We start from the raw sequence: 56,621 nt of genomic DNA, 5'->3' as shown, positions 1-56,621 counted from the left end.
CGGCGATGAGCGCGCCGGGCCGGGGCGTCTCACGTCGGCGCTGCGGCCGGTGGTCGACCCAGGGCGCGGTCGGTTGGTCGGACGACAGGCCGGACGACGAGCCGGACGACGGGGCGGGATCCGTCGGTTGCGGCGCCGGGGCGCTCCACGGCGAGGCGGGCTGGCTCGGCCCGGCATCGCCGTCCGGAGCCGGCCCGCCCACGCGCGCGGCGCGGCGCTGGTCGTAGCGCTGCACCCACGGGCGCCCGGCGTACCAGTCGCGCGTCGGCTGCAGCCACAGCAGGACGATCCCGGCGACGACCATCGGGGCGAGGAAGCCGTCGGTCGCCAGCGCGCCGAGGAGCAGCAGGGGCGACAGGGCGGTCAGGGCCATCCGGGCGCTCTGCGACCGCTTGAAGACCTGGAAGCCGAGGATCGTCGACGCCGTCGCCGCGCCTGCGCCGACGAGGCAGGCCACGCGGATCATGGTGGAGAACGTCTCGACGCTCATCCCCATCCCTCCGGCACCGGAGATCTGTCGCTCCATCCACTCCTGCACCTCGAGGGTGTGCAGGGTCGAGATGCGCTGCCACGCCGACAGCACCAGCACGATCGACCCACCGATGATCAGGGCACCGGCGAGGGTCGCCTGTCCGGGGCGGGGCTGCGGGTCGCTCATGGGCGCAGTTTCGCAGACCCCCGGTGACCGGCAGCCCCCTCCCCGTCCGTCGTCCCGTGCGGATCGGTCGAGATCTCGGTCTGGAGCCAACCGGATCGCACGGGGCGATCAGCTTGGATCCGTGGATTGCCGCCGTCGCGAGCGGCGCCACAGTGGTGCAGTCGCAAGGCGCGGGCGCGACGGCGGTCTGGTTGCACCGTCGAGTGTCCGCAACGCCGCGAATGCGCCGCTGTGGCGCCGCACAGCAGGCGGCCGTCCACGGATCCAAGCTGTGTCAGACGACCAGGGTCAGCCCGTCGTCGCCCCGGTCGACGGTGACCGAACCGCCGTCGGTGACCTCGCCGCCGATCAGCAGCCGCGCGAGCGGATCGCCGATGGCCGACTGCACGAGCCGGCGCAGCGGCCGGGCGCCGTAGGCCGGGTCGTAGCCGGTGTCCGCGAGCCACGCCCGGGCCTCGGGCGTGACGGCCAGCGAGATCCGCCGGCCCGCGAGGCGGCCCTCCAGCGAGCGCAGCTGCAGCTCGACGATCTGCGCGAGGTCGTCGCGCGACAGGGCGTCGAAGGTGACGATCTCGTCGAGCCGGTTGAGGAACTCCGGCTTGAACGAGGCCCGCACGACCGCGAGCACCGACTCCTGCTGCTTCTCCGGGTCCAGCGTGGGGTCGACGAGGAACTGCGAGCCCAGGTTGGAGGTGAGGATCAGGATCGTGTTGCGGAAGTCGACCGTGCGGCCCTGGCCGTCGGTCAGCCGCCCGTCGTCGAGCACCTGCAGCAGGATGTCGAAGACCTCGGGGTGCGCCTTCTCCACCTCGTCGAGGAGTACGACGGAGTAGGGGCGCCGCCGCACGGCCTCGGTGAGCTGGCCGCCCTCGTCATAGCCGACATAGCCCGGAGGGGCACCGACGAGACGCGCGACGGAGTGCTTCTCGGCGTACTCGCTCATGTCGATGCGGACGATCGCCCGCTCGTCGTCGAAGAGGAAGTCGGCCAGCGACTTGGCGAGCTCGGTCTTGCCGACGCCGGTGGGGCCGAGGAAGAGGAACGAGCCGGTCGGACGGTCCGGGTCGGAGATGCCCGCGCGCGCCCGTCGTACGGCGTCGCTGACCGCGCGCACCGCGTCGGACTGCCCGATCAGGCGAGCTCCGATGACCTGCTCCATCTCCAGGAGCTTGGCGCTCTCGCCCTGCAGCAGACGGCCCGTGGGGATGCCGGTCCAGGCCTCCACGACCTCGGCGATCTGGGTGGCGCCGACCTCCTCGCCGACGAGCTTCTCGTCGGACGGGTCGCCGATCTCGACGCCGGTGCCCGCCGGCACCGTCTCGAGGGTGCGGATCTGGCTCTCGAGCGCGGGGATCTGGCCGTAGAGGATCTCGCTCGCGCCGGCGAGGTTGCCGTCGCGGGTCAGCTTGTCGGCCTCGACGCGCAGCTGGTCCAGCTGTCGGCGCAGCTCGCCCTCGCCCTCGAGCTCGGACTTCTCCCGCTCCCAGCGCACCTCGAGCGCGCGCAGCTCCTCCTCCTTGTCGGCGAGGTCGCCCTTGAGCACGGCGAGCCGCTCGACCGACGCCTCGTCCGACTCACGCTCGAGGGCGAACTGCTCCATCTTCATCCGGTCGACCTGGCGACGGAGCTGGTCGATCTCCTCCGGGGAGGACTCGATCTCCATCCGCAGCCGCGACGCGGCCTCGTCGACGAGGTCGATCGCCTTGTCGGGCAGCTGCCGGCCGGAGATGTAGCGGTCGGACAGCGTGGCGGCCGCGACCAGCGCGGCGTCGGTGATCCGCACGCCGTGGTGGGCCTCGTACTTCTCCTGGATGCCACGCAGGATCTGGATCGTGTCCTCGACCGACGGCTCGCCGACGAAGACCTGCTGGAAGCGGCGCTCCAGTGCCGGGTCCTTCTCGATCGACTCGCGGTATTCGTCGAGCGTGGTGGCACCGATCATGTGCAGCTCGCCGCGCGCCAGCATCGGCTTGAGCATGTTGCCGGCGTCCATCTGCGACTCGCCGCCGGCGCCCGCGCCGACGACGGTGTGGAGCTCGTCGATGAACGTGATGACCTGGCCCTCGGCCTGGCGGATCTCGTCGAGCACGGCCTTGAGCCGCTCCTCGAACTCGCCGCGATACTTCGCGCCCGCGACCATCCCCATCAGGTCCAGCGAGAGCACCCGCTTGCCCTTGAGTGAGTCGGGTACGTCGCCGGCGACCACGCGCTGCGCAAGGCCCTCGACGACGGCGGTCTTGCCGACGCCGGGCTCGCCGATCAGCACCGGGTTGTTCTTCGTGCGGCGCGAGAGCACCTGGATCACGCGGCGGATCTCGGCGTCGCGGCCGATGACGGGGTCGAGCTTGCCCTCGGCGGCGGTGGCGGTGAGGTCGACGGAGTACTTCTCCAGCGCCTCGTACGTCGACTCCGCGTCCTGCGACGTCACCCTCCGGTTGCCGCGCACCGCGGTGAGCGACTCCTGGAGCCCCTCGGCGCTGAGTCCGGCCCCGGTCAGCACCTGCTGGGCGCTCGACTCGATGGTGGCCAGCGCGATGAGGAGGTGCTCGGAGGCGACGTAGTCGTCCTGCATCGACCGGGCGAGGTCGAGCGCCGAGGCGAGCACGCGGGTCAGGGACGCCGAGGCCGACGGCTGCTGGACGGTCGCGCCGCTGGCGCTCGGCAGCGTGTCGCGCGCGGCCGAGGCCGCGTGGACGAGTCCGCTGACGTCGACGCCCGCCTTGCTGACGAGGTTGGCCGCGGTGCCGTCCTGCTGCAGCAGCAGGGCGACGAGCAGGTGGATGGGCTCGACGGTGGAGTTGCCGGCGGTGGTCGCCGACAGCGACGCTGCCTCGATCGCCTCGCGACTGCGAGTGGTGAACTTGTCGGCGCCGAACTGACTCATGGATGCTCCTCACGGGGACGGCCTGGCTCATTCTGATCGACGGACGCGTGGTCCGTCATGAGTCGAACGTCCCGAAAGTTGAGTCTGTTCCACTCAACTCTTGCGAGTTTCGGTGCCCACCGAGGAACGAGGTCGGCCCCGATCAGGCATCCGCCTCCGGCGGGGTGTCGTGCTCGGGGAGGTCGCCCCGCGCGGCGAGCCGCTCGTCGACCAGCGCCAGTCGGGTGAACTCCTCGCCGAAGGGGGTGAGGTGGATGCTGCGGCGCACGACCTTGGCGAACTTGACCGAGTGCAGCGCCGCGAGGACGTCGGGCTGCGCCTCGAGCACCTGGTACTCCGCGTGCTCCTCCACCGGCTCCCGCGACAGCCAGACCAGGCCGAGGCGGAACAGGTTGTTGACGTACGACGGCACCTGATCGAGGTAGCGGACACCGGACCGGGCGCCGAGCATGTTGAGGCCCGGGGCGATGAGCTGGCTGCTGACCATGCCGATCGGGCCGCCCGTGCGGACGTCCACGGTCGGCTGCGGGCCCTTGCTGAGCAGCATCACCAGGATCCGCGCCTCGTCGGGAGCGAGCTCGTCGAGGATCCGGTCGTAGGCGGGGTGCCGGCCGTCCTGGGCCCACACGTCGCGGGACTTCTCGAGCAGCTCGGTCCCCCGCTCCCGCAGCGTCTGCGGTCGGCTGCCCGTGACCTGGCCGTCGACGACGGGCGCGGTCGCGAGGTGGGGGCGGTCGGGCCGGGCCCCCAGCTGCTCGCCGGCCCGCACCAGAGCAGTGCCGACCGGCGTACCGTCGGCGACCTGGCGGGCGATCTCGCCGACGGTGCCCACGAAGGAGCCGACGTCGCGGATGAGCGAGGCGGCCTCGTCGGCACTGGTCACGGCCTTGCCGACGCGCATCCAGTTGCGCGCCGTCGTCCGGGCGCCCCACCCGGCCGTGTGCAGGGCGGCCGAACCGGCCACCCGGAGCAGGCCCGGCAGGGTCTCGGCGACGGCCGGCCCGGAGACGGCCGGCAGACGGGTCCCTCCCCCGTCGGGCACTGCCGTCGTGTCGGCTCGCAGGTCTTCTCTCGCCACGGTCACAACCTCTCCAACGATCCGGATCCGCCCGCGCTCCCTGTGCGGCTGCTCACGCCGCGTGCTCCCCCGGTCATGACGGCGGGAACCCGGGGATCCAGCCCCAGTTGAAGAAGCCGAGGTGCAGGATGCCGCCGGCGGCGCCCATCACGGCGCCGTGCGCATAGAGCATCCACTCGTCCTCCTTGATGGCGGCGCGCATCATCTCGACGAAGTCGCGCGGCGGGAGCTCCTTGGTCCGGCGTGCGATCAGCACCTGGATCTTCTCCGACTGCTTCTTGCTGAAGTCGGCGTCGCGGAAGGGGGTGATGGTGCGGCCGACCGCCTCGGAGGCGAAGGACTCCTTGATGCTGGCATAGCGCTTGCCGCCCATGGCGACGTTGACGGCGCCGCGCAGCGGACCGGCGGCCTTGTCGATCGCCGGTCGCATGGCGGTCGCGATCATCTGGCGGGTGCGGTCTCCGCGCGGACCGTCCATGAGGAAGTCGCCGATCCGCTCGAGGGTGATGACGTCCTCGGCGATGATCCGGGCATAGACCTCGGCGCACTCGTCCTGGCGGCGCAGGAAGAGTCCCTGCACCTTGATCCCCAGGATCCGCTTCTCCTCCGGCGGGTCGAAGATCAGCCACATGCCCAGCAGGTTGGTGATCCAGCCGACCACGATGCCGAGCACGGGGAGCAGCCACTCCTGGTGCCAGGTCTGGTCGATGATCGCCACCGGGATGCCGAGCAGGAAGCCGAACACGAAGCCGAAGCCGACCATCAGGTTGAGCTCGCGCTGACCGACGTCGCGGAACACCCGGACCACCAGCTCGGGGTTGGCCCGGAAGTGGTCGATCACCATGATCTTGGGGTCGAGGAGCTGGTCGATGTGGACACCGATCTCGTCCGTGATCGTCTTCACGATCCCCGGCAGCTGCGCCTGGACCCGCGCGATCACGCTGTTCTTCACCGGTGTCGGGAGGTCGCGCCACAGGCGCGGGTGCTCGCGCATCATGACCTCGTCGACCAGCGACGGCAGGTCGGGCTCGAAGACCCGGACGATGTGCTCGGCGATCTGGTCAGGCTCGAGCTGCGCATAGAACTCGGCGGGAGTGCCGAGCTTGGCGATGACCTTGTCGACCGCGATGCTGCCCATCTTGGCGGCGCGCGCCGGGACGATGCCCTGCCAGCCGAACCCGCCGTCCATCCAGCCCGGGATCTCCTGGAGCTTGCGGGGCAGGACGCCGGTGACCTCCTTGAGGCCCGGGATCCGGAAGCCGTGGAAGTTGATCGGCTTGAACAGCATCCACAGGCCCGACCAGTTGATCAGCCAGCCGACCACGCCCGTGAAGAACGGGATCGACACGAACGAGAACCAGTTCACATGGTCGGCCCAGTCGTTGAGCCACTCCAGCACCGCGTCCACGTGCACCTCTCGTCCGTGAGTCCCGTCGTGCCCCAGTGCCACCAGACGGTCCTGACGCCGCTGAGGCTAGTGCCTCCTGTGACAACAGGCACAGGGATCTCAGGTCACGGTGTCACAGGAACCTCGGCCCGCGGTCGCACGAAGTGGGACAGAGTGCGGCGCGAGGTGGGAGATCTCGCGGGGCGAGGTGGGAGATCTCGCCGTACGACGTGTCCCACCTCGCGGGCCATCTTCTCCCACTTCGGGCCGCACGTCCTCCCACTTCGTGGGTCAGGTGGGGCGGCGCCAGACCACGACGGACTGGCCGGGAGCGGGTTGCGGGAGGACCGGCAGCCGGCTCGGTGGGGCGGGCCGCGCGGCCGATGCCCGGCGCAGCGCCTCGCGGGCGAGGTCCAGCTCGGCGCTCAGCTCGGCGTTGCGCGCACGCAGCGCGGTGACGACGTTCTCGAGGTCGATGATCCGGCGGACGCCCTCGATGCCGATGCCGGAGGCGGTCAGCTCGGCGATCTCCCGGAGCCGCTCGATGTCGCGATAGGAATAGCGGCGTCCGCCGCCGGACGTTCGGCCGGGCGTGATCAGGCCGACCCGCTCATAGGTGCGCAGCGTCTGCGGGTGCAGTCCACTGAGCTGCGCGGCGACGCTGATGACGAAGACGGCCGCGCCGGGGTCCGGACCGCCGGGGCCCTCGACGGTGCTCACGCCGGGTCCCCGAAGAGGTTGGCACGCAGGGACGAGCCGGCGGTCGCCGCGGCGTAGGCCTCGAGCGCCTGCCGGGCCTCGTCGTCGAGCCGGGCGGGCACCTGGACCTCGACGGTGGCGAGCAGGTCGCCGTGCGAGCCGTCGGCCTTCGCCGCACCCTTGCCCCGGATCCGGAAGGTCCGCCCGTTGGGCGTGCCGGCCGGGACGCGCAGGGTCACCGAGGCTCCGGTCAGCGTCGGCACCCGGATCTCCGCACCGAGCGCGAGCTCGGCGAAGGAGACGGGTACGTCGATCGTGAGGTTGTCGTCCTTGCGACCGAAGAGCCGGTGACCCGTGACCTTGACCGTGACGTAGAGGTCGCCGGCCGGACCACCGTGCTCACCGGCCGCACCCTTGCCGCGCAGCCGGATCCGCTGTCCGTCCTTGACGCCCGCGGGGATCCTCGCCTGGATCGTGCGGGTCGCCTGACCCTGACCGGTGCCGCTGCAGGTCGGGCAGGGGTCGTCGTAGACGAGCTGACGTCCACCGCACGCCGGGCACGTCTCGTTCATCGAGAAGGCGCCGCCGACGGAGGCCGTGACGAAGCCGGTGCCCTCGCACACCGGGCATGCGTGGGGCCGCGTGCCGGGCTTGCCGCCCGTGCCCCGGCAGGTGGCGCAGGCGCCCTCGGAGCTGATCCGCAGGGAGACCGTCACGCCCTCGAGAGCCTCGTTGAAGCCGATCGTCGCCGTGGTCTCCAGGTCCGCACCCCGGCTGGCGCGGGTCGCGCGGCGGGCGCCGAAGCCCCCGCCGAACAGGTCACCGAACAGGTCGCCGAAGCCGCCTCCGCCGCCCTGACGCTCGCGGAGCAGGTCCTCGAGGTTGACGCTCTGTCCACCGCCGCCCGGGCCGAAGCCCCCCGCCGGGAAGCCTCCGCGACGGAAGAGGTCGCGCGCCTCGTCATACTTCTTGCGCTTGTCGGGGTCGCCGATGACGTCGTAGGCCTCGGCGACCGCCTTGAACCTCTCGTGCTTGGCGGCGTCGTCGGGGTGCGAGTCGGGGTGGTTGGCGCGCGCGAGCTTGCGGTAGGCCTTCTTGATGTCGTCCTGGGTCGCGGACTTCGCCACCCCGAGCTCCTTGTAGAAGTCCTTGGTGGCCCAGTCGGACCTGATGCCGTCGTCACTCATCGCGCGCCTCCCTTCCCTTCTCCATCGCCACTTGTCGTCAGTGCCTCGGTCGCCTCAGCCGTCGGCCGGGTCGACCACGAGCACCTGAGCGGCCCGCACGACCCGGTCACCGATCTTGTAGCCGGCCTTGGCCACGACCCGGCAGGTCGTCACCTCGACCTCCGGGTCGGTGCCGAGGTGCGACAACGCCTCGTGGACCGTCGGGTCGAAGGCGTCACCCGGCTCGCCGAACTTGACCAGCCCCAGCCCGGCGACGATCCGCTCGAGCTGCTCGGCGACCGCCTTGAAGCCGCCGTCGAGCGGCTCGTGCTCGCGCGCCCGGTCGATGTTGTCGAGGACGTCGACGATCGGGGTGAGCGCGGCATAGGTCGCGTTCTCCCGGATCAGCTCGCGGTCCCGGTCGACCCGGCGCTTGTAGTTGAGGTACTCGGCCTGGGTCCGCTGGAGGTCGAGCGTGCGCTCCTCCAACTCCATCCGCGTGACGGTCAGCTCGTCGGCCTCGGGCGAGACCTCCCCGGCCTCGGGCTCGGCGTCGGCTGGCGTCGTCTCGTCCCCCTCCGGGGAGGGAGCAGCCGCGTCGGGCTGCTCCCCCGCCTCGGGGTCGAAGGACTCGTCGGTCACTTGTCGCCCTCGTCGTCGACGATCTCGGCCTCGACGACGTCGTCGTCGGCCTCGCCCGTCGCACCGGTGCTGCCACCCTCGGCGGCAGCGTCGGCCTCGGCGGCGGCGTACATCGCAGCACCCATCTTCTGGCTGGACTCACCCAGCTGGGAGATGGCGGCGGTGAGGGAGTCGGCGTCGGCCTCGGCGTTCTCGAGGACCGCCTTGAGGGCCTCGACGTCCGCGGTGACCTCGGTCTTCACGTCGTCCGGGATCTTGTCGCCGTTGTCGGCGAGGAACTTCTCGGTCGTGTAGACGAGCTGGTCGCCCTGGTTGCGGACCTCGACGGCCTCGCGACGCTTGGCGTCCTCCTCGGCGTACTGCTCCGCCTCGCGGACCATCCGGTCGATGTCGTCCTTCGACAGCGCGCTGCCGCCGGAGATCGTCATCGACTGCTCGCGGCCGGACGCCTGGTCCTTGGCGGAGACGTGCACGATGCCGTTGGCGTCGATGTCGAAGGTGACCTCGATCTTCGGCACACCCCGCGGAGCGGGCGGCAGCCCGGTCAGCTCGAAGTTGCCGAGGCCCTGGTTCTGCGACCACATCTGGCGCTCGCCCTGGGCGACCTTGATCTCGACCGACGGCTGGTTGTCGTCGGCGGTCGTGAAGATCTCGGACCGCTTGGTCGGGATCGTCGTGTTGCGCTCGATCAGGGTGGTCATCACGCCGCCCTTGGTCTCGATGCCGAGGGAGAGCGGGGTGACGTCGAGGAGCAGCACGTCCTTGACCTCACCGGCGAGGACGCCGGCCTGCAGGGCGGCGCCGACGGCGACGACCTCATCCGGGTTGACGCCCTTGTTGGGCTCCTTGCCGCCGAGCATCTCCTTGACCAGCTCGGTCACCGCGGGCATGCGGGTCGAGCCGCCGACGAGGACGACGTGGTCGATCGCGGAGAGCGCGACGCCACCGTCCTTGAGGACGTTCTGGAAGGGCGCCTTGGTGCGCTCGAGCAGGGAGGCGGTGAGGCGCTGGAACTCGGAGCGGGTGAGCCGCTCCTCGAAGTGCAGCGGGCCGTTCTCGCCGTGGGTGATGTAGGGCAGGTGAACGGTGGTGTCGCTGGACGACGACAGCTCGATCTTCGCCTTCTCCGCGGCCTCCTGCAGGCGCTGCGCGGCGATCTTGTCGGCGGAGAGGTCGACGCCGTTGGCGTCCTTGAACTTCTTGACCATCCACTCGACGATCGCGTTGTCCCAGTCGTCGCCACCGAGGTGGTTGTCGCCGCTGGTGGCCTTGACCTCGACGACGCCCTCACCGATCTCGAGCAGGGACACGTCGAACGTGCCGCCACCGAGGTCGTAGACGAGGATCGTCTGGTCGTCGCCCTTGTCGAGGCCGTAGGCCAGGGCGGCGGCGGTGGGCTCGTTGACGATGCGGTCGACCTTGAGGCCCGCGATCTCGCCGGCCTCCTTGGTGGCCTGGCGCTGCGCGTCGGAGAAGTACGCCGGCACGGTGATCACCGCGTTGGTGACCGTCTCGCCGAGGTAGGCCTCCGCGTCCCGCTTGAGCTTCTGCAGGATGAACGCCGAGATCTGCTGCGGCGTGAAGTCCTTGTCGACCGGCTCGCCGATGCGCGTGGTCCAGTCGGTGCCCATGTGGCGCTTGACCGACCGGATGGTGCGGTCGACGTTGGTGACCGCCTGGCGCTTCGCGACCTCGCCGACGAGGACCTCGCCGCTCTTGGCGAACGCCACGACCGACGGGGTGGTGCGGGCACCCTCCGCGTTGGCGATGACGGTGGGCTCGCCGCCCTCGAGGACGGCGACGACGCTGTTGGTGGTGCCGAGGTCGATGCCGACTGCTCGTGCCATGGGGTGTTCCTCCGATGTGCTGGTGGTTACGGGGTGCGGCTGCAGATTAGTTGAGCCGGATGCGCTCAAGTCTGACATACGGCTCAACGGCAACCGGACGCGGGTTTGTTCCCGGACTTCCCGAGGTCATCGAGGAGCGAGCGCCAGCGAGCGTCACGAGATGTCTGTGCGGACCTTGCGGAGGTCACCACGGCGGTCTCGTGACGCCCCGCTCGTTCCTCGCGGGGCTCCTCGACCACCAGAGTGGCTGCTGGCTGTTAGCCGACGGTGACGCGGATCTCGTTGCTGGCGGTGCCGGTGTCGCGGTCGATGACGCGGAACCGGTTGAGGCCGCTGACACCAGTGAAGACGTAGCTGGAGAAGGTGCCGTTGGTGACGCCGACACTGGCCGGGAAGTCGCTCCAGGTGTCGTTCTCGTAGCGCTGGACCCAGAGGATCGCGCCCTCGCCCGCGGGATAGACACCGCTGAAGTAGATCCGCTCGCCGGCGGTCACGGTGGTCGAGGCGGCCTGCAGCGAGATCTCGTCGTCCTCGACGACGTCCTCGGTGGTCTCCGTGGCGGTCGGCTCCTCCGACTCGTCCTCCGACTCCTCGGGGTCCTCCGACTCGTCGGGGTCCTCGGTGGCGAGCGTGATCCGGGGACCGGACTCCGCGGACTCGAACTGCTCCGGGATCGACATCGACTCACGCTGACCGCTGCCGTCGGCGACCGCGCTGTCCGAGTCGCCGAGTCCGAGCTGCGAGCTGGCGAGGAGAGCGACGAGGCCGAGGATCAGACCGACGCCCAGCGCGACCGCGACCAGAGCGACCAGCCCGTTGAGCACGGGGCGGTCGAACTTCGGGGAGTCGTCACTCACCCGGCCATTGTCGCCTTCCGGGTCAAGAAACCTAAAAACCGCGGGTCCAGACGACCTGCTCGTGCAGGCGACGGGACCGCCAGCCGTCGGGCGTGCGGACGAAGGAGTGCCGATACCAGCCGCCCACCTCGACGACCCGCTCGCCGCCGGATCCGTCGGCGATCCGCATCGGGTTGTCGAAATACGCCGTCACGTCGGCCGCGTCGCCACCGTCGGCGAAGTCGAAGGAGATCTGCCCGATCGTGTGCAGCCGATGGGTCGAGAAGGCGGGCAGCGCCTCGGCGAGCCAGGCCTTCACGGCCGGGAACGCGTCGGCCACGCCGCCGCTCTCCGTGTAGTCGATGTGCGCGTCGGGGGTGAAGACGGTGTCGAGCCGGTCGAAGTCGCCCTCGTCGACGGCGAGCGTGTAGCGGGTGAGCGCGTCGGTGATCTCGGCGCGGTCGATCAGCTGCTGGAGGTCGATCGTCATGTCCGGGGCGCTCCTGTCAGCGGGGCTCGAGGACGACGACCGGGATCTCCCGGTCGGTCCAGGACTGGTAGTTCTCGAAGTCGGCGTAGACGTCCACCAGGCGCGGCCACAGCAGCTCGCGCTCGCGGGCGTCGGCGACCCGGGCGCGGACGGCGCGCGCCCGCTCCTTCTTGAGGTGGATCGAGGTGTCGGGCCGGGCCATCAGGTTGGCATACCACTGGGGATTCTTCGGCAGGCCGCCCTGCGAGGCGACCACGACCACGTCCTGCCCGTCGGCCATGTAGAGCAGCGGCGTCGTGAACGACGTGCCGCTCTTGCGGCCCACGTGGTCGAGCAGCAGCACGGGCACCGGCTTCTTCCAGCCCGCTCCGATGCGCCACTTCGAGCCGATCCGCCCGTTGGTGAGCCGGAACAGCGCGACATTGGCCTTGGCGCCGTACTTGATGATCTTGACGACGATCGGCTTGTCGAGCCCGTCGGGCTTCTCCTTCGGCAGCGCCATGGGACACACTCTGGCAGATTTGTAGAACACGTTCTAGTCTGGCGCGATGCGCTTCTCCTTCGCCGAGGGCATGACCCACGCCGGCTACTACGCCCCCCTCGCCCAGGCCGTCGAGGCCTCGGGCTACACCTCGATGACGATCGCGGACAGCGTCATCTACCCGGAGGTGTCGGACTCGAAGTACCCCTACACCGACACCGGGGACCGCGAGTTCCTGCTGGGCAAGGAGTTCATCGAGACCTTCATCCTCTGCGCGCACCTGTTCGCGGTCACCTCGACGCTGCGCCTCACCCCCTTCGTGCTCAAGCTGCCGATCCGGCCGCCGGTGCTGGTGGCGAAGCAGGCATCCTCGCTCGCCTTCCTCTCCGGCAACCGGCTCGGCCTCGGTGTCGGCCTCTCGCCGTGGCCCGAGGACTTCGCGGCCATGGGCGTGCCGTGGGAGCGGCGCGGCAAGCGGATGGACGAGTGCATCGACATCCTGCGCGGCCTCATGCAGCCCGGCGACGAGCCGACGTTCTTCGACTACGCCGGCGAGTTCTACGAGATCGACTCGCTGCAGCAGTGCCCCGCCCCGACCGAGAAGGTGCCGCTGCTCATCGGCGGCCACTCCGACGCCGCCCTGCGCCGCGCCGTCCGCAAGGGCGACGGCTGGATGCATGCCGGCGGCGACGGCGAGGAGCTCGACCGCCTGCTCACCCGGCTCGCCGAGATCCGCGCCGAGGAGGGCGACACCCGCGGCCCCGACGAGTTCGAGATCCACGTCATCTCCTACGACGCCTACACCGTCGACGGCATCAAGCGTCTCGAGGACAAGGGCGTCACCGACTGCATCGTCGGCTTCCGCGTGCCCTACATCAAGGGCCCGGACACCGAGCCGCTCGAGACCAAGATCAAGCACATCGAGCAGTACGGCGAGAACATCATCGCGAAGGTGAACGGATGAGCGAGACCGGGCCCTCGGCGTCGTACGGCCTGACCGGGCCGCTCCAGGAGGCGATCGCCGAGGCCGAGGAGCTGATCGCGAACGCGCCGTTCATCCGCACGGAGGCCGACCGCCTCGAGGGCTACGACTATCTGTCCGGCCGGATCCGGATGGCGTTGCAGACGGCCTTCGACTACGACCTCGAGCAGCCGCTGTTCATCAATCCCACGCACCAGTTCTCGCGCCAGGGGCTCGACAACCCCGACGCCGTCTACTTCCACGCCTACCTCCGCGAGGGCGTGGAGTACGTCGTCAGGGGGCGGCGCGGGACGTCGGCCGACCTGTCCTTCCAGGTGATGGGCGGCACCTACAGCGCCGACTCCGCCGCCACCTCGCTGATGGCGTTCGACGAGCGGGAGCTCGACATCGCCGAGGACGGGACGTTCGAGTTCACCTACGTGGCCGAGCCGGGCGCCAAGACCCTGATCGTCCGCGAGGTCTTCAACGACTGGGAGACCGAGGCGCGCGGCACGCTCACGATCGAACGGACCGACACGATCGGCCAGCCGCGCCGCGAGCTGTCGCTCGACACGATGCGCAAGAAGTACGAGGTCGCCGCGCGGTCGCTGACGGGCTCGGTCCAGACGTGGTTCGCCTTCCCGCACTTCTTCCAATACAAGGAGCCGGTCAACACCCTGACCGTGCCCGCCTCGACGCCCGGGGGCCTGTCGTCGCAGTTCTCCTCCATCGGGCACTACGAGCTCGCCGAGGACGAGGCGATGGTCGTCACCGTGCCGCGCTGCGACGACTGCACCTACCAGGCGATCCAGATCGGCTCGGACTGGTATGCCTCGACCGACTACGAGACCCACCAGACGTCGCTCACCAAGGCGCAGGCGTCCAGCGACGACGACGGCCTGATGCGCTTCGTCATCTCCGAGCGACCGCCCGGGCCGGACGGGACGCCCGTCGCCAACTGGCTGGAGACCCTGGGCCACCGCACCGGCTCGATCATGCTGCGCTGGCAGCAGCTCACCCGCGACCTCGGCCCGGACGACGGGCCGGTGGTGGAGATCGTCAAGACGTCCGACGTCCCGCGGGTCGTCCCCGGGTTGGTCGGACTGTCCGTCGAGGAGTACGCCGACCGGATCGCCGCGCGCCAGCGCGCCGTCGCGCGGCGGATGATCAGCTAGGGCGGGTTGTCCTCTCCCCCTGGTGGTCGAGGAGCCCCGCGAGGGACGAGCGGGGCGTCACGAGACCCCTGTGCTCACCTCGCGGAGGTGGCTACGGACATCTCGTGACGCTCGCTGCGCTCGCTCCTCGATGACCATCGACGATCAGGCGGGGATCCAGTCGAAGGTGTCCGGGTTCGGCCCCTGCCGCCCCACCTCGCCCCGGTCGAGGGCGACCAGGCTGTGGACGTCAGCGCCCGAGAGCGAGAAGTCGAAGATGTCGGCGTTCTCGGCCAGCCGGGCCTTGCTGAGCGACTTCGGGAAGACGATGTCGCCGCGGTCGATGGCCCAGCGCAGCAGCACCTGCGCGGGCGTCTTGCCGTGCTTGTCGGCGAGAGCCGTGACGACCGGGTCGGTCAGCTCCCCGCCACCCTGACCCAGCGGCGACCAGGCCTCCACCTTCGCGCCGTGGCGCGCAGTCGCGCCTCGCGCGACGTCGTTGGTGAAGTAGGGGTGCGCCTCGACCTGGTTGACGGCCGGGACGACGCCCGTCGCCTCGACGATGCGGTCGAGGTGATCGGGCTGGAAGTTCGAGACGCCGACCGAGGTGGCCAGGCCCTCCTCGCGCAACTCGAGCAGCGCCTCCCACGTGGAGACGAAGTCGCCGTCGTACTGCGTGGGCAGGGGCCAGTGGATCAGGAGCAGGTCCACGCGGTCGAGACCGAGCTTCTCGAGCGAGACCCGAGCGGAGTCCTTCGCGTCGGCGGGTCGGTGTCGGTTGTTGTTGATCTTGGTGGTGACGTAGACGTCCGCACGGGCCAGGCCGGACGCGGCGATGGCGGCGCCGACGCCCTCCTCGTTGCCATACATCTGGGCCGTGTCGACGTGGCGGTAGCCGATCTCGAAGGCGTCGGACACCACGCGCTCGGTCTCGGCCGGCGGCACCTGCCAGACACCGAGGCCGAACTGGGGGATGGAGGTTCCGTCGTTGAGGTCGATCGTTGGAGTGCTCACCCTTGGTGCAACGACGCGCGCCGGAGACTATTCCGACGAACCCTTCCCGAAAACTGAAACACGTTCTAGTCTGTCCGCCATGGTGGATCTGCTGACCGACAAGGTCGTCGTGCTCTCTGGTGTCGGCCCCGGCCTCGGCCGCTCGCTCGGCGAGGAGGCCGCGAAGATGGGCGCCGACCTGGTGCTCGCCTCCCGCACGCCCAAGCGTCTGGAGAAGATGGCCGAGACCGTCCGCGCCCACGGCCGCCGCGCGCTCGTCGTACCGACCGACATCACCGACGAGGACCAGCGCAAGGCACTCGTCGAGGCCGCTCTCGACGAGTTCGGCCGGGTCGACTGCCTCATCAACAACGCCTTCGGCATCCCGCCGATGGACCCGATCTCCACCCTCGACCTCGAGGGCCTGCGCAACGCCAACGAGACCAACGTCTTCGCACCGCTGCGCCTGTCCGCCCTCTTCGCCGACGCCCTCGCGGCGACCGACGACAAGGTCGGCGGGTCGATCATCATGGTCAACTCGTGCGTCATCTACTCCAGCCAGCCGGAGTACTCCGGTTACAAGCTGTCCAAGGGCACCCTCGAGCACCTCGCCCAGTCGCTGGCCACCGAGCTCGGCCCGCGGGGCATCCGCGTCAACAGCGTGGCGCCGTCCTACATCTACGAGGACGTCAACAAGGCCTACTTCGACTGGATCGCCTCCGAGTCCGGGCGCACCCACGAGGAGGTCTATGCCGAGAAGGCCGAGCCGACCGACCTCAAGCGCCTCGCCACCCCCGACGAGGTCGCCCGCGCCGCGCTCTTCCTCGCCTCCGACCTCGCCTCCGCGGTGACCGGCCAGATGCTGAACGTCGACTGCGGCGAGTTCCACGCATGAACCAGCGCGAGCGCGGCGACGTCGGCTCCTTCGAGGACATCTGCGCCGCCGCCGTCCGCACCACCGGTCTCGAGGACTTCGGCTTCGCCGACGCCCCCGGCCACGAGGAGGCCTTCCGGATCCTCGTCGACGACCTGGGCTCGGCCGAGGCCGGCCTGACCGGTGTCGGCAACTACTTCATGCGCTCGCAGGTCAAGAGCGCGCTCGTCGCCCGCCAGCTGACCCAGGCCCGCTTCGCGGAGTTCCCCCAGCACGCCGACGTGGCCATCGAGCGGCCGATCTTCGTGGTCGGCCTCCCCCGCACCGGTACGACGGCCCTGAGCCGCCTGCTCTGCGCCGACCCCGGCCACCAGGGACTGGAGATGTGGCTGACCGAGTTCCCGCAGCCGCGCCCGCCGCGCGAGACCTGGGAGCAGGACCCGATCTTCAACGCCATGCAGGCGGCCTTCCAGCAGCACCACATCTCGAACCCCGAGTTCATGGGCATCCACTACTCCGACGCCACCGAGCCGGAGGAGTGCTGGCGGGTGCTGCGGCAGACCGGGAAGTCGCTCGGCTTCGAGTCGCTGGCCCACGTGCCGGCGTACTCCGCCTGGCTGGCGACCCAGGGCTGGAACGACGCCTACGAGCGGCACAAGCAGAACATCCAGCTGATCGGGCTCAACGACACCGACCGCCGCTGGGTCCTCAAGAACCCCTCGCACCTGATCGCGATGGACGCGCTGCTGGAGGTCTATCCGGACGCCCTCATCGTGATGACCCAGCGCGACCCGGTCACCTCGGTGGCCTCCGCCTGCTCGCTGTCCGCCGAGGCCACCGACGGCCACTCGACGACCTTCGTCGGCGAGACGCTCGGCCGCGACCAGCTCGGCCACCTGACCCGCCAGTGGGACGCCTTCTGGCAGGCGCGCGAGAAGTACGACGAGAAGCAGTTCTTCGACGTCGACTACCGCGGCTTCGTGCAGGACCCGGTCGGGACCGTCGGCTCGATCTACGACGCCTTCGGCCTCACCTGGAGCCAGGCCGCCCAGGACAAGGTGCGGGCGCTGGACGAGGAGTCCCGCAACGGACCCCGCCGCCCCTCCCACACCTACGACCTCGCCGACTACGGCCTGACCGAGGACGAGGTGCGCGCCTCCTTCACCCGCTGACGCGAAGGTCGGCGGGTGCTCGGCGCCTGCGGCGCCGGACGGGACGACCCCCGCCGGCGCATCGGGGTGCCCTCGGCCGGCAACCAGGGTCAGCCGCACAGGACGGTGGCCGAGGGCGGGGTCCCCGCTCTCCGCCGCCGGGGGTCGGCACGGGAGGCGCCGCAGGCTCCGAGCCACCAACCACAGTCCGCCCGAAAGGCACAGCGGTCTCGAGACGGCCGTGGCCGGCCTCCTCGACCACCAGGGGCGGGGCGCCGACCTACACCCGACAGAGGCAGAACGGGTGGCCGGCGGGGTCGAGGAAGACCCGGAAGTCCGTGCCCGGCTGGTGCTCGTGCTTGACCGCGCCCAGGGCCAGGGTGGCGGCCTCGGACTCGTCGAGGTCCACGACGTCGACGTCGAGGTGGATCTGCTGCGGGTGCTCCTGACCGGGCCACTGCGGCGCCCGGAAGTCGTCGACGCGCTGGAAGTGGATGTGGTGCTCTCCGGAGGAGATCGTCGCCCATCCGCCGTCGGTGGCGACCTTCGGCGGCCAGCCGAGCAGGGCACCGTAGAACTCCGCCATCCGGGTCGGGTCGGGACAGTCGAGGACGAACTGGGGGCTGAAGGCGATCGGCATGTCCCCACCATAGGCACGGTCGGCGACACCGGTCCTGCACCGATTTCACGCTCCCCTCCACAGGCCGGACGGGGCCGGGTTTCACGGTGCCGGGTTGGCGCCGAGGCTGCCGGCATGACCACTGCACCCCATGCCCCTCATGTCGAGATCGCCCTGCCCCGCTCCTGGTCCTCGGAGCGCGACCCTGCGCGCGGACTGCTCGCCGCAGCCCGCTCGCGGGAGGTGCCGCCGAGCGGCTTCGCGCCCGAGCTGACGCTGCACTCCACCCCGGTCGAGGCCACGCTCGAGGAGTGGCGCGCCGCCTCGATCGCCGACCTGGCCGGTCAGGTCGTCGACCTGGACGTCGAGGACACCGACACCTACGACGTCGACGGCGTCGCGGTGTCCTACGTGCGCTTCGGCCACCGGGTCGGCGGGCGGGACGTGGTCTCGGAGCAGTGGGCGTGGCGGGTCGACGGGGTGGGGGTGACACTCACCGGCACGGTGGCGCGGGTCGACTACCTCGACTACGGCGACCTGTTCGAGGAGGTGGCGGCGACGGTGGCGTTCGTCGGCGACCGGGCCGCGTGAGCGGCTGCGGGTGTCAGCGGCGAGCGGCCACCCGGATCCGGGCGCCGCGGCGCGGGACACTGGTGATGTTGCGGACCTTGGGCACGTCGGTCCCGAGGGCGGTGACGTCGTAGCGGCCGAAGATCTCGCGCAGCACCTCGACGCCCTCCATCAGCGAGAAGCCGGCGCCGATGCAGCGGCGCACACCGCCGCCGAACGGGATCCACACGTTGAGGGCCGGCACCTCGTTGCCGTCGGTGGCGAGGAAGCGCTCGGGCCGGAAGACCTCGGGGTCGGGGAAGTTGGCCTCGCGCTGGTGGCTGTAGATGATCGAGGGCCCCACCGTCGTACCAGCCGGGAGGTCCCACCCGCCGACGGTGGCGGGCTCCATCAGGGTCCGCACGACCATCGGGATGATCGGGTGCAGCCGCATGGCCTCCTTGAGGACGGCCTCGAGCCAGGCGTCGTCGCCCTCGTCGACGGCGCGCTGGGTGCGCTCGAGCAGGTCGGGGCTCCGGCCGACCTCGACCAGGGTCCACGACAGCGCGGACGCGGTCGTCTCGTGGCCGGCGAGCAGCAGGGTCACCAGCTGGTCGCGGAGCTCGGTGTCGTCGAGGCCCTGCTCCCCCTCGGCCTCGGCGGCGGCGGAGGCGAGCAGCAGGCGGCTCAGCACGTCGGTGCGCTGATCGAGGTCGCCGGCGCGACGGCGCTCGCGGATCTCGGCGTACATCAGCCGGTCGAGCTCCACCTGGTTCTCGACCGTACGACGCCAGGGGCCCAGCTTCTGCAGGCGCGGGTAGGCCCAGCCGAGCAGGATCGCGGGGCTGATGTCGACGGTGCGGTTGACCGCCGGCCGCAGCCGGGCGAGGCGGGTCTCGTCGGTGACGCCGAAGACGACGCGGAGGATGACCTCGAGGGTGAGGGAGTTCATCCGCTCCAGGGAGCGGAACTCCTCGCCGTCGTGCCACCGTCCGGCCTCGTCGGCGGCGACGGAGGCGACCATCGAGCGGTAGCCGCGCAGGGCGTGGCCGAGGAAGGCGGGCATGATCAGCTTGCGGGCGCGATGGTGCTCGCGGCTGTCCTGGAGGAGCAGGGAGTGCTCGCCCATGATCGGCCCGAGGATGGAGTTGCCCTTGCCGGCGTGGAAGATCTCGGGGTCGCCGGCGAAGATCTCCTTGGTCACCTCGGGGGTGGTGAAGAGCACCAGAGGTCGGTTGCCGGGGACGAGGTTGAGGGTGAAGGCGTCGCCGTAGCGGCGCTGGAGCCACGGGTGCAGCTGGTGACGGAAGCGCATGAGGGCGACGGTCTGCGCGAAGGCGGGCCAGCGCGGGCCGGGCGGCAGGGCGTCGAAGGACGGCGCCGGGGTGTTGCCGCCGATCGCGCTGGTGCGGTGGAAGCGGCGCATGGTCAGCGCCCGGGTGTCGTCGTCCGCGCCGGGAGCGGGCGGGCGGATGTCGGTCGTCACCGCTCGAACGTACCCGCTCACGGCCCCGGCGTCAGCGGGTCAGGCGGTCACATCGTCAGTCGAGCAGGCCGTCGCGGCGAGCGATGGCGGCGGCCTCCGTGCGGGTGGCGGCGCCGAGCTTGGCGAGAATGTTGGAGACGTGGACGCTGGCGGTCTTGGTGGTGATGTAGAGCTGGCGTCCGACCTCGCCGTTGGACCGACCCTCGGCCACGAGGGCGAGGACCTCGCGCTCCCGGGAGGTGAGCTGCCCGGCCGGGGCGTCGGTGCGAGTCCGGGACGCGGAGGTGCTGACGGAGGTGCTGGCGGAGCCGCCGAGCAGGCCCGGTGCGCGCAGGGCGTCGGCGATCCGACGGGCCGCGGTCTCCTCCTCGTCAGCGCGGGTGGTCTCGCCGACCAGGCGCAGGACGGCGGCCCGGGTGGCCCTGATCCGCGCCTCCTCCGGGAGGTGGCCGTAGGCACGTGCGGCGTCGAGGGTCCGGTCCCAGCTGTCGAGGAGGTCAGCGCGGGCGACGTCATTGCCGGCGAGCCACCGGAGCCGGGCGTGCTCGGCGTCGACGCGGGTCGACCACATCTCGCCCTCGGGTCCCCAGCCGCGGCCCGTGCTGCGGAAGAAGGTGCGGACCTCGTCAGCGTCGTGGGCGAGCCGGTCGGCGTCCGCGACCAGGGTGGCCCTGCGGACGGCGGAGGCCGTCGGCGCGGCCGCGGCCAGCGCGGCGAGGGTCTGCGCCGCGAGCCGCACCCGGGCGCCGAACTGCTCGCTCCACAGCCGGGAGAGCACGTCGACGACGTCGGCGTAGGTCGCCAGCGCAGCGTCGGCGTCGCCGCGGCGGGCCTGTTGCTCGAGCGCGATGCCGGCGGCATAGGTCGCGATCCCGCCCTCGTCGGGCCAGAACCGGCGCAGACCGGCGAGCTCGGCGTCGACGTCCTCGCCGCGGGCGGAGCGGACCGCCAGTCGGGCGCAGTCGACCATGCCGCGCGGGATCGGCGGGCCGGGCAGCGCGTCGAGCTCGGCGACCATGGCGAGGAGAGCGTCCCAGTCGCCGGTGGCGTAGTGCACCCAGGCCAGCTGCCACCGGGCCTCGAGGCTGAACGGCGCCCAGTGCAGTCCGGCCGCGCTGCTGCGCTCGATCGCGGACGTGAACCACCGGGCTGCGTCCGCCCACTCGCCGGCGTCGTGGTGCGACCGCCCGAGGAGCCAACGGGCTCGCAGCTCGGCCCGGAATGCCCCCGCGTCGATGGCGCGCTCGGTGGCCCGCTCCAGGGAGCGGCGCAGCTCCTCCTGGGCGGTGCCGGTGACGGTCGAGACCCGGAGGCCGCTGAGGGTGGTGACGAGCTCGGAGGCGAGCACCGGCATGGCCAGTCGCTCGGCGATCCCCAGCGCCTCGGTGGCGACCGCCGCCGCCTCGTCGATGCGGTGGGGGACCTGACTGCCGAGCAGGCGCGCCAGCATGGCCAGCGCCTTCGCCCGCACGGGACTGTCGCCGTCGGGGGCGACGGCGACGGCCTCGGTCGCGACGTCGAGGGGGTCGATCTCGGAGTCGGTGACGGCGAGGGCGTCGGCGTACTCGACGAGCAGACGGGCCCGGGCGGTCGTCGCGGCGTCGGGAGGGAGCTGGGCGAGCTGGGCGGCGAGCAGGTGTCCGGCACGGACGCCGTGCCCGGCGGTGGTGAGGGCGCTGGCGGTCCGTACGACGACCTTGGAGTGGTCGATCCCGAGCCGCTCGCGACGCTCGGGGTCCTCGAGCAGCTCCATCGCCTGCTGGAAGTGGTCCGCAGCCTCTTCCGGACCGCCGACGGACAGCGCCTCCTCCCCGGCCGCGAGCGCGGCGGTCACCGCCCGGTCGAGATCGTTGGCGCGGCGGGCGTGCCGGGCGAGCTCGGCGGCCGTGCCGGCGGCGGCGCCGTCGGCGAGGACCTGGGCGCAGCGGGCGTGGAGGCGCACGCGCTCGCCGGGCAGCAGGTCGTCATAGACCGCCTCGCCGAGCAGGGCGTGCCGGAAGGCGTAGCGCTCCCCCGTGGCCTCGAGCACGTGCATCTCGACGGCCTGCCGGAGCGCGGCGTCGACGACCTCGGCCGGCAGGCCGGAGGCGGCGACGAGCAGGTCGTGGCTGACGCGCCGCCCGGCGACGCTGGCGGCACGGACGACCTGACGGGCGTCGTCGCCGAGCCGGTCGAGCCGCACCAGGAGGAGGTCGGCGAGGTCGGCGGGCACCTCTCCGTCGGGGCAGGCGCCGGAGGCGACGAGTTCCTCGACGAAGAAGGCGTTGCCCTCGGCTCGCTCCACGATCCGGCTCACGGCGTCGCCGTCGAGGGCGTCGGCGGCGAGGGCGCCGACGAGCGAGCGCACGACGTCGTCGGGCAGCGGCGCCAGCGCCTGGCGGGCGACCTGCGGGAGCCGCGACCACTCGGCGAGGTCGCGGCGCAGGGGGTGGCGACGGTGCAGGTCGTCGGAGCGGTAGGACGCCACGATCGCGACGGGCGCGTCGAAGGGGCGCGTGACGAGGAAGCCGAGGACCTCACGTGTGGAGGCGTCGGCCCAGTGCAGGTCCTCGAGCACGAGCAACAGCGGGCTGTCGAGCGCCGCCGCCTCGAGCATCGCGTGGACCGCGACGAAGGTGGCGCCGCGATCGGGCGCATGGGCCAGGTCGTCGGAGGTGGTCGCCTCCGCCGCTCTCGTACGACGCCCGGGCAGCAGCCGTTGCAGCGCGGGATGCCGCTCGGCGACGCCGGCGACGACATCGGGGTGGTCGGCGACCAGGCGGCCGAGCACCTCGCTGAACGGCAGGTAGGGCAGGGCGCTCTCGCCGAAGTCGAGGCAGTGCCCGGCGAGCACCTGCCAGCCGTCGGCCAGCGCGTGGTCACGCAGGGTGCGCAGCAGGCGGGTCTTGCCGACGCCGGCGTCGCCGGCCAGGAGCACCGCACGGCGCGCCGTCGGGGTGCTCTCGGCGCCCGCCACCTCCGCGAGCACGGCCCGCACGTCGGCGAGCTCGGCATCGCGCCCGACCATGGTCGGGCTGCTGTGGACGGGCACGACACCCATCATGGCGTGCGGCTCCGACAGTCCGCGCCCGATGAGGGTCAGAGGAAGCCCCGCATCACCGTGTAGTCGGGGGTCACGTAGCGGTCGTGCGCGTTCTCCAGGCGACGCTGGCCGCGGCGCGACAGGAGGCGGCGCGCGCTGCGCTGGCGGGGGTAGTCGTTCTCGGCGAGGAAGTCGTCGCCGCTGGTCTGTTGGCGGGTCTCGTGGCTCATGCCTCGAGACTGGTGTCCTGAGGTAGGCCCGCACATCGGGCGAGTGCCTTAGAGATCCCGACCGGTGCCACCTCATCCTTCCAAGGTGTCTCCTAGGCTGGGCCGGTGGAGTTCAGCGAGGTGGTCCGGACGCGCAGGATGACGCGCGCCTACACCTCCGACCCGGTCGACCCGCTGGTCGTGGAGCGCGCCCTCGAGCACGCCACCCGCGCGCCGAGCGCCGGCTTCTCGCAGGGCTGGGCGTTCATCGTGCTCGACACCCCGGAGGCGGTCGGCGGCTTCTGGGCCGCCCAGACCGATGCCGCACTCCCCGGCGGCGAGCCCGATCGCTGGCTCGCCGGGATGATGTCCGCGCCGGTCGTGGTCGTGCCGTGCAGCCGCCGCGACGCCTACCTCGACCGCTATGCCGAGCCCGACAAGCAGCGCGCACGACTGGGCGACCGCGACGAGAGCCGCTGGGCGATGCCCTACTGGCACCTCGACACCGCGATGGCCTCGCTGCTGATCCTCCAGTCGGTGACCGACGCCGGTCTCGGGGCCTGCTTCTTCGGTCTCGTCCCCGACCGCGTCGACGCAGTCCGCGCTCAGCTGGGCCTTCTCGACCCGCCCGACACCGCCGAGGAGGAGGCGCCGCATCCCGTCGGCGCCATCACGATCGGCCACCCGGCCCCCCGGGCGACGGGCGCGCGGGGGTCGGCGAGCCGGCGGCGTCGTACTCCCTGGCAGGAGGTGGCGCACCGCGGCCGATGGGGCGCCGGCTGGACCGCAGCAACCTCAGCGGCCACCTCACCGGCAGCTCAACCGTCCGACAGCGGGACCGGCGGCTGATGCCGCGTCCCAGCCCGGTCGTCACCCACCTCACCGCGAGCGACCTCGCGGGCACCGCGCCGGTCCTGCCGCGCGTGGCCCGGATGCTGCGGCCCTATCGCGGCAAGATCGCGATGGTCCTGGTCGCCGTGGTCGTGTCCGCGGCGTTGCAGTCGGTCGTGCCGTTCCTGACCCGGGCGGTGTTCGACGACGCACTGTTCCCCCTCGACGGCGGCGATCCGCGGCTCGACCTGCTGGCCTGGCTGGTGGCGGGGATGTGCGCGATCCCGGTGGCGACCGCGCTGATCGGGATCGGGCAGAACTGGCTGACCTCGACCGTCGGGAACTCGGCGATGGCCGACCTGCGCGGCGACCTCTTCGAGCACCTGCAGAAGATGGAGCTGGCGTTCTTCACCGCCACCAAGACGGGCGCGATCCAGTCCCGCCTCGCCAACGACGTGGCCGGGGTCCGCACCGTGCTGACCGACACGGCGACGACGATCGTGCAGAACTCCGTCACGGTGGGTGCGGCGTTCGTCGCGATGGTGGTGCTCTCGTGGCAGCTGACGATCCTGACGCTCGTCCTGATGCCGCTGTTCGTGGTGCTGCAGCTGCGGGTCGGGCGGCGACGGCAGCGGTTGGCGCGCCGGACGCAGGAGTCGCTGTCGGAGATGACGGCGATCACCGAGGAGGCCCTGTCGGTGAGCGGGATCCTGCTCGCCAAGGTGTTCAACCGCTCGGCGGCCGAGGTCGACCGCTATCGCGAGGCCAATCGCACCCAGACCCGGTTGCAGGTGGAGCAGGCGATGACCGGGCGCACCTTCTTCGCGGTGGTGCAGACGTTCTTCGCGATCACGCCAGCCCTGATCTACCTGGCGGCCGGCTGGATCATCACCGGCTCGCTGCCCGTCGGCGAGGACCAGCTGACCGCGGGGACCCTCGTCGCGTTCACGACGCTGCAGGGGCGGCTGCAGATGCCGCTGATGCAGCTGATGCGGGTGACCCTCGACGTGCAGACCTCGCTCGCCCTCTTCCGGCGCATCTTCGAGTACCTCGACCTGGAGCCCGCCATCACCGAGCGTCCCGGCGCGGTCGCCCTCGACCCCCGGACCGTCCGTGGTCGCGTCGAGCTCCGCGGGGTGAGCTTCCGCTACCCGGAGGCCCGCTCGCTGTCCGGGACCGCCGACCGCGACCGCTTCGGCGACACGGGCGTCCGCATCGGGGTGGATGGCGACGGCCAGCGCACCGAGGCAGCCGGGGCTCCGGAGCCGTGGGCCCTGCAGGACGTCTCGCTCGTGGTCGAGCACGGTCAGCTCGCCGCGATCGTGGGCCCCTCGGGCAGCGGCAAGACGACGGCGACGTACCTCGTGCCGCGGTTCTACGACGTCACCGACGGCGCCGTGCTCATCGACGGCCACGACGTCCGCGACCTCACCCTCTCCTCGCTCGCCGACGCGGTCGGCATGGTGACGCAGGAGCCCTATCTCTTCCACGGCACGATCCGCGACAACATCGCCTACGCCCGGCCCGGCGCGACGGCCGACGAGATCGAGCAGGCGGCGCGCGACGCCAACATCCACGACCGGATCACGGGCTTCCCCGCGGGCTACGAGACCGTCACCGGCGAGCGCGGCTACCGCCTCTCCGGCGGCGAGAAGCAGCGGCTCGCGATCGCCCGCGTGCTGCTCAAGGACCCCGCGATCCTGATCCTCGACGAGGCCACGTCAGCCCTCGACAACGAGACCGAGCGCCTGGTCCAGGAGGCGCTGGAGCGTGCCACCCGCTCCCGCACCACGATCGCCATCGCCCACCGCCTCTCGACGATCCGCTCCGCCAGCGTGATCTTCGGCCTCGAGGACGGCCGCGTCGTCGAGCAGGGCACCCACGCCGACCTCCTCGCCGCTGGCGGCCTCTACAAGCGCCTCTATGACGAGCAGTTCTCCCGCGAGCCGCACGGCCGGGTGTCCTGCGACGACCGCCGCGCCGACGTCCCGCTGTGAGTCGCCGTTCGGGGTAGTCCCTGCCCAAAAGCACCGAAATGGGCCTCAAATCGGTGCTTTTGGGCAGGGACTATCTCCGGAGACGGCCTCAGCCGATCCGGTAGCGCAGGAACCTCGACCGCTGGTGGTCGGAGAGCGCCCGGCGCGTGGCGACCGTCACGGTGGATGTCCACCGCGGTGGCGGATCGGCGACCCACGACCGTTCGCCGGTACGACGCCCAGCACTCTCGTAGGCGAGGTGGAGCCGCGCCAGGAAGTCGCCGGGCCGGTCACCTGACAGCCAGCGCACCATTTCGATCCCGTGAGCGACGAACAGCTCGTCCCGCGAGCGGTCCGCGCGGCGCTGCTCGCGACCGAGGTGAGTGACGCCGTCGTAGTCGGCCGCGACACCTGCCGCGACGTCGATCAGGTCCGGGGTGCCGATGTGGCGGCCCCCGCGGTCGAACAACGGGAGGTTCGACCGCGGCCGCGCGCCCTCGACGCCCAGCTGCCAGGTCAGTCGCATGGCCGTCTCCCGCGGCGACCACGAGTTCTCGTCGCCCAGCGCCAGCGCCTCGCGTGCCTGCGGCACGCCGGTCCACGACGACTGGTGCCCGATGATCGCGGCGACCTCCGTGAGAGAGACGAGGTCGGAGTAGGCGGCCATGTCCAGCGCGATCACGGCCTCTCGAAGGGTCTCGGCATACCTCATTGCGAAGGAGACCGACCAGGCTGGCGACGTGACCGGGATGCCGTCAACGACACGGATGTGAGCGGGTCCGACTCCCTCCCCGCACACCGTGAAACCTTCCTGGGCATCGACGTCGAAGGTGCTGATGAGCAGTGGCACCGGGAGGTGCCCACCGTCCGGACCGATGCCCGCGAACCACGCGCCGCCCATCCACCGCAGCGCTGCCCAGCCGGTCACCGCGTGCCCGGGCCTGATGCGGCAGCGGCCTCGACGATGCGCTGCTCGACGTTGCCGCGGTCGGCCGTCGCCGGGACATAGAACCCGAAGCTGGACCGGCGGTAGCGAGAGCGGTTGCGCGCCTGGCCGCGCGTGGGTCCCCGAACCCCGGACGGGTCGAGGCGGACCGGTCGCACCAGTCCCGGACGCGGCTGCTCCCACTGCACCATCCCGGCAGCGTGCGTCGCCCCTGCGACACGGTGGCCCTGCCCGTCGTACCGCCTGTGAATGGCGTCCTTCCTCCACAGGCCACTTGCCCCGAACGTGGCTCGCGGCCGGCGCACCGCTGGGATAGTCCCTGCCCAAAAGCACCAAAAAGGGCCTCGTTTCGGTGCTTTTGGGCAGGGACTATCCCCAACGACGAGCGACCCACCACCTCACGGCTCGACGAGGCCCGCCCGGATGGCATAGCGGGTGAGCTGGGTCCGGTCGTTCATGCCGAGGCGGGCGAGGATGTTGGAGCGGTGCTTCTCGACGGTCTTCTCGCTGATGGTGAGGAAGCGGGCGATCTCGCGGGTGGAGCGGCCCTCGGCGATGAGCTTGAGCACCTCGTCCTCGCGGGGGGTCAGCACGGTCTCGGGCACCCGGTCGCCACGGGCGAGCCGGTCGAGGTAGTCGCGGACGATCGCGCCCATCGCGCCCGGATAGACGAACGCCTCGCCACGCATCGCCGCCCGACACGCCTCGACGAGGTCCTCGTCGACGACGGACTTGAGGACATAGCCGCTGGCACCGAGCTTGAGGGCCTCGAAGAAGTACTGCTCGTTGTCGTGCATCGACAGCATCAGGATCCGCGGCGGCTCACGCCGGCGGGCGATCTCGCGCGCCGCCTGCAGACCGGTCATCGTCGGCATCGCGATGTCCAGCACGACCAGGTCGACCTCCTGCTGGCGCAGCAGGGCCACGGCCTCGGCCCCGTCGGCGGCCTCGGCGACCACCTCGATGTCCGGCTGCTGCTCGAGGATCAGTCGTACGCCGCGCCGCACGAGCGCATGGTCGTCGGCCAGCAGGACGCGGATCACCGGCCCTCCCCCGCCGACGACGACCCTGACGGCCCCGCCGACGCCGAGACCGAGACCGGGATCCGCAGCCGCACCGTGGTGCCGCGCTGGCCCGTGGTCATCTCGACCGCACCACCGACCAGCGCGGCCCGGTCGTGCATGCCGGCCATCCCGGTGCCCGCGACCTGCTCCGGCGTGCCGCCGAGACCGCGGCCGTCGTCGGCCACCTCGAGCACGAGGTCGGAGCCGATCCGCAGCAGCGAGAGGTCGACCCGGCTGGCGTCGGCGTGGCGCACGACGTTGGTCAGCGCCTCCTGCGCGACCCGGTAGACGACGATCTCCGCGTCGGCGGTGAGATCGGGCAGCCCCGGCGCGAACGTACGGCGGACCAGTGGGCCCCCGTGCGCGGCGACATCGGTCGCCAGCGCAGCCAGCGCGGCCAGCAGGCCGAGGTCCTCCAGCACGCCGGGGCGCAGCTCCCGCGCCACTCGTCGTACGTCGTCCAGACCGGCGCGCGCACTCTCCCGCAGCAGCGCCAGCTCGGATCGCAGCCCCTCAGGCGCGAGGTCCTCGACCTGCTTGAGCCCGAGCAGCACCACGGTCAGGCTCTGCCCGATCTGGTCGTGCAGCTCGCGTGCGATGCGGTGCCGCTCGGCCTCCTGGGCCGCGAGGGCCTGGGCGTTGGCGGCGCGCTGCTCGCTCTCCAGCCGGTCCAGCATGGCGTGATAGCTGCGCACCAGCCGGGCGCCGGGTCCGTCGCCGGTGGCCTCGATGCGTTGCCCGACTCCCCCGATCTGCACTCCTGCCATCTCCCGGATCACCCGGTCGACGGGCCCGAGCGCGGTGCGCAGCAGCAGGGCGGTGACGGCCAGGACCAGGGCGAGGCCGACGACGAGGACGATCGCCTCGGAGACGACGACCTGGCGCGAGACCCGGGCGGGCGACAGCAGCAGCACGACCGCCGCGGCGCACAGCACGGCCCCGTTGATCAGGCAGACCTTCCAGTAGAGGGAGGAGTTGAGGAGCCGCACGCCCCCACCTTCGCCGACGACGTCGTCCACGACCAGCGAATGGGCGTCGATCGCGCCGAAATGGGGGGTAGCACCCATACCGCCCCGGCCCCTCCGCAACAAGGCTGGAAGCATGCCGCCCGCCCTCGCTCGTCTCCGTCGCGCACTCGGCCGCTGGACGACCGACTGGAGCGACGGATCCCGTCCCCGGGGCGAGGGCGGCGGCAGCCAGGTCCTGCGGAACGTGCCGCTGATGACGCGAGCCCGCACCGTCGAGGACGCCGACCTGCGGCTGCTGCTGGATGCGCGCCTGTCCTCACCGACCCTGTCCGGCGCGGACCTCGAGCGGGTCGCCCTCGCACTGATCGTTCCCGCCGCCGCGGAGTGGGTACGACGCCAGCGGCTCGACGCGCTCGCTCACTCCCACGGCCGGCGACTGCCGGAGATCGAGGAGGTCGTGGCGCTGCCGCTGCGGGGCCTGGGCGCGGAGCTCCTGTCGATCGAGGTCGTCGCCGCCGAGCACCTGCTGGCCTCGCCGTCCGGCGACGACGCCACCGGAGCCGACGCATGAGCGCCGGCCTGGAGCTGGCGATCTCGGCCGGGATGCTGTGTGCGGCGATCGGCTTCGCCGTCGGCCTGGCGATCGGGCGGGGGCGGCAGCCGCGCTGGGCGGAGAAGGGCAGCTTCGTCCACAAGGTGTCGATCGGCTTCGCGACGCTCGACCGGATGGACGGGGTGCTGTTGCGCTTCGAGGTGGAGCCGGAGTCGCGGCTGGCGGGGGTCGAGGTCGACGAGCTGAGGCTGCCGCCCGGTGCGGCGGTCTCGCTCATCACCCGCGGCAAGGACGCGCTCGTGCCGACGGGCCGCACGACGCTCCGCACCGGTGACCACGTGCTCGTGGTGACCGCCCTCGGCAGGGTCGAGGACGTCGAGGATCGGCTGCGATCGGTCAGCAGGTACGGCCGGTTGGCGGGCTGGTACGAGTCGCTCGAGCCGATGAGCTCCGCGCGGGCGCTCGGTGTGACCCGTGTCGGGAGCGGGGCGGCGTGATCCTCACCTCCGCCGCCCTGTCCATCTTCATCGTCGCCTATGCCCTGATCGCGACCGAGCGGGTCCACCGGGTGGCGGCCGCACTCGGCGGTGTGGCCGCGATGGCGGTCGTCGGCCTGGTGGACGCGGAGTCGGCCTTCTTCGACCACCACACGGGCATCGACTGGAACGTCATCTTCCTGCTGTTCGGGATGATGATCATCGTCGGTGTCCTCAAGCAGACCGGGCTGTTCGAGTTCCTGGCGCTGTGGGCGGCGAAGCGGTCGGGCGGCGACCCCTACCGCCTGCTCGTCCTGCTGGTGCTCATCAGCGCGACGGTCGCCCCGATCCTCGACAACGTCACCTGCGTGCTGCTGGTCGCACCCGTCACGCTGTCGGTGTGCCGCCAGCTCGGCCTGCCGTCCGCGCCGTACCTCATCTCGCTGATCCTCGCCTCCAACATCGGCGGCACCGCCACGCTCATCGGCGACCCACCCAACATCATCATCGGCAGCCGGGCGGGCCTGAGCTTCCTCGACTTCCTCGTGCACTCCCTGCCGCTCACGGTCATCCTGCTCGCGGGCTTCGTGGTGATGGCGCGCTGGCTGTTCCGACGCGACCTGCGGCATGAGGTCGGGATCGGCGGCGACGTGCTCGCCGACCTGCGCCCGGCCGACGCGATCACCAACATGCGGATGCTGGTGCGCTGCCTGGCCGTGCTGGGGCTGGTCATGGTCGCCTTCAGCCTCCACACCGTCCTCCATCTCGATCCGTCGATGGTCGCGATGCTGGGCGCCGGCGCGACCGTGCTGGTCTCGCGCACCGAGCCCGAGGAGTTCCTCGAGGAGGTCGAGTGGGGCACGCTCGCCTTCTTCATGGCGCTCTTCGTGCTCGTGGGCTCGCTCGTGCAGGTCGGGATCATCGGCCGCATCAGCGAGCTGGCCGCCGAGGCGATGGGCGACCGCGAGCTGCTGGCGTCCACGGTGCTGCTCTTCGGCTCCGGCGTCGTCGGCGCCTTCGTCGACAACATCCCCTACACGACGGCCACCGTCCCGATCGTGGAGGAGATGGTCGCTGCGACGCCGACGTCGGGAGCGGACAGCCCGCTGTGGTGGTCGTTCGTCTTCGGCGCCGACCTCGGCGGCAACGCCACCGCGGTGGCCGCCGGCGCCAACGTCGTCGTACTCGGGATCGCCGCCAAGGCCGGCGAGCCGATCAGCTTCTGGCAGTTCACCAGGTACGGCGTCGTCACGACCGTCGCGACCCTGCTCGTCGCGTGGGGCTACGTCTACCTGCGCTACTTCGCGCTGGCCTGATCAGGGACTGGCGCCCGGAGCACCCGCGAGTCCGAGGATCCGGAGGCACTCGAGCGCGACATAGAGCTCGGCGGCGTCGACGGGCCGGGCGAGGTCACGGCCGGTGACCTCCTCGAGTCGGCGGATCCGGTAGCGCACGGTGTTGCGGTGCACGTGCAGCTCGCGCGCGGCCGCGGACGTCGAGCCCCCAGCGGCGAGCCAAGCGCGCGCGGTGTCGACGATGACGGCCCGGTCCTCGGGCGCCATCGCGAGCACCGGCGCGAGGACAGCGCCGACGAGGAGCTCGGACTGCTCCAGACTGCTCGCCAGGAGTACGGCGAGGGGCCGCTCGCCGTAGCGCACGACCTCGGTGCTGCCGGGAGTGGCCGCGGCCAGTGCCACCCGGGCCTGCTGTCGCGCGAGCGGGATGTCCGTGAGCCGGTCGACGGGGTCGCTCAGCCCGACCCGGGAGGTGGCGATCTCGCCGAGCCATCTCGCGACCTCGTCCAGTGGCGGGGGGTCGCGGACCGCGACGATGCCCTCGTGGTGGTCGTGGTCGAGGCGCCAGGCGGAGGCGAGGTTGCGCTGGCGCAGCAGGCGCTCGACGCCGGGCAGGCTCTCGGCGCCCGGCTCGTCGGCCTCGGCCGACACGACAACGAAGCGCGTCGAGCCCGCGAGGCCGAGGATCTCCGCGGCCCGGCCCACCTCGCCCGCCGCCGTGGCGCTGTCCAGCAGGTCGGCGACGGCAACCGCGCGCATCTGGCCGTCGCGGCGCACGCGATCGACGACGGCGCCACGGTAGGCCTCGGTGACGGCGGCGGCGAGCTCGTCGCTGACGGCCCAGATGTCAGCGGCGGCCAGGAGCAGCACGTCGCGGTCTTCCGGCCCGCCGCGCTCGACCATGAGCTCCCAGATGAAGCGGGCGCCGACCCGGTAGGCCTGCAGCACCATGGCATAGGGGACGCCCTGGTCGGCGCGCTGGGCGCCGGTGCTGCGGGGGATGTCGAGGCGGGCGTCGACGCCGGCCAGGTGGCTGCGCACGTAGTGCATGTTGGTGACGCACGACCGGTCCAGCTCGCCGGCGGCCACCACGTCCTCCGCGGCATAGGCCGGCACGTCGGTGCGGATGCGGGCGGCCATCTCGCGACCGAGCTGGTCGACCTCGTCGAGGAGCTCGCGACTCATCGCTCGCACCTGCGGGGCGACCTCGACTCCGACCACGGGCTCACAGTAATCCGCGTGGCGGGTCTTGTGCTCAGGCACACAACCAGCGGAGGAAGTCGGTGCGGTGGCCCGATGCCCCCGGAGGCCTCCGGGGGCGAGGCTGGGAGCACCACCCGACACCGCCGTCGACCCACTCGCACCCTCACGAGGAGACTTCGATGAGCACCACCACGCCCGCCCGTCTCGCCGACGCCGACACCGCCGCCCCGCTGGACGCCCTGCTGGTCGACGCGGCCCTCGGCCCCGTCCGCCGCTTCCTCCCCGACGCGTCCACCGCGAAGTGGGCCGTCTCCCTGGCCCGCCGGCCGCGCACCACGGCCCGCCGGCTCGGGGACCTCGCCGCCGAGGCCGCGCGGATCGCCGCCGGGACGTCGGAGCTGGCGCCGCGGCGCGGCGACCGACGGTTCACCGACGTCGGCTGGACGGACAATCCGCTGCTGCGCCGGCTGGTCCAGCTCTACCTGGCCGGAGGCAAGACCGCCGAGCAGCTGATCGACGACGCCGATCTCGACCCGCGCGACCGCAAGCGGGTCCGCTTCCTGGTGGAGAACGTCGTCGAGGCGATCGCGCCGAGCAACGTGCCGCTGGTCAACCCGGCGTCGGCCAAGGCGGTCATCGACACCGCCGGCCTGAGCCTGGCCCGCGGTGGGGCGCAGCTCGTCAAGGACCTCGCGTCCGCCCCGCGGATCCCGGACATGGTCGACACCTCCGGGTTTCGACTCGGCGAGAACGTCGCAGCGACGCCGGGCGCGGTGGTCTTCCGCAACGAGGTGCTCGAGCTGATCCACTACGCGCCGCAGTCCGACGAGGTCTACGAGGTGCCGGTGATGATCGTCCCGCCGACGATCAACAAGTTCTATGCCGTCGACCTGGCGCCGGGCCGGAGCCTGGTCGAGTTCTGCGTGCAGAACAGGCGCCAGATGTTCGTGATCTCGTGGCGCAACCCGGACGCCCGGCACGCTGCCTGGAATTTCGACACCTACGCCCGCGCGATCCTGGACGCGCTCGATGCCGTCGAGGAGATCACCGGCAGCGACCGGACGGTGCTCGCCGGCATCTGCTCGGGCGGCATCCTCGCGAGCATCGTGGCGGCCTACCTCGCCGGCATCGGCCGCCAGGACCGGTTGGCCGGGGTCGTGCTCGCCGTGACCGTCATCGACAACCACGAGGCGGGGACCGTCTCGGCGCTGACCGATCCGAGGATGGCGACGCTGGCGAAGGCCCGCTCGGCGAAGCAGGGCTACCTGGACGGCCGCTCCCTGGCGGAGGTCTTCGCATGGTTGCGGCCGAGCGACCTGATTTGGAACTACTGGGTCAACAACTACCTGCTCGGCAAGCGGCCGCCTGCCTTCGACATCCTCTTCTGGAATGCCGACACGACGCGGATGTCCGCGGGCCTCCACGCCGACTTCGTCGACATGGCGGTCGGCAACCAGCTCACCCGGTCCGGCGCCGTCAACGTGCTCGGCGTGCCGATCGACCTCGGCGCGGTCACCATCGACAGCTACATCGTCGCCGGGATCGCCGACCACATCACGCCGTGGGAGAACTGCTTCCGCACCACCCAGCTCTTCGGCGGCAGGTCGCGCTTCGTGCTGTCGACCAGCGGCCACATCGCCGCGCTGGTGAACCCGCCGGGCAATCCGAAGGCGACCTTCCACACCAACGACGACCCCACCCCCGACGCGAAGACCTGGCTCAAGAGTGCGGAGACCCACGAGGGCACGTGGTGGCATGACGTGACCGGCTGGCTCGACGAGCGCTGCGGCGACCTCGAGCCGGCGCCGAAGGAGCTGGGCTCGGTCCGGCTGCGGCCACTCGCCGAGGCGCCCGGCACCTACGTCTTCGACAAGTGAGGTCACCCGCCTTGGAGCTGCGCCAGCTCACCGTCCTCGGACACTCGGTCCGGGTCGCCGTACGGCCGGGCACGGAACCCGGGCCGCCGCTCCTCCTGTGCAACGGCATCGGCGCCAGCCTGGACCTGCTGCAGCCGTTCGTCGACGCGCTCGACCCACGGATAGGGGTGGTGCTCTTCGACGTCCCGGGCGTCGGCGGGTCGCCGGACCCGAAGGTGCCCTACAACTTCGCGCTGCTCACCGTCGGCATCGGCGCGATGATGAGCCGGCTCGGCTTCGAGGAGTACGACGTCCTCGGCATCTCGTGGGGCGGCGGACTCGCGCAGCAGATCGCCTTCCAGCAGCCCCGCCGCTGCCGGCGACTGGTGCTGGTCAGCACCGCCACCGGCTCGCTGATGGTGCCCGCCCCGCCACGGGTGCTGCGCAAGATGATCACCCCGCAGCGCTACCGCGATCCCGACTACGCCGTCCAGGTCGCCGCCGAGCTCTATGGCGGGCAGATGCGCGACCGGCCCGACGACGTACGACGCCTGATGCACGACCACTCCCGGGTGGGCTCGCGCAAGGGCTACCTGCTGCAGCTGCTGGCCGGGGCGGGCTGGTCCAGCCTCCCCGCGCTGCCGCTGATCCGGCAGCCCACGCTGGTCCTCGCCGGCGACGACGACCCGATCATCCCGCTCGTCAACGCGCGCATCATGACGCGGCTGCTGCCGAACGCGACGCTGCACGTCTACCCCGACGGACACCTGGGCCTCGTGACCAGCGCCGACACCCTCGCTCCGCTGGTGGCCGGCTTCCTGCGTCCGCGGCGAGACATCCGTCATACCCGAACCAGGTGACCCGCCGGTAGGTTGTCGCAACGTGAGTCACAAGAGCGCCAAGGACTTCTTCCGACCGCTCGCCGTGGGTGCCCCGGCCCCGCTGCGCGAGATCCCCGCCCGGCCCAGCCGCGCCATCCACTTCTTCGACCCGTCGAACGAGAAGATGGCCGCGAAGATCCCTGACATGGTCGGCACCGTCGACGTGCTGCTCGGCAACCTCGAGGACGCCGTCAAGGCCGACAACAAGGTCGCCGCCCGCGAGGGGCTCGTGCGGATCGCGCAGGCCACCGACTTCGGCCCGACCCAGCTGTGGACGCGGATCAACTCGCTCGACAGCCCCTGGGTGCTCGACGACCTCACCACGCTGGTGCCCGCGATCGGCGAGAAGCTCGACGTGATCATGGTGCCCAAGGTGCAGGAGCCTGCGGACATCCACTACGTCGACCGGATCCTCGCCCAGCTCGAGGCGAAGGCCGGCATCACCAAGCCGATCCTGATCCACGCCATCCTCGAGACCGCCCGCGGCGTGGCCAACGTCGAGGAGATCTGCGGCGCCTCCCCGCGCATGCAAGGCCTCTCGCTCGGCCCGGCCGACCTCGCGGCCGACCGCAAGATGAAGACCACCCGCGTCGGCGGCGGCCACCCCGGCTACCTCGTGCGCGAGGACGCCCCCCGCGGCGAGGACGGCCTGCCCGACCTCGACGCGAAGCGCGCGATCTTCCAGCAGGACCTGTGGCACTACACGATCGCCAAGATGGTCGACGCCTGCGCGACGCACGGCATCTACCCCTACTACGGGCCGTTCGGCGACATCAAGGACACCGTCGCCTGCGAGGACCAGTTCCGCAACGCCTTCCTGCTCGGCTGCGTCGGCACGTGGTCGCTGCACCCCGTGCAGATCAAGATCGCCAACCGCGTCTTCTCCCCCAGCGTCGAGGACATCGCCCACGCCCGTCGCGTGGTCGCCGCCATGGGCGACGGCACCGGCGCCGTGATGATCGACGGCAAGATGGAGGACGACGCCTCCCTCAAGCAGTGCCTGGTCCTCGTCGAGCTCGCCGAGAAGCTGGCCGAGATCGACCCCGACCTCAAGGCCACCTACGACGCCATCGAGACCCCGGAGGCCTGATCACCATGACCGAGTTCAAGCCGCTGCGCTCCGTCCTCTACATGCCCAGCTCCAACGAGCGGGCGCTGGAGAAGGCGAAGACGCTCCCCGCCGACGCGATCATCTTCGCCCTCGAGGACGCCGTCGCCCCCGACGCGAAGCCCGCCGCCCGCGAGGCCGCCGCCGCCGCGGTCGCGTCGGGCGAGTACGGCCGTCGTCACCTGATCATCCGGGTCAACGGCATCGGCACCGAGTGGCACGACGACGACATCCGGGCCGCCGCCGCGGCCGGTCCCGACGTGGTGCTCGTCCCCAAGGTGAACTCCGCCGAGGAGGTCCAGCAGCTCGTGGCTGCCCTCGAGACCGCCGGCGCGCCGGCGAAGACCACGCTGTGGGCCATGGTCGAGACCCCGATCGGCATGCTCAACGCGCTCTCGATCGCCCAGGCCTCCGACCGCCTCACCGGCTTCGTGATGGGCACCAACGACCTCGTCAAGGAGCTCTACGCCGAGCACGTCCCCGGCCGCCAGCCCGTGATCACCGGCCTCGGCCTCGCGCTGCTCGCGGCCCGCGCCGCCGGCATCGTCATCATCGACGGCGTCTACAACAACGTGAAGGACACCGACGGCTTCCTCGCCGAGGTCGAGCAGGGCCGCCAGATGGGCTTCGACGGCAAGACGCTGATCCACCCCGGCCAGGTCGAGGGCGCCAACACCGGCTTCGCGCCGAGCGAGCAGGCCGTCGAGGACGCCCGCGGCCTGATCCAGGCGTGGGAGGACGGGAAGGGCTCGGGCGTCGTCACCTACAACGGCAAGATGGTCGAGAGCCTCCACGTCGAGTCCGCCGAGCGCACGCTGTCGATCCACGCCGCGATCCAGGCCCTGCAGGGCTGATCGGAACCCGCTGGACGGTAGTCCCGGGGCAAAAGCACCGGAATTCGCCCGGAATTGGTGCTTTTGACCCGGGACTACCGCGCCGGGGCAGGATGAACGGTGTGGACAGCGAGACGCGCACCTACCGCACCGGCGACCGTGAAGCGGTCCTCGACCTGACCCGCGACTGCGAGTCCTACGCCGCTGGTCGCGGCGACGGCCTCCTGCACGTCTTCGTCCCCCACGCCACCGCCGGGATCGCGATCCTGGAGACCGGCGCCGGGAGCGACGACGACCTGCTCGCCGCGCTCGCCGACCTGCTCCCGGCCGACGACCGGTGGCGACACCGCCACGGCAGCCCCGGGCACGGCCGGTCCCACGTGATGCCTGCCCTCGTCCCGCCGTACGCGACGGTGCCGGTGCTCGACGGTCGCCTGGCCCTGGGCACCTGGCAGAGCATCTGCCTCGTCGACCTCAACATCGACAACGAGGTCCGCGAGGTCCGCTTCAGCTTCCTCGCCGGCTGAGCGGCGGGGCCGACCGGCCCTGCTGGCTGGGCTGGGCCGGTCTGGGCCGGGCTGGGTCAGTCGTCGGCGGGGTCGGGCGTCTGGGTGCTCTCGAGCCTGGTCTCCTCGGGGTGCTCGACCCGGTCGTCGGACTCCTCGAGGATCGCCTCCGCCTGGGCCTCCGGGTCGGCGCTGCCGACCTCCTGCTCCTCGGGCAGCAGCTCGGAGCGTTCCGCGACCCGCTCGGCGTCACGCTCGTCGTAGCCCGGCTCGGTGCTGGTGTCCGCGGGCCGGTCCTCGGCAGGTGTCTCGCTCATGGTCTGGCCGTACCCAGGTCGGTGCACGCCAGCCTCGCCGGCGGCCCCACCGATTCCCGGCGACTCCCGACGACTCCCGGCGACTCCCGGCGACTCCCGGCGACTCCCGGCGACTGTCGGCGCAACCCGGCACCATGGCTGCCATGGACCCGAGGAGCCGGCTGGAGGAGGAGCGCGCCCGGACCCTGCGCCGTCTCGCCGACCTGACCGACGACTTCGCGTCCGTCGTGGCCGCCTCGCGCGACACCAACGCCGACGACGAGCACGACCCGGAGGGCGCGACCATCGCGTTCGAGCGCTCGCAGACCGACGCGCTCATCCGCCAGGCACGCCGGCACCTGGACGAGATCGACGCGGCGCTGGCCCGGGTCGCCAACGGCACCTACGGCGTGTGCGAGGGGTGCGGGCAGTCGATCGCCACGGCCCGCCTCGAAGCCCGCCCGAGCGCGCGCACCTGCATCGGCTGTGCCGCAGCGGCCGCCCGCTGAGTGCCGGCGGACTCAGGGCGCGAGCAGCGCCTCGAGCTCGTCCGCGACCGCCTCCTGGTGATCGGCATAGGGGTGCAGCGGCAGGCCCGGCCCGGTGGGCTGCAGGCCGGCGATCCACGGGTCGATCGCGCAGGCGTCGTGCCCGCGACTGGCGGCCCACATGTCGACGTAGTCGACGCCCGACCGCAGCGCGCCGCGTCGTACGGCCTCGACGATGCGGCGGTTGAGCCCGTGGGCGAAGGCGAGGTCGGCCGCGGCGATCGGCAGAGCGTCGCACGACCGGCCGGACGGGACGATCCGCGGGTAGCCGACGACCACCACTCGCGCCCGGGGCGCGCGGTCGCGCACGAGGTCGACGGATCGTGTCGTACGACGGGCCAACGCAGCGAGCTCGTCGCTCAACCGGCCGTCCGCGAACCGTCCGGTCGCCGAGCAGGCCTGGCCGGTGGGCAGACCGGGCAGGCCTGCGCAGCTGCTGACCAGGTCGCCGAAGAGCCCGCCGTCGTTGGCGCCGATGCTCAAGGTCACGAGGTCGACCACGGGACCGAGGGCGTCGAGCTGCGGCGCGGTCCCCCGCTCGCGGCCCCCCTGGGCGGAGGTCAGGTCGTCGCTGGTCGCGCCCGAGCAGCTGACGTCGACCAGGTCGAGGTCGAGGCGCCGGGCCAGCAGGTGGGGATAGTTGGCGTCCGTGCGCAGGCACAGGGAGCGCCCGACGGGCTCACCGACGCCGGGCGCGGCGGTGTAGGAGTCGCCGAGGGCGACGTAGCGCAGCCGGGAACCGGTCACCCCCTCCGACGGACCGGCAGTGGTCGCCGAGGGCGACGCGGTCCTGTCGGCCCCGCCCCCTCCCGACGCCGAGCAGCCGCCGAGCAGCAGCGCGGCGGCGGCGGCGGTCACTGCGACGGCGACGGCTCGCCCGGCCATCATCCCGAGCTCTCCTCGACGCCGAGGGCGATGGTCAGGGCGAGCACCGTCTCCGGGTCCTCGAGCGCCTCCCCGAAGAGCTCGCGCACCTGGCCCATCCGATAGCGGATCGTCTGCGGGTGCACGAAGAGCGCTGCAGCCACCTCCTCGCGCCGGCCCTGGTGGAGCAGCCAGGCGCGCAGGGTCTCGCGCAGCTTCGCCGCCGTGGCCGGCCGCACGTCGTCGAGCGGGGCGAGGACCCGCGCCCGCAGGTCGGCGAGTGCGCCGTCGTCGGCGGTGAGGACCAGGCGCGGCAGGTGGGTCTCGGTGTCGCCGACGAGGCCGAGCTCGCGGGCCCGCATGACCCGGTCGTACGACGCCCGGACCTCCTGCCACGGACGGGCCGGCCCGACGAGGCAGTCGCGGCCGGCGACCGCGCGCAGGACGGTGGCCCGCCGCTTCCCGTGGACGTCCGGGACGAGGATGAGCGCGGCGCCCTCGAGATCGGGGAGGTCGGGCACGGGCAGCGCGCGTCGCAGCGACTGCAGGAGGGTGCCGACCTGGGCGTCGGGCGCGACGACGACGGTGAGCGTGGTCGGCAGCGACCACTCGGCGCGCTCGGCGGACGCGAGCACCGTTGCTTCCGGAGCGCCGGTCACGAGGTGACGGCCCAGCCGCTCGAGCATGCGCTGCCGGATCCTCACCTCGGTGGCGGACTCGTCGCGATGGCCGGCGACGCTGGCGGCCGACAGCTCGTCGATGTAGGCGAAGACGAGCTCGGCGAACGACGCGATGGTGGCGGGCTCGATGCCCTGGGCGACGGCCTGGGTGGAGAGGTGCTGCCAGGACACACGGGCGCCGATCCGGTAGGCGGAGAGCAGTGCGTCGCTCGTGCGGCCACTGCGGGCCTCGCCGCGTCCGAGCTGATAGGCGCCGTCGACCGCGGAGGACTGCGGCGCGAGGGCGTCGGGACCGGTCCGGTCACTGATGAGGGACAGGAAGCCGCCGAGCGCGATCTGCACGGCGGTGCGGATGGTCTCGCCCATCGGGCCGCCGAAGGCGTCCTCATAGGCCGGCACCTCGCGGATGATGGTGGCGACGACGTCGTCGGCCACCGTCGGCAGCTCGGCCCGGATGGCCAGCACGGTGACGTGCGGCAGCAGCGCGTCGGGACGCTCGCGCCGCAGCATCCTTCGGACCATCGGGCACTCCTTTGTTCTCTCCGAACAAAATAGATCGTTGGATTCACCAGTGACGGTCATGAGTTTAGACGGTGTCACTGGAATGCTCGATACCGTGAGCATCAGCACCGCACCCGCCGAGACCACCGGCGCCCGCCGACTCCGGTCCGGCCTGCGCTCGTTCCTCGACGCGGCCGTCACGCCCCTGAGCGTCGACGACCTCCTCGACCACTTCGCGCCGCTACGTCCCGCCGCAACCGGCCTCCAGGGTCGCATCGTCGCGGTCGACTCCGAGACCACCGACGCCGCGACCATCGTCATCAAGCCGGGCCGCGACTGGGCCGGACACATCCCGGGCCAGTACGTCCGCGTCGGCGTCGACGTCGACGGCGTCCGCCTGTGGCGCACCTACTCGCTGACCCACGGTCCACGCCCCGACGGCCGCATCTCGATCACCGTCAAGGCGATCCCGGGCGGCGCCGTCTCGCAGCACCTCGTCCGCACAGCGAAGGTCGGCCAGATGCTGCAGCTCGCGCAGGCCGAGGGCGACTTCGTCCTGACCCCGCCGGCTCCCGGCGCGCAACAGAAGCTGCTGCTCGTCACCGCCGGCTCCGGCATCACGCCGGTCATCGGCATGCTGCGCAACCTCTACTCCCGCAACGAGGCCGAGGCCCGCGCGGCCTACGACATCGTGCTGGTCCACTCCGCCATGAAGCGCGACGAGGTCATCTTCGGCGCCGAGCTGCGCGCCCACGCCGATGCCGGCCGCCTGCGCCTCATCGAGCGACACACCGACACCGACGGCCTGCTGACCACCGCCGACCTCGAGGCCGAGGTCCCGGACCTGGCCGAGCGGGCGGCGTACGCCTGCGGCCCGGCGGGCCTGCTCGACACTCTCGAGGCGTTCTATGACGAGCGCCGGCTGACGCTGCACACCGAGCGCTTCCGCCCGACCGTCGTCGCCACCGACGCCGCCGGCGCCGAGGGCGGCACGATCGCCTTCACCGGCCCGTCCGCCACGACCCTCGAGGTCGACGGCGCCACCCCGATCCTCGACGCCGCCGAGTCGGCCGGCGTCCTCATGCCGAGCGGCTGCCGGATCGGCATCTGCATGGGCTGCGTCCTGCCGATGAAGTCCGGCGCCGTGCGCGACCTGCGCAACGGCGAGATCACCGTCGCCGTCCCCGGCGAGACGCACCCCGACGGCGTGCCGATCCAGACGTGCATCAGCGCCGCCGCCGGCGACTGCCACATCGCCCACTGACACCCACTGAGCGCCCACCGAGCCTCACGACTCCCCCAACGAAAGGCTGACGATGACCACGATCACCCAGAAGCCCAGCAACCCGATCGCGCACCTGTCCTCCGAGCAGATCGAGGCGCTCGGCGCCGAGCTCGACGCCATCCGCCAGGAGGTGCTGGACACCCGCGGTGAGCGCGACGCGGCCTACATCCGCAAGGTCGTCGACGTGCAGCGCAAGCTCGAGCTCGGCAGCCGTGCGCTGCTGCTCGCCAGCATCTTCCCGCCGGCCTGGGTCGCCGGGACCGTCGGGCTGAGCGTCGCCAAGATCCTCGAGAACATGGAGATCGGCCACAACGTCATGCACGGCCAGTGGGACTGGATGCGTGACCCCAAGATCCACTCGACCACCTGGGAGTGGGACAACGCGACGCCGTCGGAGGCGTGGAAGCACTCGCACAACCAGGTCCACCACGCCCACACCAACATCGTCGGCAAGGACAACGACCTCGGCTACGGCATCATGCGCGTCGACGAGGAGCAGCGCTGGCACCCGTTCTTCCTCGCGCAGCCGGTGTGGAATTTCATCAACGCCTGCTTCTTCGAATACGGCATCGCCGCCTACGACCTCGAGCTGGGCCGCAATCTGCGCATCCCGAAGGAGAAGCGCAGCGAGGCGTTCAAGGCCAACCTCAAGGGCACGCTGACCAAGATCCGCAAGCAGGCCACCAAGGACTACGTCGTCAACCCGGCCCTCGCCATCCCGACCGGCTCGTTCCTCCCTGCCCTGGCGGCCAACTTCACCGCCAACCTGGTGCGCAACGTGTGGTCGCACTCGGTCATCATGTGCGGTCACTTCCCCGAGGGCGTCGAGACCTTCGAGCTCAAGTCGATCCCCGAGAACGAGACCCGCGGCGAGTGGTACCTGCGCCAGATGCTCGGCTCCGCCAACTTCTCCGGCTCGACCGCCATGCACATCATGAGCGGCAACCTGTCGCACCAGATCGAGCACCACCTCTTCCCGGACCTCCCCAGCAACCGGTACGCCGAGGTGGCCCCGAAGGTGCAGGCCGTCTTCGAGAAGTACGAGCTGACCTACCTCACCCGCCCGTTCGTCCCGCAGGTCGCGAGCGCCTGGCACAAGGTGATCCGCCTGTCCTTGCCCAACGGCTGGCTGGAGACCACGAACGCCCGGAACCTGCCGAGTCAGCTGGTCGCCCTCTACAAGATCACCACCGCCGACAAGCGCAAGCGCCGCGTCATGCTGAAGCTGCTGGAGCGCAAGGCGAAGCAGGAGTACGCCGAGGCCGCCTGACGTCGGGCTCGCCCCGGGGCCGATTCACCACGGTATGTGGGTGAGCCCCCACTTCCCGGGCGGAGCTCCACACGGGAAGTGACAGCTCGACCACATACCGTGGTGAATCGCACCACCGGACCCGGTTACCCACCGGTAGCATGAGCGTCATGAGTCACGTCTCCTGCACCGTCGCCGACGGCATCGCCCACGTCCGGCTGGACCGCGCGGACAAGCTCAACGCGCTGACCCTCGATCTCCTCGAGGACCTCGTCGCGACGGGCCGGGCGTTGCGCCGCGACAAGACGCTGCGGGCCGTGGTGGTCAGCGGCGAGGGCGACGCCTTCTGCGCCGGTCTCGACTTCGCGTCGGTGCTGCGCAACCCGGCCGGGGTCGCCAAGGCGTTCGTGCCCCGCCCCTGGCGCGGCACCAACACCTTCCAGGAGGCGCCGTGGACCTTCCGGCGGATCCCGGTGCCGGTGATCGCGGCGGTGCACGGCCACTGTCTCGGCGGCGGTCTGCAGATCGCGCTGGCGGCCGACTTCCGCATCGCCACCCCGGACTCGCGTTGGTCGGTGATGGAGGGCAAGTGGGGCCTGATCCCCGACATGTCGGGCGTGCAGGCGCTCAAGGAGCTCGTCGGCATCGACCAGGCCAAGCTCCTCACGATGACGGCCGAGGTCATCGACGGCTCCCGCGCCCACGAGCTGGGCCTGGTCACTCGACTCGACAACGACCCGGTGGCCGCCGCACTGCGCCTCGCCGAGGAGCTCACCGCCAAGTCGCCGGACGCCCTGGCCGCGGCCAAGCGCCTCTTCGACGGCACGTGGAACGCGTCCCCGCGTCGTACGTTCGCGCGCGAGCGCATCGAGCAGGCGTTCCTGCTCGCCTCTGCCAACACCCGCGCGGCCCGCGAGGCGGCGTTCAAGAAGGCGGAGGCCGTCTACGGTCCCCGCGGCCGCTGACGAGCCGCCGCTGATCCGGACGGGGCCGGATCGGCGTCACACCAGGAAGGACGCCGGGTTGCGGACGACGCGCCGCCGTCCGGCACCGGTCGCGAGCGCCAGCAACGCCGACCATGTCGCACCGGCGTGCAACAGCCAGTGCAGCGGGAGCAGCGCGGCGCCACACGCTGCGCGCCAGCCCTGACGCCGGACGAGCACCAGCGCCGCGACCATCGCGGCCGAGCCGAGCACGAGAGCGGTCTCCCCGACCCCGAGCCACGCGGCGCGCGCGACCAGGGGCAGGCCCGCGCCCTGCGCACCGCCGTCGACGAAGGTCAGCGTCGCGGTGAGCAGCGAGCCCAGCAGGAGCACGGGATAGGCGAGGAACATCGTCGGCATCGACAGCCCCAGCACGGCCTCACCCAGACCGGGCCGGTCGGGCCGGCGTCCCAGTGCCGCCGCCAGCTGCCGCAGGCCCGCGAGCTGCGTGTACGCCGACGCCTGTGACCGCTCGTGCATCCAGTGGAGCGGACCCGGCGCGCGCGGGCGGAGGGACGTCGAGTCGAGCACCTCGAAGCGAGCGCGGCGCTGCGTCGGCGACTGCGCCTCGGGCAGCTGCCACGTTGCGGCCTCGAAGCCGCCGAGCCGGCGCAGCAGCCGCATGTTGAAGTGGGTGGAGCAGAAGTCGAGGGGCAGCACGGCGCCCGGGCGACCACCGGTCGACCTGTCGAGCTGCAGGGCGTCGTCGACCCCGGTCATCCGCCCGAACAGCGACGGAGCGTCGACCTCCGAGCGGCGGGCGACGCGGAGCCCGGCGAGCGGTGCCCGGTCGGGCCGGTGGTCGATGAGATCGAGCAGGTCCGCCTCGAAGGCGGCCACGGCAGCGCGCAGCTGGTCGGGCACCGGCGCGGCATCACGCTCGTAGGCGACGACGTAGCGCCCGTGCGCGATCGCGAGGCCGTGGTCGCTGGCCGCGACCGGGTCGCGGAAGTCGTCGACCGGCAGGCGCACCACACGGACCCACTCGGGCGGTGCGACCCGACGTACGGCGTCCATGGTCACCGCGTCGGTCTCGGCGACCAGCAGGATGGCGTCGAGCCGGGCGCGCGGGTAGTCGAGCATCTGCAGGTGATCGAGCACGATCCGCAGCCAGCTCTCGCCGCCCCAGAGGCGGACCAGCACCGAATAGACCGGCAGGGACAGGTCGAGGTCCTCATCCAGGGGGCTCGCCACGGGACCGAGCGGCGCCGGGCGTCCGAACGCGTGGTCCGCGCCCGTCCACGGGCCGAGGGGCCGGGGGCCGTCAGCTGCCGGGACGAGCTCGTCGGCGATCGCCGAGATCGCGAGGGCGGACTGCAGCGCGGCGCCGACGACGAACAGGGCGCCGGCGGTGAGGACCAACCAGGCGAGCGCGACCGGCGGCAGGGCCACGGCGAGCGCGACCGCGCCGATGGAGCCCAGCAGGGTCATCACGTGGTGGACCGGGCCGACGACGTCGTCCCGGCGACGGTCACGCCGCTCCGTGGCCGCGAGCCGCGAGCGCCGGCTGCGCAGCGTGGCCCAGTCGAGGTCGCGCTCGGTGCACGCGACCAACCGGATCTGACGCCCCGGGAAGTACTCGCTGACCTCGGTGAGCAGCTCCTCCGCCGGACGTACGGCGGTCGCGACGACCACCGCTCCGTCGGCCGCGATCTCGCAGGCCACCCAGCCCAGCTCGGCGGTGACCTCGGGGCTGGCCTGCACGGCGACGGAGGAGTCCGGCGGACGGACGACGAGGTCACGGGTCTCGAGGTGCCAGCTGCGGGCGAGCGCGTCGTGGAAGGCCGAGCGGCTGATCGCGCCCGACTCGATCAGGTGCCGGCCGACGTAGCCGCCCTCGTGGCGTTGCCGGTCGAGGGCAGCGGTCAGGTCGGCGGGGTCGATCCTCCCCGCCCTGATCAGCTGCGCTCCGATGTGCGCCATCGTCGCTCCCCCACGTCCACCAATTCCGAAACCGGACTGCTCCCGGATCCGCCGACGCGGAACTTCCTGACGTCCACGGTAGGGGCGTGCGGGATGCCGGCAAGCGGATGTCGGGATCCTTTACCGACCATGCGCAAAGTCAGGACGATCGTCCCGTTTCTCCGGTCCGATCGGAGGATTGCCCGGCCTTGACCGGCCCGCGTCGACGACTCACACCGCCGGTGCGCCGAGGGTCACGGATAGCGCAGGTCGGTCGCCTTCTCGCTGATCTCCCAGAGCTCTCGAGCGGCCTTCTCGTCGCGGGCGAGCCGACTGCGGCCCACCACGCGCGGGTTGCCCGAGAACTGTCCTGGCCCTCCGGGACCGACGAAGGTGCCGCCGGGCAGGTCCGCCGTCGCTGCCATCAGCGAGGGCAGGGCCCCGGCCGCCGCCGATTGCGACACGGCCCGGATCGTGCCGTCGAGGATCGACGCGATGCCACCGGAGGACCGGCCGTACTGGCCGTTGGCCGCGAGATGGGTGCCGGCGAAACCGGGATGCGCCGCCAGGGCGCGCACCGGGAGCGCGGCCGCCGCGAGCCGACGGTCCAGCTCCGCGGTGAAGTAGAGGTTGGCGAGCTTGGACTGCCCGTAGACGCGCCACTTGTGATAGCGACCGGTCTGCTCCCGGGGGTCGCCCAACGGCGCCCGGCCGGCCACGTTGTGCATGATCGAGGACACCGTCACCACCCGTCCCTCACCACCCTGTGCGAGCTGCGGCAGCAGCAGGCCGGTCAGCAGGAACGGGCCGAAGTGGTTGGTGGCCATCTGCAGCTCGAGCCCGTCAGCCGTTCGGGAGTACGACGTCCCCATCACCCCGGCGTTGTTGACCAGGAGGTCGATCGCGCCGACCTGCTCCGCAGCCGCCGCCGCCTGACGCACGGAGGCAAGGCTGGCGAGGTCGAGGTGCAGGGCCTCCAGAGTGGCTCCTGGCACGTCACCGCGGATGGCGGCGACGGTCTCCTCCACCTTGGCCGGGTTGCGTCCGGCCAGCACCACCCGCGCACCCTTCCGGGCGAGCTCGAGCGCGGTGTGGTGGCCGAGCCCACCCAGGGTGGGTCCGGTGACGACGGCCGTCCGTCCCGTCTGGTCGGGAAGGTCGGCGACACTCCACTTCTCCATCGGCGCCTCTCGGGTGTGGGCCGCGGCTACGGCGTGGTGGCGAGCTGGGTGACGATGCGTGCCCCCAGCCCCTGGTCGCCCGAGATCGTGATCGCCCCGTCGGCGGCCGCGCGCCGTCCGCCGGCGAGCACGATGAAGGACTCCCGGTCCATGTCGAGCCGGACCGTGGGATCGGCGGGGACGTCGGCCAACGGGCGGCCGCGGCCGTCGTCGCCGATCTCGACCGCGACGGGGTCGCTGCCGGCGACGGCGAGGACGGCCGTCGTACCGGCCGGCGGGGCGATGCGCTTGCCGACGACGAACCCGAACCCCTGCGCGAGGTAGTCGGCGGTGTGCCGGGCGCCGGGCGAGTCCATGCCGCCGGGCCGGCCGACGGCACGCCGGATGTCCTGCTCGTGCATCCACACGTCGAGCGGCCGGTTGCGCAGCAGGGTCTGCGTCGTCCATCCGATCATCCCGAAGATGCCGGGCGCGGGGGCCGCGGCGTCGGTGGGCGGGTCGGCGACGAGCGCCGCGTGCCGCTCGGCGGTGCGCGCGCGGATCTCCTCGATGATGGCGGCCGGCTCGGTGTCGCGCCGGGTGACGACCCCGATCTCGGTGAACTGTCCCATCGGGCCGGTGACGTGCGGCGGCTCGCCGACGTCGGCCTGCTCGTCGGGTCCGCCCGCGAGGAGGGACTCGAGGTGCGCGGTGTGGGAGGCGACCGCCTTGACGTCCCAGCCGGCGAGGTCCGTGGGCTGGGCCCAGTCGTCCGGCCCGAGCTCCTCCAGGAGTGAGAGGAGCTCCTGCACGGAGCTCCACCACGCGTCGACGTACCCGGCCAGCTGTTCTCGGTCGCTCACGCCGCCGATGCTAGTGGGAGCCGCGGTTGGCACGCCCCCGATCGGGGTAGTCAGCGCCCGTGACGACCCTGATCTCCCGCGCCGGCACCGTCCTCGGCGCCTCGCTGCTCGCTGTGTCCCTCGTCGCCTGCGGAGCCGAGGACGGCGGGATGCAGCGGATGCCGTCGACGGGAGCGGCCGGGAGTGGCGCCGCGACCAGCGAGCCGGAGCCGGACGAGCACGCAGCGGTGGAGCCGTGTTCGCTGCTGTCCGACGACGAGCGCGCGGAGATCATCGGCCGACCTGAGATCTCCTATGTCAGCCAGGGGCTCGCGCCGAGCGACACGCACCTGTTCGAGTGCGCGCTGATCGAGCCCGAGGAGTCCCTCGCGCTGATCCGCTTCGGCTACGCCACCGTCCCGGACCCCGGCTTCGAGGAGAGCGTCGATTACGACGTCGAGACCGGCGCCCGCCTCACCGAGCTCGAGAAGGTCGGCGACCGGGCTCTCGTCGTGCGCGACTCCTACCAGCTCGATGCGTGGGCGACCCTCGGCGATTACACGGTGTTCATCAGCTCCAGCTGGCATGAAGCCGACGACGACACGCTCACGGCCCTCCTGCAGTCGATGCTCGACAAGACGGTGCCGGGGATGCTGGAGCATCCCGTGCTGCTGCCGGAGGCGTGCCCCTCGCCCACCTCTCAGCGGATCGTCACCGCCGTCGGCACGGTCCAGCGTGCTGCCGGCTCCGCCGACGAGCGCCACCTGCAGTGCCAGTACGCCTCGGCGCGCAAGACGCTCCACCTCGGCTCCTACCCCTCGACCCGTGACTACATCAGGCTCAAGACCGGCCCCAACGCCCCGTACGCCGGCCTGGCCTCCGAGGACCGGGAGCGGTTGGTCTATCAGCGGGGCGCCGTGACGATGCTGACGTCGAGCGACGTGGGGCCCTACTCGTTCACCTATCTGGAGCGCCCGCCCCAGGTGATCACCGCCAACCTCTCCTCCACCTACCGCTTCCGGACCTCGCCCGGGTATCCGCACTTCGACATGCCCGCCTTCCGCTCCCTGGACCGGTGGTGGGCCCTGGCCCAGATCGCCCGGCTGCGGGCGTGAGCCGCCGACGGTTCACTGAGACGACCCACCGGGACAGCACGACGGCCGCACCGGAGATCCGGTGCGGCCGTCGTGGCGTGCGGCTGATCAGCTGATCAGAACGCGGCCTCGTCGAGCTCCATCACGTCGAGGTTGACGCCCTGGGCGAGCTTCAGCTCGGCCGAGAGGCGCGGCAGGTTGAGCTGCGCGAACCACTGGGCGGCGGCGACCTTGCCCTCGTAGAAGGCCTTGTCGGCACCGGCGTCGCCGCCGAGCTTCTCCAGAGCGACCTCGGCGCCGCGGAGCAGCAGCCAGGCGCAGACGACGTCACCGATCGCGTTGAGCACGCGGGTGGTGTTGAGGCCGACCTTGTAGATGTTCTTGATCTCGTCCTGGGCGGACATGAGGTCGTTGATCATCAGGCTGACGATCGCCTCGGCGTCGGCCAGCGCGTTGGCGAGGAGCTCGCGCTCGTTCTTCAGTCGACCATTGCCGGCCCCCGACTCGATGAACGCCTTGATCTCCGTGGCGACGTGGCCCAGCGCCTTGCCCTGGTCCTTGACGATCTTGCGGAAGAAGAAGTCCTGGCCCTGGATCGCCGTGGTGCCCTCGTAGAGGGTGTCGATCTTGGCGTCGCGGACGTACTGCTCGATCGGGTACTCCTGCAGGAAGCCCGAGCCACCGAAGGTCTGGAGGGACTCGGTGCCCAGCAGCACCCACGAACGCTCCGAGCCGTAGCCCTTCACGATCGGGAGCAGCAGGTCGTTGACGGCCTCGGCGAGCTCGTTGCGCTCACCAGCAGCCTTCGCGATCTGGACCTGGTCCTGCCAGGTGGAGGTGTAGACGACCAGCGAGCGCATCGCCTCCGCGAACGACTTCTGGGTCATCAGCGAGCGGCGCACGTCGGGGTGGTGCGTGATCGTGACGCGCGGCGCGGCCTTGTCACCCGACTGGGTGAGGTCGGCGCCCTGGACCCGCTCCTTGGCGTAGTCAAGGGCGTTGAGGTAGCCGGTCGACAGGGTCGCGATGGCCTTCGTGCCGACCATCATGCGGGCGTTCTCGATGACGTCGAACATCTGGCGGATGCCGTCGTGCACCTCGCCGAGCAGCCAGCCCTGCGCCGCCTCGCCACCGCCGACCTGCGAGTCGCCGAAGGTGAGCTCGCAGGTGTTGGACACCTTGATGCCCATCTTGTGCTCGACGTTGGTGACATAGACGCCGTTGCGCTCGCCGGTCAGCTCACCGCTCTGGTGGTCGAAGTGGTACTTCGGCACGAGGAAGAGCGAGAGGCCCTTGGTGCCGGGCCCGCCGACGCCCTCGACGCCCTTCGGGCGGGCGAGGACGAGGTGCATGATGTTCTCCTGCAGGTCCGACTCAGCGCTGGTGATGAAGCGCTTGACGCCGGAGATGTTCCAGGAGCCGTCCTCGTTGGGCGTGGCGAAGGTCTTGCCGGCACCCACGTCGGAGCCCGCGTCGGGCTCGGTCAGCACCATGGTGGCGCCCCACTGGCGCTCGACCATGATCTCGGCGATGCGGACGTCGCGCTCCACGCCGTTGGCGTTCTTGAAGACGACCGATCCCATGGACGGGCCGGTGCAGTACATCCAGATCGGCGCCTGGGCGCCGAGGACCATCTCGCCGGTGGTCCACACCAGCGACGGCGGCGCGGTCGTGCCGCCGATCTCCTCCGGCAGGCCCAGGCCCCAGAAGCCCGAGTCCATCCAGGCGTCGTAGGACTTCTTGAAGGACGCCGGAACCGGCGCGGTGTTGGTCGCCGGGTCGAAGACCGGGGGGTTGCGGTCGGCGTCGACGTACGACGCTGCGAGGTCCTCGCGGGCGAGGCGCTCCACCTCGGAGAGGATCTCGCGCGCGGTGTCGGCGTCCATCTCCTCGTAGAGGCCGGTGCCGAGGTAGTCCTGCACGTTGAAGAGCTCGAAGAGGTTGAACTCGATGTCGCGCAGGTTGCTCTTGTAGTGGCTCACTTCTTCCACCGTTTCCATAGGGGTTCGTCGAGACTTACTCGCCAGTAACTTAATGATACGCAGGCTGCTTGCTGGCTGCAAGCAGAACGGGAGTGACGGTCGCCGCTCGTTCCTGCGTCCCCCGGCGTCCCCGGAGCCTTCGAGTAGGTCGACTGAGTCGATCGAGCAATCTGACAGACTGGACTCATGCGCGTCTCCGCCAAGTCCGACTACGCCCTGCGGGCGCTCATCGTGATGGCCGCTCGAGACGACGCGCGTGCCGTCAGCGCGGAGGAGCTCGGGCGCGTCCAGGACATCCCCCACGGCTTCCTCCAGGCCATCCTCGCCGACCTGCGCCGGGCGGGCATCGTGATGTCCCAGCGCGGCCAGTCCGGCGGCTGGCGGATGGCCCGGTCCGCCGCCGAGGTGTCGATCGCCGACGTCATCCGCGCCGTCGACGGTCCCCTCGTCTCGGTCTACGGGCTGCGCCCCGAGGCGGTCGCCTACAACGAGCAGGCCGACGTGCTCCAGCACGTGTGGATCGCCGCCCGCCGCGCGCTGCGCGAGGTCTTCGAGGACGTCTCGATCCAGGCCCTCGCCGATGGCAAGCTCCCCGAGGCCGTCACCAGCCGCACGGCCGACGAGGACGCCTGGGCGCCCCACTGATCCCTGGGACCCCCGCCTGACTTCGGCCTGACCGCTCAGCCGCCGGGGCGGGCCACCGATCGGGCGGACAACGGCCGTGCGTCCCACCGGGGCGCACCGGCGCAGGACGCGCCGGAGGCCACGTTGCCAGGGAAGGTGACACCGTGGCAGTTCGCCGTGTCCTCGTCGCGATCGCGCTCAGCCTCGCGTTCGTCGTACCGTCGGCCCTCACGCACTTCTCCGACGCGCCCGTGCAGGAGGAGCGCTGCCCCGACGGAGATGCCCTCGCCTGGGTGCTGCCCGGCGCCTGCCAGCACACGGACGTGCCGCCGCCGGGGGTCGACCCGACCGAGCCGGTCAGCACCACCGAGCTGCGCACCCGTGACGGCGGCGGCGCGGAGGCCTGGGCAGCGGCGGAGGACCTCGGCGTACCGGCTCCCGCGCAGGCGGCCGCGGCCAGCCCGGCGGTGACCTGCGACGGCGACGGAGCGAGCGGCTACCGCACCCAGGCGATGTACGTCGTCGAGGCGGGCCGGACGAACCGCTACGCCGCGCTGCAGTCCAGCATCCAGCTGTGGGCGGCGGGCGTCGACGACGTCTTCAACCGCTCCGCCGCCCTCACCGGCGGCGTCCGGCACGTCCGCTACGTGACCGACACCGACGGCAGCACCTGCGTGGCCCGCGTCCTCAACGTCACCGTGCCGGCCGGATCGATGTCGTCGTTCAACGCCACGATCACCGCGGTGCAGGCGCTCGGCTACGCCGACCCGGCCCGCAAGTACCTGATGTGGACCGACGCCACCGTCCTGTGCGGCGTCGCGTCGATGTATCCCAACGACGGCCAGACGCAGGCCAATCCCAACAACGGCAGCTATGCGCAGTACGCCCGCATCGACGCCGGCTGTTGGGGCTTCGGTGACGGCGCCGCCCAGCACTCCGTGGAGGCCCACGAGCTGCTGCACACCATGGGCGGCGTCATGAGCACCGCGCCGCACGGCACCCGCGCCGGTCACTGCTGGGACGAGGCCGACACCATGTGCTACGCCGACGGCGGCGGCTTCGCCATGCAGCAGATCTGCCCGACCCAGCGCGAGTACCTGCTGGACTGCAACAACGACGACTACTACTCCACCTACCCCGACCCGGGCAGCTGGCTCGACGGCCACTGGAACGCCGCCGACTCCCGCTTCCTCATCGGCGGCGGCGACGGCTCCGGTGGCGGCTCGCTCGGGCAGCCGACGGTTCTCGGCGCGACCATCTCCGTCAACAACCCGGCGGTGCCGGGGTTGTCGACCCAGGCCTCCGTCGCACCCTCGCTGCCGTCGGGGCGCACCGTCACCGGCGTGCAGTGGAAGGCCGCCCGGACCGACTGCACCTTCAGCGCGCCGACCGCACTGCAGACCGACGTCGCCTGCAACGCCGGCTCAGCCACCGCGACGACCGTGACCGTCACCCTGACCGACTCCTCGGGCGCGAAGAAGGCGGTCACCAGCCCCCTCACCTTCGCCGGCGGGCCGGGCCGCGCGGTCTCGGTGGCTCTCGGCGCGGCCGGGCAGTCCCCCACCAGCGGCGGCTCCGCCGGCGTCTGCACCGGCGCGCCTTTCGGACTGACCGCCACGGCCACCGACACCGCCAGCGGCCAGCCCGTGAAGGGCCTCGCCACCGTGCTCACCCGCCAGACGGCAGCGATGACCGCACCGACCAGCGCGGGCGCACCGCTCACCACGGCCACCGGCACCGCGACGCAGTCGCAGACCGCGACGGTCGTGACGACGTACCGCGGGACGACGAAGGCGGGCACCGTCTTCGCTGCGGCGGCCCCGGTCTCGCTCGTCGCGGTGCCGGCGAAGTGCAGCACGGCGCTGAGTGCCGAGGCCAGCGACGACCGTGTCTACTACGGCGACGCGGTGACCGTCAGCGGCACGCTCGAGGCCACCTCCGGCAGCGCGACGGTCGTGCCGGCGGGCGCGACGCTCGCGGTCCGGCTGACGACGCCCGCCGGGAAAATGCTCGCCCTCGGGTCGGCCAAGGTGGGCGCCGACGGCACCTACGCGCTGGCGACGAAGCCCACAGCCTCCGGCACGATCACCGTCGTCCTGGCTGCGAGCTCGGCGTACGTCGCCGCCACGGCCACGGCCGGGGTGGTCACCGTCGACCTGCCCACCACCAGCGTGACGGGTGCCGTCGACCGCACGGACGTCGGCTACGGCGACGCCATCCGCGTGACCGGCACGCTGGTCCGCGACGCGGGTGGCGCGGTGACGCCGCTGGCGAGCAAGTCGGTGAGCGTCTTCGTGACACCACCCGGCGGCACGGCCGTGCGGATCGGCTCTGCCAGCACGACCGCGACCGGGAGCTACACCGCGACGATCCCGCTGCGCACCAGCGGCACCCTCTCCGTCGTCTTCGCGGGCGCCGCGGGACTACCGACGTCACGGACGGACGTCGGGACCGTCACGGCAGGGCAGTGGAGCACGACGTTGACCGCGACGTCCGCTGCCACCACGGTGCCCGCAGGCGGGTGGACCACCCTCAGCGGCACGCTCAGCCGCACCTACGGCGGCGCGACGTCCCCCGGCGCGCGGTTGCGGCTCAAGGTCGTGTTCCGCCCCACCGGCAGCTCCACCGACACCATCGTCACCTCGGTCACCACGACCGCGACCGGGACCTTCACGACCCGGATCTATCCGAAGGCGAGCGGCACCTGGCGGGTCACGCTGACCTCGACGCTCGGGTACGCCGACGCGAGCTCGGCCACGCGGACGGTGAGCGTCAGCTGACAGTCAGGCCGCGAGCCTGCGCTTGAGCTTGCGGCGCTTGCGGTCGAGCTCCTCCAGGCGCACCTCGAGGGAGGCGTTGCGGCGGGCGAGACGCTCGACCTCGCGGAGCGCGTCCGGCAGCGAGGGCAGACTGGGGGTGGCCGCCGGGACGACCTCGAGCGACAACGACGACGTCCCGAAGCCGACCAACCTGCCGAAGGCCTTCCAGACGTCGGCGGGCGCCCGGCCGTCGGTCTCGACGACGTGGAGCCGCTCCGGCTTGCGGACCGCGGCCGCCCACCCCCGCAGGGTCGCCGCCTCGTCGTCGAGCCCGGTGGTCACGACGACGTGGACCTGGAAGCCGGCGAGAGCGTCGAGGAGGAGAGCGATCTGCTCCTGACTCGCCCCGGCGAGCATGGTCTGGCTGAAGACGAGGTCCGCGCGGGCCCTCTCCGCACGCCGGACCAGGCGGACCCACTGGCCCTCGACGTCGCCACGCTTGAGCCCCCAGTCCTGGTGGGTGCGGGTCAGCTCGACGGCGGCACGGAAGCTCTCGGCGGGCGAGTGCGCGAGGGACGCGACGCCCAGCTCGACGATCGCCGCGTGGTGGTGGGCCAGCGCCGGCTCGATCACGTCACCGGCCCCGGGCATGCCGACGTGCAGCCAGGCCTTGTGCTTCTTCGCCATGGCCCGAGCATCACCCCTGCTGGTGAGCACGTCGTGAACGACAGGTGACGCCCGGGACTACGCTCGCGGCACGAGACCTAGAACCTGTTCTATTTCTGTCCTACGCTGACGCCATGATCACCTCCGACGCCATCGTCTGGAACGCCCCGAACGACCCGCACCCGGCGCGGGCGGCGTCGCAGCGTTCGTACTCCGCCGTCGCCAAGGGCGACCTGGCCGAGTGGCTCACCGTCTATGCCGAGGACGCGATCCTCGAGGACCCGGTGGGTCCGTCGATGTTCGACCCCGACGGCAAGGGCCACCACGGCCACGCCGGGATCTCCGCCTTCTGGGAGAAGGCGATCGCCCCGATCGCGACGTTCGAGTTCCAGATCAACGACTCGTTCGCCAACCCGGGCAGCAACACCTGCGCCAACATCGGCCGGATCAAGACGTCCTTCCCGGACGGATCGCACACCACGACCGACCTGATCATGGTCTACATCGTCGACGACGAGGGTCGTGTGAAGTCGATGAAGGCCTTCTGGGAGCCCGACCGCACGATGGCGAGCTTCACCTCCGCCTGACCCCTCACTGGGGCTGGTCGCAGGCCGTCGTTCGGGATAGTCCCTGCCCAAAAGCACCGATTTCCGGCGTTCTGCGGTGCTTTTGGGCAGGGACTATCCCGAACCGCAGGCACCGTCACACGGCGGTGGCGTCGGCGATCCAGTTGACCAACGGCCGCAGGCGGCGCCAGTCCTCCCGCACGCGGTCGAGCAGCTCGGCGGTGTGCACGAACGGCTCGAACCCGTAGGAGCGCATGCCGAGCACGGTCTTCATCCTCAGCAGGTCGATGCGCGGGTGGTCCTTCTCGTAGCCGCGTGGCGCGGTCTTGAGCCGCTCGCCGGCGATCTCGAACCCGGCACGCTCGAGGTCGCGCAGGATCCGCTGCAGGCGCACGCCCGACTTGTCGTCGGCCATCGCCTCCCGCATCGCGGCCAGCCGCTCACCGCTGGCCTCGTAGACGCCGCCGCCCACCCGAACGCCGGGCGCCGCCACCTCGACGTACCAGCCACTGGCGGGACCGACGGCCACGAACGCGCCCTGGTGGGTCTTGTAAGGGGTCTTGTCCTTCGCGAACCGGACGTCCCTGTAGGGCCGGAACACCTTCGCCGTCCCGAACTCCTGCGCCAGCGCCTCCGTCAGAGCGACCATCGGCGCCTTCACCTGCGTGGCATAGACGTCCTTGTGGGCGTCCCAGAACGACTTGGTGTTGTCGACCTCGAGGTCGTCGTAGAAGTCGAGGGCAGCGACGGGGAAACCGGTGAACTCCACGACGAGAGCGTACGGCGGGCAGGTTGGCTCCGACGTCTCGTGACGGCCGTGGCCGGCCTCCTCGACGACCAGGGCCCCGCGCGGCGCTCGCGCTCCGGCCCTGCAGAGTCGGCCTGCCGCCAGACCAGGGCAGGACCTACGGAAGACAACTGCGGCGCGGCAGCGCGGC

Annotated in this window: 53 protein-coding genes (1 of these 53 running past the window's edge); 23 read left to right on the top strand and 30 right to left on the bottom strand. The window is 71.6% G+C overall.

Going from position 1 to position 56,621, the window contains the following annotated elements:
* The 11 genes from E9934_RS15435 to E9934_RS15385 all read right to left on the bottom strand — a co-directional run.
* Window positions 1-658 carry the 5' portion of a hypothetical protein gene (locus tag E9934_RS15435; RefSeq protein WP_136563791.1) on the bottom strand. 398 nt of this gene lie to the left of the window's left edge, so 658 of the gene's 1,056 nt are visible here — the first part of the coding sequence; its start codon is at window positions 656-658; its stop codon lies beyond the left edge, outside the window.
* Between the two features lie 274 nt (window positions 659-932).
* Window positions 933-3,542, bottom strand: coding sequence for an ATP-dependent chaperone ClpB (gene clpB / locus E9934_RS15430; protein ID WP_136563790.1), 2,610 nt, complete (start codon window positions 3,540-3,542; stop codon window positions 933-935).
* Between the two features lie 142 nt (window positions 3,543-3,684).
* A complete protein-coding gene (locus E9934_RS20065; protein WP_202977339.1) occupies window positions 3,685-4,620 on the bottom strand; it encodes an Abi-alpha family protein in 936 nt (311 codons plus the stop codon).
* A 73-nt stretch (window positions 4,621-4,693) separates the two neighbouring features.
* Entirely contained in the window at window positions 4,694-6,028 is a 1,335-nt protein-coding gene (locus E9934_RS15420) for a DUF445 domain-containing protein (RefSeq protein ID WP_238694993.1), read from the bottom strand.
* A gap of 270 nt (window positions 6,029-6,298) precedes the next feature.
* The gene (locus tag E9934_RS15415; RefSeq protein ID WP_136563789.1) at window positions 6,299-6,727 is read right to left on the bottom strand and encodes a heat shock protein transcriptional repressor HspR; all 429 of its coding nucleotides are present in this window, start codon (window positions 6,725-6,727) and stop codon (window positions 6,299-6,301) included.
* Window positions 6,724-7,893 (bottom strand): molecular chaperone DnaJ, encoded by a 1,170-nt coding sequence (gene dnaJ / locus E9934_RS15410; protein ID WP_136563788.1) that lies wholly within the window; start codon window positions 7,891-7,893, stop codon window positions 6,724-6,726. Before dnaJ ends, E9934_RS15415 begins: the two co-directional genes overlap by 4 nt.
* 54 nt (window positions 7,894-7,947) lie before the next feature.
* Window positions 7,948-8,514 (bottom strand): nucleotide exchange factor GrpE, encoded by a 567-nt coding sequence (gene grpE / locus E9934_RS15405; protein WP_136563787.1) that lies wholly within the window; start codon window positions 8,512-8,514, stop codon window positions 7,948-7,950.
* A complete protein-coding gene (dnaK, locus tag E9934_RS15400; RefSeq protein WP_136563786.1) occupies window positions 8,511-10,361 on the bottom strand; it encodes a molecular chaperone DnaK in 1,851 nt (616 codons plus the stop codon). Before dnaK ends, grpE begins: the two co-directional genes overlap by 4 nt.
* A gap of 257 nt (window positions 10,362-10,618) precedes the next feature.
* Window positions 10,619-11,218: a hypothetical protein gene (locus E9934_RS15395; protein ID WP_136563785.1), complete on the bottom strand. Its 600-nt coding sequence runs from the start codon at window positions 11,216-11,218 to the stop codon at window positions 10,619-10,621.
* 31 nt (window positions 11,219-11,249) lie between these two features.
* Entirely contained in the window at window positions 11,250-11,687 is a 438-nt protein-coding gene (locus E9934_RS15390) for a nuclear transport factor 2 family protein (RefSeq protein ID WP_136563784.1), read from the bottom strand.
* A 16-nt stretch (window positions 11,688-11,703) separates the two neighbouring features.
* Window positions 11,704-12,189 (bottom strand): nitroreductase/quinone reductase family protein, encoded by a 486-nt coding sequence (locus E9934_RS15385; protein WP_136563783.1) that lies wholly within the window; start codon window positions 12,187-12,189, stop codon window positions 11,704-11,706.
* A gap of 46 nt (window positions 12,190-12,235) precedes the next feature.
* On the opposite strand from E9934_RS15385, the gene E9934_RS15380 reads away from it, so the two are divergent.
* Both E9934_RS15380 and E9934_RS15375 read left to right on the top strand, forming a co-directional pair.
* Entirely contained in the window at window positions 12,236-13,132 is an 897-nt protein-coding gene (locus tag E9934_RS15380; RefSeq protein WP_136563782.1) for a TIGR03619 family F420-dependent LLM class oxidoreductase, read from the top strand.
* A complete protein-coding gene (locus tag E9934_RS15375) occupies window positions 13,129-14,304 on the top strand; it encodes a hypothetical protein (protein ID WP_136563781.1) in 1,176 nt (391 codons plus the stop codon). The genes E9934_RS15380 and E9934_RS15375 overlap by 4 nt, the downstream gene beginning before the upstream one ends.
* Before the next feature lie 144 nt (window positions 14,305-14,448).
* On the opposite strand, the gene E9934_RS15370 is transcribed toward E9934_RS15375, so the two are convergent.
* A complete protein-coding gene (locus E9934_RS15370) occupies window positions 14,449-15,297 on the bottom strand; it encodes an aldo/keto reductase (RefSeq protein WP_136563780.1) in 849 nt (282 codons plus the stop codon).
* A 79-nt stretch (window positions 15,298-15,376) separates the two neighbouring features.
* Between E9934_RS15370 and E9934_RS15365 the strand changes: the two genes are divergently transcribed.
* On the top strand, window positions 15,377-16,171 hold the full coding sequence (locus tag E9934_RS15365) for an SDR family oxidoreductase (protein ID WP_136563779.1): 795 nt from the start codon (window positions 15,377-15,379) through the stop codon (window positions 16,169-16,171).
* The gene (locus E9934_RS15360) at window positions 16,168-17,322 is read left to right on the top strand and encodes a sulfotransferase family protein (RefSeq protein WP_136563778.1); all 1,155 of its coding nucleotides are present in this window, start codon (window positions 16,168-16,170) and stop codon (window positions 17,320-17,322) included. The genes E9934_RS15365 and E9934_RS15360 overlap by 4 nt, the downstream gene beginning before the upstream one ends.
* A gap of 259 nt (window positions 17,323-17,581) precedes the next feature.
* Here E9934_RS15360 and E9934_RS15355 read toward each other — a convergent pair whose 3' ends face one another.
* On the bottom strand, window positions 17,582-17,941 hold the full coding sequence (locus E9934_RS15355) for a VOC family protein (protein WP_136563777.1): 360 nt from the start codon (window positions 17,939-17,941) through the stop codon (window positions 17,582-17,584).
* Window positions 17,942-18,055: 114 nt separating this feature from the next.
* On the opposite strand from E9934_RS15355, the gene E9934_RS15350 reads away from it, so the two are divergent.
* A complete protein-coding gene (locus tag E9934_RS15350; RefSeq protein WP_136563776.1) occupies window positions 18,056-18,511 on the top strand; it encodes a hypothetical protein in 456 nt (151 codons plus the stop codon).
* A 13-nt stretch (window positions 18,512-18,524) separates the two neighbouring features.
* On the opposite strand, the gene E9934_RS15345 is transcribed toward E9934_RS15350, so the two are convergent.
* The 3 genes from E9934_RS15345 to E9934_RS19695 are packed head-to-tail and all read right to left on the bottom strand — an operon-like array spanning window position 18,525 to window position 23,207.
* Window positions 18,525-19,955, bottom strand: a complete 1,431-nt coding sequence (locus tag E9934_RS15345) for a cytochrome P450 (protein WP_238694992.1) — start codon at window positions 19,953-19,955, stop codon at window positions 18,525-18,527.
* A 55-nt stretch (window positions 19,956-20,010) separates the two neighbouring features.
* Complete coding sequence (locus tag E9934_RS15340) at window positions 20,011-22,986, bottom strand: helix-turn-helix transcriptional regulator (protein ID WP_158295023.1); 2,976 nt, start codon at window positions 22,984-22,986, stop codon at window positions 20,011-20,013.
* 47 nt (window positions 22,987-23,033) lie between these two features.
* Window positions 23,034-23,207: a hypothetical protein gene (locus tag E9934_RS19695; protein ID WP_158295022.1), complete on the bottom strand. Its 174-nt coding sequence runs from the start codon at window positions 23,205-23,207 to the stop codon at window positions 23,034-23,036.
* A 105-nt stretch (window positions 23,208-23,312) separates the two neighbouring features.
* Here E9934_RS19695 and E9934_RS15335 point away from each other — a divergent pair, with 105 nt between their 5' ends.
* Window positions 23,313-24,035, top strand: a complete 723-nt coding sequence (locus E9934_RS15335; RefSeq protein ID WP_136563774.1) for a nitroreductase family protein — start codon at window positions 23,313-23,315, stop codon at window positions 24,033-24,035.
* Window positions 24,035-26,014, top strand: coding sequence for an ABC transporter ATP-binding protein (locus E9934_RS20490; protein WP_136563773.1), 1,980 nt, complete (start codon window positions 24,035-24,037; stop codon window positions 26,012-26,014). Before E9934_RS15335 ends, E9934_RS20490 begins: the two co-directional genes overlap by 1 nt.
* A gap of 88 nt (window positions 26,015-26,102) precedes the next feature.
* Here E9934_RS20490 and E9934_RS15325 read toward each other — a convergent pair whose 3' ends face one another.
* The 4 genes from E9934_RS15325 to E9934_RS15310 form a co-directional block, all read right to left on the bottom strand.
* On the bottom strand, window positions 26,103-26,921 hold the full coding sequence (locus E9934_RS15325; RefSeq protein ID WP_136563772.1) for a hypothetical protein: 819 nt from the start codon (window positions 26,919-26,921) through the stop codon (window positions 26,103-26,105).
* Complete coding sequence (locus E9934_RS15320; protein ID WP_136563771.1) at window positions 26,918-27,130, bottom strand: hypothetical protein; 213 nt, start codon at window positions 27,128-27,130, stop codon at window positions 26,918-26,920. Before E9934_RS15320 ends, E9934_RS15325 begins: the two co-directional genes overlap by 4 nt.
* Window positions 27,131-27,337: 207 nt before the next feature.
* On the bottom strand, window positions 27,338-27,982 hold the full coding sequence (locus E9934_RS15315) for a response regulator (protein WP_202977338.1): 645 nt from the start codon (window positions 27,980-27,982) through the stop codon (window positions 27,338-27,340).
* Window positions 27,979-29,070, bottom strand: coding sequence for a sensor histidine kinase (locus E9934_RS15310; protein ID WP_136563770.1), 1,092 nt, complete (start codon window positions 29,068-29,070; stop codon window positions 27,979-27,981). Before E9934_RS15310 ends, E9934_RS15315 begins: the two co-directional genes overlap by 4 nt.
* Before the next feature lie 34 nt (window positions 29,071-29,104).
* Here E9934_RS15310 and E9934_RS19690 point away from each other — a divergent pair, with 34 nt between their 5' ends.
* From E9934_RS19690 to E9934_RS15300, 3 genes are read left to right on the top strand one after another with little or no spacing between them, the layout of a single operon-like run.
* On the top strand, window positions 29,105-29,542 hold the full coding sequence (locus E9934_RS19690; RefSeq protein ID WP_158295021.1) for a hypothetical protein: 438 nt from the start codon (window positions 29,105-29,107) through the stop codon (window positions 29,540-29,542).
* Window positions 29,539-30,021 carry a TrkA C-terminal domain-containing protein gene (locus E9934_RS19685; RefSeq protein ID WP_158295020.1) on the top strand — a complete coding sequence of 161 codons (483 nt, stop codon included), beginning with the start codon at window positions 29,539-29,541 and terminating at the stop codon, window positions 30,019-30,021. Before E9934_RS19690 ends, E9934_RS19685 begins: the two co-directional genes overlap by 4 nt.
* Window positions 30,018-31,316 (top strand): ArsB/NhaD family transporter, encoded by a 1,299-nt coding sequence (locus E9934_RS15300; RefSeq protein WP_338036708.1) that lies wholly within the window; start codon window positions 30,018-30,020, stop codon window positions 31,314-31,316. Before E9934_RS19685 ends, E9934_RS15300 begins: the two co-directional genes overlap by 4 nt.
* On the opposite strand, the gene E9934_RS15295 is transcribed toward E9934_RS15300, so the two are convergent.
* On the bottom strand, window positions 31,317-32,480 hold the full coding sequence (locus E9934_RS15295; protein WP_136563768.1) for a PucR family transcriptional regulator: 1,164 nt from the start codon (window positions 32,478-32,480) through the stop codon (window positions 31,317-31,319).
* A gap of 197 nt (window positions 32,481-32,677) precedes the next feature.
* Between E9934_RS15295 and E9934_RS15290 the strand changes: the two genes are divergently transcribed.
* The 5 genes from E9934_RS15290 to E9934_RS15270 all read left to right on the top strand — a co-directional run bounded on the left by E9934_RS15290 (window position 32,678) and on the right by E9934_RS15270 (window position 37,703).
* Window positions 32,678-34,375 (top strand): PHA/PHB synthase family protein, encoded by a 1,698-nt coding sequence (locus tag E9934_RS15290; RefSeq protein ID WP_136563767.1) that lies wholly within the window; start codon window positions 32,678-32,680, stop codon window positions 34,373-34,375.
* Window positions 34,372-35,214 carry a poly(3-hydroxyalkanoate) depolymerase gene (phaZ, locus tag E9934_RS15285; protein ID WP_202977337.1) on the top strand — a complete coding sequence of 281 codons (843 nt, stop codon included), beginning with the start codon at window positions 34,372-34,374 and terminating at the stop codon, window positions 35,212-35,214. The genes E9934_RS15290 and phaZ overlap by 4 nt, the downstream gene beginning before the upstream one ends.
* Before the next feature lie 22 nt (window positions 35,215-35,236).
* The gene (locus E9934_RS15280) at window positions 35,237-36,325 is read left to right on the top strand and encodes an HpcH/HpaI aldolase/citrate lyase family protein (RefSeq protein WP_136563766.1); all 1,089 of its coding nucleotides are present in this window, start codon (window positions 35,237-35,239) and stop codon (window positions 36,323-36,325) included.
* 5 nt (window positions 36,326-36,330) lie between these two features.
* Window positions 36,331-37,197: an HpcH/HpaI aldolase/citrate lyase family protein gene (locus tag E9934_RS15275; protein WP_136563765.1), complete on the top strand. Its 867-nt coding sequence runs from the start codon at window positions 36,331-36,333 to the stop codon at window positions 37,195-37,197.
* 101 nt (window positions 37,198-37,298) lie between these two features.
* A complete protein-coding gene (locus E9934_RS15270; RefSeq protein WP_238694991.1) occupies window positions 37,299-37,703 on the top strand; it encodes a secondary thiamine-phosphate synthase enzyme YjbQ in 405 nt (134 codons plus the stop codon).
* Between the two features lie 56 nt (window positions 37,704-37,759).
* On the opposite strand, the gene E9934_RS15265 is transcribed toward E9934_RS15270, so the two are convergent.
* Window positions 37,760-37,999, bottom strand: coding sequence for a hypothetical protein (locus tag E9934_RS15265; protein ID WP_136563763.1), 240 nt, complete (start codon window positions 37,997-37,999; stop codon window positions 37,760-37,762).
* Between the two features lie 143 nt (window positions 38,000-38,142).
* Here E9934_RS15265 and E9934_RS15260 point away from each other — a divergent pair, with 143 nt between their 5' ends.
* A complete protein-coding gene (locus E9934_RS15260; protein ID WP_202977336.1) occupies window positions 38,143-38,487 on the top strand; it encodes a TraR/DksA family transcriptional regulator in 345 nt (114 codons plus the stop codon).
* A gap of 12 nt (window positions 38,488-38,499) precedes the next feature.
* On the opposite strand, the gene E9934_RS15255 is transcribed toward E9934_RS15260, so the two are convergent.
* Together E9934_RS15255 and E9934_RS15250 are read right to left on the bottom strand one after the other, a co-directional pair.
* Window positions 38,500-39,414 (bottom strand): SGNH/GDSL hydrolase family protein, encoded by a 915-nt coding sequence (locus E9934_RS15255; protein WP_136563761.1) that lies wholly within the window; start codon window positions 39,412-39,414, stop codon window positions 38,500-38,502.
* On the bottom strand, window positions 39,411-40,592 hold the full coding sequence (locus E9934_RS15250; protein ID WP_136563760.1) for a PucR family transcriptional regulator: 1,182 nt from the start codon (window positions 40,590-40,592) through the stop codon (window positions 39,411-39,413). The genes E9934_RS15255 and E9934_RS15250 overlap by 4 nt, the downstream gene beginning before the upstream one ends.
* A gap of 94 nt (window positions 40,593-40,686) precedes the next feature.
* On the opposite strand from E9934_RS15250, the gene E9934_RS15245 reads away from it, so the two are divergent.
* The 3 genes from E9934_RS15245 to E9934_RS15235 all read left to right on the top strand — a co-directional run bounded on the left by E9934_RS15245 (window position 40,687) and on the right by E9934_RS15235 (window position 44,070).
* A complete protein-coding gene (locus E9934_RS15245) occupies window positions 40,687-41,835 on the top strand; it encodes a ferredoxin reductase (protein WP_238694990.1) in 1,149 nt (382 codons plus the stop codon).
* A 52-nt stretch (window positions 41,836-41,887) separates the two neighbouring features.
* Window positions 41,888-43,126, top strand: a complete 1,239-nt coding sequence (locus E9934_RS15240) for a fatty acid desaturase family protein (protein WP_136563758.1) — start codon at window positions 41,888-41,890, stop codon at window positions 43,124-43,126.
* 149 nt (window positions 43,127-43,275) lie between these two features.
* Window positions 43,276-44,070, top strand: coding sequence for a crotonase/enoyl-CoA hydratase family protein (locus E9934_RS15235; RefSeq protein ID WP_136563757.1), 795 nt, complete (start codon window positions 43,276-43,278; stop codon window positions 44,068-44,070).
* Between the two features lie 36 nt (window positions 44,071-44,106).
* Here the strand turns inward: E9934_RS15235 and E9934_RS15230 are convergent, their stop codons facing one another.
* From E9934_RS15230 to E9934_RS15220, 3 genes are all read right to left on the bottom strand, one after another.
* The gene (locus E9934_RS15230; protein ID WP_136563756.1) at window positions 44,107-46,011 is read right to left on the bottom strand and encodes a glycosyltransferase family protein; all 1,905 of its coding nucleotides are present in this window, start codon (window positions 46,009-46,011) and stop codon (window positions 44,107-44,109) included.
* A 233-nt stretch (window positions 46,012-46,244) separates the two neighbouring features.
* Window positions 46,245-47,171, bottom strand: a complete 927-nt coding sequence (locus E9934_RS15225; protein WP_136563755.1) for an oxidoreductase — start codon at window positions 47,169-47,171, stop codon at window positions 46,245-46,247.
* A gap of 26 nt (window positions 47,172-47,197) precedes the next feature.
* The gene (locus E9934_RS15220; protein ID WP_136563754.1) at window positions 47,198-48,013 is read right to left on the bottom strand and encodes a maleylpyruvate isomerase family mycothiol-dependent enzyme; all 816 of its coding nucleotides are present in this window, start codon (window positions 48,011-48,013) and stop codon (window positions 47,198-47,200) included.
* Window positions 48,014-48,072: 59 nt separating this feature from the next.
* Here E9934_RS15220 and E9934_RS15215 point away from each other — a divergent pair, with 59 nt between their 5' ends.
* The gene (locus E9934_RS15215; protein ID WP_136563753.1) at window positions 48,073-49,107 is read left to right on the top strand and encodes a DUF3558 domain-containing protein; all 1,035 of its coding nucleotides are present in this window, start codon (window positions 48,073-48,075) and stop codon (window positions 49,105-49,107) included.
* A gap of 95 nt (window positions 49,108-49,202) precedes the next feature.
* Here E9934_RS15215 and E9934_RS15210 read toward each other — a convergent pair whose 3' ends face one another.
* On the bottom strand, window positions 49,203-51,068 hold the full coding sequence (locus tag E9934_RS15210) for an acyl-CoA dehydrogenase (protein ID WP_136563752.1): 1,866 nt from the start codon (window positions 51,066-51,068) through the stop codon (window positions 49,203-49,205).
* A gap of 186 nt (window positions 51,069-51,254) precedes the next feature.
* On the opposite strand from E9934_RS15210, the gene E9934_RS15205 reads away from it, so the two are divergent.
* On the top strand, window positions 51,255-51,713 hold the full coding sequence (locus E9934_RS15205) for an RrF2 family transcriptional regulator (RefSeq protein ID WP_136563751.1): 459 nt from the start codon (window positions 51,255-51,257) through the stop codon (window positions 51,711-51,713).
* Between the two features lie 143 nt (window positions 51,714-51,856).
* Window positions 51,857-54,472: a hypothetical protein gene (locus E9934_RS15200; protein WP_136563750.1), complete on the top strand. Its 2,616-nt coding sequence runs from the start codon at window positions 51,857-51,859 to the stop codon at window positions 54,470-54,472.
* 3 nt (window positions 54,473-54,475) lie between these two features.
* Here E9934_RS15200 and E9934_RS15195 read toward each other — a convergent pair whose 3' ends face one another.
* Window positions 54,476-55,138, bottom strand: coding sequence for a hypothetical protein (locus E9934_RS15195; protein WP_136563749.1), 663 nt, complete (start codon window positions 55,136-55,138; stop codon window positions 54,476-54,478).
* 113 nt (window positions 55,139-55,251) lie between these two features.
* On the opposite strand from E9934_RS15195, the gene E9934_RS15190 reads away from it, so the two are divergent.
* Window positions 55,252-55,704, top strand: a complete 453-nt coding sequence (locus tag E9934_RS15190) for a nuclear transport factor 2 family protein (RefSeq protein WP_136563748.1) — start codon at window positions 55,252-55,254, stop codon at window positions 55,702-55,704.
* A gap of 115 nt (window positions 55,705-55,819) precedes the next feature.
* Here the strand turns inward: E9934_RS15190 and E9934_RS15185 are convergent, their stop codons facing one another.
* Window positions 55,820-56,452: a DUF2461 domain-containing protein gene (locus tag E9934_RS15185; RefSeq protein WP_136563747.1), complete on the bottom strand. Its 633-nt coding sequence runs from the start codon at window positions 56,450-56,452 to the stop codon at window positions 55,820-55,822.
* Window positions 56,453-56,621: the final 169 nt, after the last annotated feature.

Origin of the sequence: Nocardioides caeni (assembly GCF_004912195.1) — a bacterium.
Taxonomy (GTDB): domain Bacteria; phylum Actinomycetota; class Actinomycetes; order Propionibacteriales; family Nocardioidaceae; genus Nocardioides; species Nocardioides caeni.
Note: the sequence above shows the minus strand (reverse complement) of the source record. Positions and strands in the feature narration are given on the sequence as shown.

Bases quoted from the DNA above. Each gene is read 5' to 3' on its own strand.
- clpB (WP_136563790.1), bottom strand. From the start codon at position 3,542: ATGAGTCAGTTCGGCGCCGACAAGTTCACCACTCGCAGTCGCGAGGCG.
- dnaJ (WP_136563788.1), bottom strand. From the start codon at position 7,893: ATGAGTGACGACGGCATCAGGTCCGACTGGGCCACCAAGGACTTCTAC.
- dnaK (WP_136563786.1), bottom strand. From the start codon at position 10,361: ATGGCACGAGCAGTCGGCATCGACCTCGGCACCACCAACAGCGTCGTC.
- E9934_RS15390 (WP_136563784.1), bottom strand. From the start codon at position 11,687: ATGACGATCGACCTCCAGCAGCTGATCGACCGCGCCGAGATCACCGAC.
- E9934_RS15385 (WP_136563783.1), bottom strand. From the start codon at position 12,189: ATGGCGCTGCCGAAGGAGAAGCCCGACGGGCTCGACAAGCCGATCGTC.
- E9934_RS15380 (WP_136563782.1), top strand. From the start codon at position 12,236: ATGCGCTTCTCCTTCGCCGAGGGCATGACCCACGCCGGCTACTACGCC.
- E9934_RS15375 (WP_136563781.1), top strand. From the start codon at position 13,129: ATGAGCGAGACCGGGCCCTCGGCGTCGTACGGCCTGACCGGGCCGCTC.
- E9934_RS15365 (WP_136563779.1), top strand. From the start codon at position 15,377: ATGGTGGATCTGCTGACCGACAAGGTCGTCGTGCTCTCTGGTGTCGGC.
- E9934_RS15360 (WP_136563778.1), top strand. From the start codon at position 16,168: ATGAACCAGCGCGAGCGCGGCGACGTCGGCTCCTTCGAGGACATCTGC.
- E9934_RS15355 (WP_136563777.1), bottom strand. From the start codon at position 17,941: ATGCCGATCGCCTTCAGCCCCCAGTTCGTCCTCGACTGTCCCGACCCG.
- E9934_RS15350 (WP_136563776.1), top strand. From the start codon at position 18,056: ATGACCACTGCACCCCATGCCCCTCATGTCGAGATCGCCCTGCCCCGC.
- E9934_RS19695 (WP_158295022.1), bottom strand. From the start codon at position 23,207: ATGAGCCACGAGACCCGCCAACAGACCAGCGGCGACGACTTCCTCGCC.
- E9934_RS20490 (WP_136563773.1), top strand. From the start codon at position 24,035: ATGCCGCGTCCCAGCCCGGTCGTCACCCACCTCACCGCGAGCGACCTC.
- E9934_RS15320 (WP_136563771.1), bottom strand. From the start codon at position 27,130: ATGGTGCAGTGGGAGCAGCCGCGTCCGGGACTGGTGCGACCGGTCCGC.
- E9934_RS15310 (WP_136563770.1), bottom strand. From the start codon at position 29,070: ATGGGTGCTACCCCCCATTTCGGCGCGATCGACGCCCATTCGCTGGTC.
- E9934_RS19690 (WP_158295021.1), top strand. From the start codon at position 29,105: ATGCCGCCCGCCCTCGCTCGTCTCCGTCGCGCACTCGGCCGCTGGACG.
- E9934_RS19685 (WP_158295020.1), top strand. From the start codon at position 29,539: ATGAGCGCCGGCCTGGAGCTGGCGATCTCGGCCGGGATGCTGTGTGCG.
- E9934_RS15295 (WP_136563768.1), bottom strand. From the start codon at position 32,480: ATGAGTCGCGAGCTCCTCGACGAGGTCGACCAGCTCGGTCGCGAGATG.
- E9934_RS15290 (WP_136563767.1), top strand. From the start codon at position 32,678: ATGAGCACCACCACGCCCGCCCGTCTCGCCGACGCCGACACCGCCGCC.
- E9934_RS15275 (WP_136563765.1), top strand. From the start codon at position 36,331: ATGACCGAGTTCAAGCCGCTGCGCTCCGTCCTCTACATGCCCAGCTCC.
- E9934_RS15265 (WP_136563763.1), bottom strand. From the start codon at position 37,999: ATGAGCGAGACACCTGCCGAGGACCGGCCCGCGGACACCAGCACCGAG.
- E9934_RS15260 (WP_202977336.1), top strand. From the start codon at position 38,143: ATGGACCCGAGGAGCCGGCTGGAGGAGGAGCGCGCCCGGACCCTGCGC.
- E9934_RS15255 (WP_136563761.1), bottom strand. From the start codon at position 39,414: ATGATGGCCGGGCGAGCCGTCGCCGTCGCAGTGACCGCCGCCGCCGCC.
- E9934_RS15250 (WP_136563760.1), bottom strand. From the start codon at position 40,592: ATGGTCCGAAGGATGCTGCGGCGCGAGCGTCCCGACGCGCTGCTGCCG.
- E9934_RS15240 (WP_136563758.1), top strand. From the start codon at position 41,888: ATGACCACGATCACCCAGAAGCCCAGCAACCCGATCGCGCACCTGTCC.
- E9934_RS15235 (WP_136563757.1), top strand. From the start codon at position 43,276: ATGAGTCACGTCTCCTGCACCGTCGCCGACGGCATCGCCCACGTCCGG.
- E9934_RS15230 (WP_136563756.1), bottom strand. From the start codon at position 46,011: ATGGCGCACATCGGAGCGCAGCTGATCAGGGCGGGGAGGATCGACCCC.
- E9934_RS15225 (WP_136563755.1), bottom strand. From the start codon at position 47,171: ATGGAGAAGTGGAGTGTCGCCGACCTTCCCGACCAGACGGGACGGACG.
- E9934_RS15205 (WP_136563751.1), top strand. From the start codon at position 51,255: ATGCGCGTCTCCGCCAAGTCCGACTACGCCCTGCGGGCGCTCATCGTG.
- E9934_RS15195 (WP_136563749.1), bottom strand. From the start codon at position 55,138: ATGGCGAAGAAGCACAAGGCCTGGCTGCACGTCGGCATGCCCGGGGCC.
- E9934_RS15190 (WP_136563748.1), top strand. From the start codon at position 55,252: ATGATCACCTCCGACGCCATCGTCTGGAACGCCCCGAACGACCCGCAC.